This window comes from Thermoplasmata archaeon, assembly GCA_038851035.1.
Lineage (GTDB): Archaea > Thermoplasmatota > DTKX01 > VGTL01 > VGTL01 > JAWCLH01.
In genome coordinates this window covers 1-45,262 of the sequence record JAWCLH010000010.1, presented here as the reverse complement: position 1 = coordinate 45,262, position 45,262 = coordinate 1, and the positions used below count along the sequence as shown (strand labels likewise).

Genomic DNA, 45,262 nt, shown 5'->3' with positions numbered 1-45,262 from the left:
CCTGGCTCTTGCCCTCATTACATATTCCCTCTCTTCATCAGTGATTAACTTAGGGGATGCCCCGGGCTTTTTAGGATATGGATATTCGCCCCTCTCCCTGATGAGCCATCTGAGCTTTCTCCTTGTGAGCTTCCGCGTGTATTGATATGGTTTTAGGGCTCTTATATTTGGCGAGAGGAAGTTATTTCGGAATTCGACACACTCTCCAATGAATAAAAAATAAATATCACAAATCAAATTCTTGTCGTTCCCGTCCGCCCACGACGCATTGAAACCTCTTTATTGTTTGTACCTGTTTTCCATCGAATGGCCCTGAGACGGTAGACGCTAAAGTGCGCGAACCGTGACGCGTCACGGCGGTGATTCCTCCACCAGTTAAAATGGTTAGCGTCTCACGAATTTCGCTATCTGGCATTTCTCCAAAGGCTATAGCCCCGGGCGCCCCCGCGAAATTTGTGAACACCCGCACCAATAAAATGGTTTTTTTACGAGTGTCTGACCGCGATGATCATATCGGCCCTCCCCTCTTTCGCCCTCCAGTCCATCGGGCTCCCTCGCCCGTCGCTGCGCGATACTGGCCTCGACCATCCCCTCACGACACCCCGCTAGCGTGGAATTCGTCCACCCCCCAACCAGAAAATTATATATCCCGCCACACCCTCTCCGCTCCCGGTGGGTCCGATGGCGCGCAGAAAGGCAAAGAAGGGAGCCGCGAAGAAGAGGGCACACAGGCCGGGCCGCAGGATCGCCCGTGCCGTGAGGATTATCCGGAAGCAGAAGCCCGTCCGCAGGGCGGTGCGCAGGGCCGCGAGAAAGATTGCGAAGCGGCCGATTCCCAAGAGAGTGATCGAGAGGGCGAAGAAGGCCCGCGCGCGCGTGAGGGCCGCGAGGGTCGCCGTAGCGGCAAAAATGAGGGCGACCGTCGCCCCCGCCCCCCCGCCCGAGCCGGCCCCGCCCGCGGAGCCGGAGAAGCTCGGGGGAGAGGAGGAGTAGGCGACTCCGGAGCTCGTACATCCGGGCCCGTCACCAGTGCGCGTCGTGCCAGCCCCATTTTCAATAAGGACCGGAGAGCGGGCCGGGCGCAATTTGCAAAGGACCCGCCGCCGGCTCAGGCTCTCCTGAGCCTCTTTGCGAGCTCCTCGAGGAGCTCGTCCCTTGCGCTCTTTTTCTTGGGCGGAGCTTCATCCACAACGAATATTCTCGACGCCCTCGGAATTCCTAGAGCCTCCTCGGGAACCTTCTCGGCGGGCGGCACGGGTGGCGGCCCGGCGCCGGGCGGGGTCTCCCCGTATTCCCCGGCCTCTACCCCCAGCGGCTCGGGGGCGCCGGGGCCCTCCCCTTTCACGGGGCCACCCTCCCCCGTCCCTTCCGGATGCGCATCGGCGGCCCCCCCTCCCGGCTGAGAAGTGCCTCCGCCCGTCCCAGTAGGCGATTCCTCGGCACGCGGAGCGCCCGGGATCTGCGACAGCCCCTCCCTCAGCCTCTCCAGCTCCCTTATCGCCGCCAGCGCCTCCTCCTCCTTCGTCCTGTAGCGCCTCTCCATTTCCGCCAGCAGCTCCTCCCTCCTCCTCAGCCTCGCCTCCGCCTTCTCCTCCTCCCTGAGCTCCCTCCTGAGCGCCCTGACCCTCGCCCCCAGCTCCTCCTCCTCCTTCCTGAGGCTCTCGATTCTGCCCCTCAGCTCCTCCTCGAGCGCCCTGACCCTCTCCTCCCTCTTGGTGAGCTCCTCGGTTCTCCTGCGCCACTCCTCCTCCGAGACCGCCTGCTTCCCCTTGAGCGCCTCGAGCCTCCTTTCCTCTTCCACCATCCTTTTCTCGAGTCTCTGGAGCTCTTCCTCCCTCGCCCTGAGCCTCGCCTCCATGCGCGCCTTTTCCCTCGCCTCTTGCCTGAGGGCCTCGAGCGCCCTGCGCCTCTCGGCCTCCTCGGCGCGCAGGTGCTCCATCGCGGCCTTTATCTCCTCTTCCTTCCTGACCAGCTCCAGCTCGAGCTCGTGAAGCCTCCTCTCCGCGGCCTCGAGTTCCGCCCTCTTCTTCTCGAGCTCGGCCCGCGCCTCAGCCAGCCTGCTCTCCTCCTCCTCCAGCCTCTGGCGCGCCCCGGCCGCCTCCGCCTCGAGCGCCTCGAGCCTCTTCTGGAGCGCACCCCTCTCCCGCGCCTCCGCTCTGAGGAGTTCCACCGTCTCCCTGTACTTCCTCTCCATTCTCGCAAGCTCCTCCCGGAGCGCCGCCGCCTCGTCCGGGCCAACCTCGACGGGGAGTGCGTCCGGGACGGTCCCGGCCGGCGCGGCCCCGGCGTGCCTCTCCAGCTCTTGCCTCAGCACGTCGATGGAGGCCGGCGACGCCGCCCCCGGGGGCAGGATGCTCTTCATTCTGGCCCAGAAGTCGCTCCCGCCCGGCAGCTCCTGCTCCCTCCCCGCAAAAAGGAGCAGCGCGCCCTCGACCAGCCCCCTGAGCAGGGTCTTGTCCCCGCCCGCCGCGGCGCTCTCGAGAGCGCTCATGAGGAGGTCGGGGCGGGAGCTGACCAGCTCCCTGAGCGCCGAAACCTCCTCCCCGCTCCCCGGGGCCCCGGCAGCCAATGTCGCACCGGGCAAGATAATGCGGTTTCCGGTTAAATAAACCTTCAGTGGACGAAGAGCGCGATCAGGCTCGAGAGGAGGAAAAGAAGGACGATTCCGAGCGCTAGGAGCCTGACGAGCCAGTCCCTCCTAGAGAGCTTCTCCTTCTTCGAGTCCCTCCGCAGCCGCTCCCGGCGGCTCTCCGGAACCCTGCGCGCCATCCTTGAGACCTAGATATGAAGGGCCTAATAGATGTATCGGGAGCGTTCACCCCGGGTACATTATTGCGATCGCGACCACGGTCCCCATTATCGCCTCGCCCACGATCAGACCGGTCGCCATCATGAAGCCGTCGAGCATCCTGAGCGTGCTGCGCCTCTCATCCCAGCCCTCGGCCCTCGCGCGCGGCTCGAGATAGTGCCTCTGCCAGAGGTCCCTGGCCGCGCCGCCGGTCAGGAGCGCGAAGGCCTGCCAGAGAGGGAAGTACATCCCGAGGCCGAAGGCCGTGCCCATGCCGGTCATCAGCTCCATGAATATGCCAATGCAGAGCCCGAAGCCCAGGTAGGCCGCGAGCTGGCCTGCGGTCTGGCCCCCGAGGAGAACCTGGACCATGTAGGCGAACGCGTGGGCCTGAGGCGCGAGAAAGTCGAGCTTCTCTGTTGCGAGGCCGTAGGAGAAGACCGAGGCTGCGACGACCGCGACCACGGCGCCCGGCACGAGCGCCACAAGCATCGCCTTGACCATGTGGTAGGGCCTGTTGCCTACGTACAGCCCGTACTTGAAGTTCGTGATCGCATTGCCGGACATCGATATGGAGCAGGCGAACACGGTCGTCCCGAGAATCGACATCACCGCGATCACTGATGTCGGGGTCCCGGCGAGCCAGAGCAGGAATATAACGATGAGCAGGGCGATGAAGGATGTCCCGGACACGGGCTCGATTCCGACCTCGCCCATCACCTTCACCGCAATCGCGCCCAAAAAGAAGACCGCAGCCGCGAGCACGGCCGAGTAGATGAAGGACTGGAGCGGCGGGTAGCCGCTGAGCGAAAAGGCCCCTCCAACAGTGAGCACCACGACCACAACCATCACTGCGATGTGCGACATCGGCCACTCGTACCAGCCTCTGCCTTCAATGTAGTCCCCGGCCCTCGCGCCGCCCCGGACCGCGCTCCAGACGTCCCTGAATATCGCCCTGAACGAGGGGAGCATCTTGAAGAGCGCGGTGAAACCTCCTCCCAGTATGGCCCCTATCGCAATCGGATTGGAGATGCTCTTGTAGGCCGCCCACGACGCGAAGTTGAGTGTGCTCACGTCGACCATCCCGCCGCCCTGCTGCACCGGCACGTGCATTGCGACCGCGAGTGGTATTATCACGAACCACGAGACGAATGTGCCCAGAGAGACCAGCAGGGCCGTCCTGAACCTCTGGAACCAGCCGATTCCGAAGAGTATCGGAGCGATGTTGTAGCTCAACCAAGTATACTTCGAGTCCGCCTCCGAGAGTTTGATGATGCCCCCGTGGTAGTTCGGGCCGCCGAAGACCGAGTCAAGCACAGAAACACGCGCCCCCTCTTTAGCAACTACGGGCATGTCGCGCAGGAAGGTGTAGACTGCGGTCAGGCCCGCCCATGTCGCGACGAGCTTTATAGACCTCTTCGCGGACTGAATCGCCCCCGTTGTCAGGTCCTTGGCGATGTCAAGGAGCTTCACGCCCGCCTCGAAGCCCGGCAGGGGCAGGGTCTCCTCGACAACCCAGAGCCTGCGGAAGATTATGAAGTACATTATGCCCAGCCACGAGGAAACGATTGTGCACACGAGCGCGAGCGCGGCTGATGGAATCTGGGCCTCGCTTATTATGTGGGTGTAGGAGGAGTGGTAGGTGAGCAGGTATATGGCCGGATACGTGAACACAAAGCCGGACGATATGTACTGGGCGGCTGAGCCGGCGCAGGCGGCGAGGTTGTTCTCCGCGGGCGTCCACCTGAGCCACAGGGCGATGATGAATATGACATACCACGCGGCCCCGACCGCTATTCCCACCTTGAGCCCTACGTACTGGATGATGAAGGCGAAGAAGGTCCCCACGAAAATCCCGAGGGCCATCTGCCTCCAGTCGAAGCGCGAGACCCTGAAGCCCTCGCGCCTGTTCAGCTCCTCCAGGTATTCCTCCAGGACCCCGGTGTTGAAGTTGGCGAAGCTCTCGGTGTCGAGCCACCTGAGCTCGCCCTTCTCGATTCTCTCGAGGCCGAGGGGCGTGGGGGATCGGCGGTAGACCGATGTCCTGACAGGGGGCATCGCTGCTCGATAACTGATGTGAATATATAACGCTTGTTGATTGAGCTCAGGTTATCGAGACCATCACCATCGCCGCCACCATCGCCATCACAGGCTCCCCTATCATCAGGCCGGCCGCGGCCATGTATGTATCAAGAACCTTGAGCGTCCTCTTCCGCTCCGACCATTTCTCGGCCCTTGCGCGTGGCTCCAGAACGTTCCTCTCGTAGAGGTCCCTTAGCGCGCCGCCGAGCAGCATCGGGAGCTGAATCGAGAGGGGGAAGTACATCCCGAGGCCGAAGGCTGTGCCCATGCCCGTCATCAGCTCCATGAAGACCCCTATCGCCATCCCGATTCCGAGGTACTGGAGCACGAGCTCGTTGCTCTGGCCGCCCGCGAGGAGCTGTGTCAGCGTCGCGAAGACGTTGGCCTGCGGGGCCAACAGGTCGAGCTTCCCCGTGGCGAGCTGATATGAGAGGAAGCCGGCGGCGAGAGCCGAGACCACCGCGCCCGGTATCGTAGCGGTCAGGACCGACTTCATCAGGTGGTAGGGCCTGTTCCCGACGTATATCCCGAGCTTGAAGTCGAATATTATGGAAGCAGACAGGGATATCGCCGAGCAGAAGACGGTCGTCCCGAGGAGGGATATTATGACCAGCGTCTCCTTGGGCGTTCCGATAAGGCGGAAGGTGACGATGAGTATTATGAGCACGAGTATAGAGGTTGCGGAGACGGGCGTTGTCCCGGTCTCCCCGAGGGTCTTGACCGCGATGGCCGAGAATATGAAGGTGGCGAAGAGGAGGAGGACGCAGAACACAAACGACTCCACCACGCCGAAGCCCGAGATTATGAGCACCGCCAGAATCGTGACGAAGGCCAGCGCGGCGATGTACCCGATGTGGGCCACGGGCCAGTCGTACCAGCCCCTTCCGTCTATGTAGTCGGCCCCCGCGCCCTTCGCCCTTGTCCCGCGCAGCGCATTCGCGATGTCTTTAAAGAGACCTGCAAAAGTCGGGAGCATCTTGATGATGGCGAAGATTCCCCCGCCGAGGAGCGCCCCGATGCCTATGATGACCGCGATCTTCCTGTAGGCCATCCAGGAGCTGAAGGGGTAGGTGCTGACGTCCAGGAAGCCGCCGGCGTTGATGTCGTAGACCGGCACGTGGAGGGCCACCGCCATGGGGACGATGATGAACCACGTGAGGAATGTTCCCAGGCACATCAGCAGCGCCACCCTGAACCTCATGAACCAGCCCACGCCGATCTGGATGGGCAGGATTGTGAAGGACACGAACGTGTGGGTAGCGATTTCCTCGGGCATTTTTATCTCGCCTGCCTTGTAATACGCCCCTCCGAAGAAGCGGTCGAGGATGGACACACTGGTCTTCCCCGAAGCGTCCTGAAAGACCGGGAAATCCCTGAGGAACGTGAACAGGGCCGTTATGCCGGTCGAGGCGCCCACGATTTTGATGGAGCGCTTCGCGGCCTCGGCGCCCCCGCGGGTTATGTCGTTGGCGATGTCCAGAAGCTTCAGGTTTGGCTCGAAGCCCGGCACGTGCAGGGGGTCCTCGACGAGCCAGAGCCTCCTGAAAAGGACGAAGTAGACCGTTCCCAGCCAGCCCGAGAGGACGGAGGCCACGATGGCTATCCATACCGGCGGAATCTCCTGGACGATGAATATCAGGCTCCCGTCCGCAGCCTTACCTATCGCGAAGTCGGGCGAGTACTTCAGGAGGTAAATCGCGGGGTAGGAGAATATGAATCCCATGCACACCATCGCGGCCGCGTCCGCCGCGGCCGCCACAATATTGATTTCCGAGGGCCTCCAGCGCAGCGCCATCCCGGATAGGTAAATGATGTACATAACCGCGCTTATGCCCATCCCTATCTTCAGCGCCACATACTCGGTTATCGCGGCGAAGGCCGCCCCGACCGCCATCGCCACGATGACCTTTCCCCAGTTCCACCTCGAACGCTCCCAGCTCTCTCGCTGGTTCTTCTCCTCAAGGTATTGCTCCATGACGCCGGTGTTCAGGTTGCTGTACATCTCTGGGTCGAACCACTGGAGGCTCCCCCTCTCGATCGCCTCCAGCCCTCCCGGCGTCGGGGGCTCCCTGTACTGCGGTTGCCGGACCGCCAAGGCCTCGCCGGCGCGGTATCGTGCACGGGGTATATTACCTTAAGCGAGCTGGGCGCCGGAGACCGCCCGCTCCGGCGAGAGCGCGCGGACCGCCGCCTTCCTCGCCTCTTCGATTGCGAGCACGAGAATTCCCGTCCCGAGAATCAGCGCCCAATCGCTCGCGCCCAGCGGCACGGTGTGGAAGAAGGGGTTGATGGGGGGCAGGTAGACCACTGCGAGCTGGAGCAGGAGAGAGACCACGACCGCGACGAGCAGGAAGGGGTTCCTCCGGACCTCGCCGCTGATCGCGCTCCTCCTCAAGGAGTTGCAGTTGAAGACGCTGAACATCTGGTAGACCACGAAGGCCGTGAACGTCAGGGTCTGGGCGTGCCTCGCTCCGGAGCCGCGGCCGATGTCCCACCAGAATAGTAGGAAGGCCAGCAGGCCCATGACGCAGCCGTTGAACGCGACCGCCCTGAGCAGCTCCGGAGTCAGAATCTTCTCTTCAGGGTCCCTCGGCTTCCTCCTCATCAGCGCGGGGCTGCCGGGCGAGAGCCCCAGCGCCACCGCGGGGGGCCCGTCCATCAGAATATTGACCCAGAGAATCTGGACCGGGTAGAGGGGAATCGCCGGCAGGAGCGCCACCGTCGCCGCAAAAATCAGAAATATCGCGCCCACGTTCGTGCTGAGCTGGTACCTGATGAACTTCCTTATGTTGTCGTATATCCTTCTCCCCTCCTCCACCGCTGCCACTATCGAGCTGAAGTTGTCGTCCATCAGGACCATGTCGCTGGCCTCGCGAGCCACGTCCGTCCCGGAGAGGCCCATCGCCACACCGATGTCGGCCCTCGCCAGCGCGGGGGCGTCGTTGACACCGTCACCGGTCATCGCCACGACTTGCCCCCTCCTCTGCAGTGCCCGGACGATTCTGAGCTTGTGCTCTGGCGAGACTCGCGCGTAGACCCTCACATTCTCGACTATTCTTTCGAACTCTTCTTCCGAGAGCTTCTCGAGCTCCGAGCCCGTCAGGACGAGACCGCCGCCTTGGAGAATTCCCAGCTCGCGCGCAACGGACCGGCCGGTGTCGCTCTGGTCGCCGGTTATCATGACCACCCTGATGCCAGCCTCGCGGCACCTGCGCACGGCCTCAGCGACCTCCGGTCTCGGCGGGTCCCGGATGGCCACGAGTCCTAGGAACGTGAGGCCCCTCTCTACGCCCTCGGCCTCGAAGTCACAGCCCTCCGGGAGCTCGCGGGTCCCGAGCGCGAGAACGCGGAAGCCTCGCGACGCCAACGAGGCGTTGAGCTCGATGAGCTCCTGCCTGAGCTCCGGTGTTATCGGGAGGGCCTTCTCCCCCTTCTGCACTGCGCCGGCGAGCTCGACAAGGACCTCGGGCGCTCCCTTGACGAAGGCCCTGACGCTCCCGCCGATTCTGTGCACGGTCGTCATCATCCTGCGCCGGGGGTCGAAGACCTTCTCGCCGCAGCGGAGGTGGCGCTGCATGAGCTCGCGGGGGTTGAGGCCGGCCTTGCCCACGACACTGAGCAGGGCGCCCTCGGTCGGGTCACCAATGACCTCCCACCGCCCGCCCCTTTGAACGAGATGGGAGTCGTTGCACAGGGCCATCACAAGAAGAGCATCGACCAGCGGGGGCCCGGTTGCGTCCGCCTCCCTTTCGCCATCCAGAATCTTGCCCTCGGGCCCGTAGCCTGTCCCGGTCAGGGTGTACCTTCTCCCGCCGATGTGCATCTCGGCGACCGTCATCTCATTCCGGGTCAGGGTACCGGTCTTGTCGGTGCAGATGAATGTCGTGCTTCCGAGGGTCTCGACCGCCATCATCTTCCTGACGACAGCCTTCCTCGCAGCCATCACCTGCATCCCGACCGCGAGGGTGACGAGCGTGACTATCGGAAGCCCCTCTGGAATCATCGCGACCGCTAGGCTCACGGAGAGCAGGAAGCTGTCGACCAGCGGCGAGTGGGTCCGGGCGAGGCGGTCGAGGAGGAAGAGGACCACGACCGCCGCGATTGCGATCACGCCGAGCTGCCTGCTGAGCGAGGCCAGTCTCTTTTGGAGGGGCGTGGGCTCGTCCGTCTGGATGTGCCGCGCGATTCTGCCCATCACGGTCTCCATTCCCGTCGCCACCACTACGGCCTCGCCCCTCCCCCGGGTGACCACGGTACCGGCGTAGACCATGTTCACCCTCTCCTGGAGCATGGCACCCTCCTCGATGACCGCGTCGGGCTCTTTTCGCACGGGCACCGACTCCCCGGTGAGCATCGACTCATTCACCTCGAGGTTGTGGGAAGAGAGGACCCTCGCGTCGGCGGGGACCTTGTCCCCCTCCTCGAGGAGGAGGATGTCCCCGGGAACCACCTCCGCCACGTCGAGCTCGAGCGCCCTCCCCTCCCTCCTGAGCTTGGCCTTGGGGCTCGTCAGCTTGCGGAGTGCGTCCATCGCCTTCTGCGCCTTCGACTCCTGTATAAAGCTCATAAGGGCGTTGACGAAAATCACTATGAATATCACGACCGCGTCCGTCACGTGCGACTCGCCGAAGAACACGGTCAGCGCCAGCAGAATCACAATGGCGGCTATCAGCATCAATATGGGCGCGCTCGCGAATTGCATAGCGAACCGCCTCAGCGGCCCGGGCCTCGGGGCCTCGCGCAGGAGGTTCGCGCCATATCTCCCGAGCCTCTCCCTCGCCTCCTCCGCGCCCAGGCCCTGGAGCCTGCTCCCTAGCCTCTCAAGGGCCTCGAGCGGGCCGAGGGTGTGCCAAGGGAGGTCGGCCACGGAGCTGAAATCGCCGCCGCAGTATAAATAACCGATTGGGCAGGGCGCACTATTCTCGACAGATTTAATAGACGCCCGGCTCATTACCGGAGAAAGTCGTGGAACGGGGCCGGGTGCGGCGATTTGTACGACAAGGCGCTGGCGGTGGCCATACTCGCGGCCTGTCTTGTGCTCATCGCCACAGAGAGAATTCAGAGGGCTTTGGTAGCGATGATGGGGGCGATGGCAGTGCTGGCTCTGGGCATCCTGAGCCCGGAGGACGTTCTGGACCCGCGCGGCCCCGTGCATTGGGAAGCGCTGGGCCTGATATTCGGGATGTTCGTCATGATTCATGTGCTCAGGGAGGTCGGATTCTTCAAGTGGATAGGTTTGAGGACGCTAATGATGGCGCGGTTCAGGGTTCTCAGGCTCTTCGTCCTCTTCTCCGCCCTCTCGGCCTTCCTCGCCGCCTTCATGGACAGTATAACGGTTCTAATGTTTATGGTCTCCCTGACCATGGAGATAACCAGAATTCTCAGGGTCTCCCCGCTCCCCTTCATCCTCGGCGAGATCACCTCGGCCAACATCGGCGGCAGCGCCACTATGGTCGGAGACCCGCCCAACATCGTCATCGGGACGGCCCTCCACTACTCCTTCAGCGACTTCGTCTTAAACACGGGACCGCTGGCGGTGGCGGCGTTCATCGTGAACCTTTTTGTCCTCTACCTGTGCTTCAAGAGCACATTCGCGAGATGCAAGGTAGACTCCGTCGAGTTCATGAAGGCCTTCAGATACCTCAGGCCCCCCCCGAAGACCGCGATAAGGGACGCCAGAACGATGCACATCACCCTGGGCATATTCATATTCTCGATGGCCCTGCTCGTGCTCCACAACTTCCTCAAAATCTCAGTGGCCTTCATCGGAATTCTCGGAGCCGTCCTCACGATGCTCTCCAGCGGCGGAAAGTTCCCGGACATGCTGGAGAGGCTTGATTACAGGACGATAATCTTCTTCGGGGGCCTGTTCATCATCGTCGGGGGTTTGGAGAGGACGGGCGTCACCGCGGACCTCGCGGGCGCGATAGGTTTTCTCTCCGGCGGGAGCACTGCCCTCGCCGTCACCATCATCCTGTGGACCGCGGCCGTGTTCTCGGCCCTCATAGACAACGTCCCCCTCGCCGCCGCCATGGTCCCCATCATCCGCTCCCTCTCCGGGAGCACGGGCATAGGCCTCGGGGCCCTCGCGTGGGCCTCGTGCCTGGGCTGCGACATCGGGGGCAGTGCCTCGCCCATCGGGGCCTCGGCCAACATCGTCGGCCTCTCGCAGATGGAGAGGTGCGGGGTGAGGGTCACGTGGCGCGAGTACTGTGGGGCCGCGGTTCCCGCGACAGTCCTGGCCCTCATCACCTGCAATATTCTTCTCGTCATCAGGTACGCTCTTTAGGGCCCCCGGGGCTCTTTCATCTTTTTTTCTCCAGGCACGCGCCCGAGGCCGGAGCGGGCTGGGAGGGGTGGGCCCTCCTGAAGGCCCAGACAAGAAGGGGCGGCGCGAGGAGCGTGGTCGCTATGGACATGAAGACGACCACGGTGAACATGCTGTTGGGAATCGTGTGGAGGGATAGGCCCACCATCGCCACGATAATGCCGACCTCGCCCCTCGGGACCATCCCGACCCCGACGACAACGGCGGGCCCCGGGCCGAGCCTGAGCGCCGCGAGGCCGCAGCCCACGAGCTTCCCGACGATTGCGAGAATCGTGATGACGACCGCCACTCCTATCACGGGCTGGAAGTCGGAGACGTGGACCATCAGCCCTATATGTACGAAAAAGAACGGCGCCAGGAGGTCGTTGACCGGGTCCATCTTCTCGCGCAGGTGGTACCTCTCCCTGACCTCGGCGAAGGCCATTCCGGCCACGAAGGCCCCGATTATCGCCGCAAGGCCCAGATACCTCGCCACCGCCGAGAGCCCGAAGCACAGCACCAGCGCGACGACGAAGGGGGCGTTGCGCTGGCGGAGCGCGGCGAGGTGGTCCCTGCGCGAGCCCCGGGCCGGCGCCCTGCCCCGCGCGGGGGCGTCGCCGCCCGCGAGCCTGCGCACGATTCTGCCGCCGAGCAGCATCGCCCCGACCACGAACGCGATGGCTATCGCTATCACAAGCGCCGTCTCGAGCAGGACGTGCTCCCCGCTCTCTAGCCGCGTCCGGTCTCCGCCCGCCATGCCGCTGACGATGGTCAGGACAATCATTCCGAGGACGTCGTCTATCACGGCGGCCCCCAGAATGACCCTCGACTCAAGCGCCCCCGTTACCCCGAGGTCGGCGAGCACGCGCGCCGTTATGCCCACGCTCGTCGCGACCATCGCGGCCCCGATGAACATCGCCTCGCTGTAGGAGCCGTTGATAGCGAGGATGTACGCGAACCCCAGCCCGAAGGGCACGAGCACCCCGAAGACCGCGACCATCGTAGAGACGATTCCGACCTTCGAGAGCTGGTGGAGGGGCGTCTCGAGCCCCACGGAGAAAAGGAGAATCATGACCCCGAGCTCCGCAAGGAACTCGAAGTACCCCATGTTCTCTTTCAGGTGTAGCATGTCGAAGACGAAGGTGTTCGCCACGACGATGCCGACCAGCAGCTCCCCGACCACCGGGGGCTGGCGCAGCCGCTCGAAGAGCTCGCCCGCGAGCTTCGCCATGAAGAAAATGGCGAATATCTCGACGAAGACTATGCTCTCCATCGGCCTCCGGCCCACGTATCGCCGACATTCAATATAATATTTCGCCGGAGCGGTTGGCCCCCGGGGCGGGGGAACGCATCAGCGAGCCGGCGGGGGTGCCGGCTGCCAAGCGGCCAGCCTCCTCTCCGCCCACTTCACGATTTCCATAATGATGAAGACCGAGAGGCCGATCGCGAACACCCTTGCCCACGAAAGGGCGCCGACGGGCGCGGTGGCGAACGCGGCGTTCATCGCCGGAATGTATGTGATCGCGAGCTGGAGCAGGACCATGGACGCGACCCCGATGTAGGTCCAGCGGTTGGAGAGCACGCCGACGCGGGTCATGGGGTGGGTGAGCGAGCGGCAGTTGAAGAGGTAGAAGAGCTCGGTGAACACGACCACGTTAACGGCGACGGTGCGGGCCGCGGCGACGCTCGCACCCTCGGAGAGCTCGTGCCAGAAGAGCCAGTAGGCACCGGCGAGCATGAGACCGCCCACAAGGGCCGTTCTGGCCAGAAGGGCCCTAGTTATTATCGGCGCGGCGGGGTGCCTCGGGGGCCTGCGCATTATGTCCGGCTCCTTCGCCTCGAGCGCGAGCGTGGTGCCGAGGGCGATGGCCGTGGTCGTGTTTATCCAGAGTATCTGAGCGGGTGTCACGGGCAGCTGGAGCGCCGCGAGCACCGCCGCCATGATCAAGAGCCCCTCGCCCACATTAGTCGGGAGGGTCCAGACGATGAACTTCGTGAGGTTGTCGAAGACACCCCTGCCCTCCTCCACAGCCGCCTCTATGGTGGCGAAGTTGTCGTCCAGGAGCACCATGTCCGCGGTCTCTTTGGCGACGTCCGTTCCGCTCAGGCCCATCGCGATTCCGATGTCGGCCCTCTTGAGCGCGGGGGCGTCGTTCACGCCGTCGCCCGTCATGGCGACCACCTCGCCGCGGGACTGCAGCGTCTCCACGAGCCTGAGCTTCTGCTCCGGGCTGACCCTGGCGAAGACCGCGGTTTTCGCGGCCCGTTCCGCGAGCTCGCCATTGCCCATCTCCTGCAGCTCTCTGCCGCTCAGCACGCTCAGCTCACCGCCGTCCCCTCTCCCGAGGCCGATTCTGCGGGCGATTGCGGCCGCCGTGAGCGCGTGGTCGCCTGTGACCATCTTGACCTCTATCCCGGCCTCCTTGCACGCCCTCACGGCCCTGATCGCCTCGGGCCTCGGCGGGTCGATCATCGCCTGTAGCCCCAGAAAGATCCATGAGCCCCGCAGGTCCTCAGGCTGGAGCCTCGTGTGCCCGGCGGGAAAGTCCTTCGTCGCCAGTGCGAGGAGGCGGAGGCCGCTCGCAGCCATCCCTTCCGCCACGGCCCTCACGGCCCTGGGGTCGAGAGCCGCGGGCCTGCCGTCCGGACCCATCGCGCCCGAGCAGCGCTCGAGGACGACCTCCACGGCCCCTTTCATGTACCCTCTCGTCCCGTGGGGGAGCCCGTGGAGGGTCGCCATGTACATCCGCTCCGGCTCGAAGGGAATGACATCGACCCTCGGCATCTCCCTCGCGAGGCGCTCCGGCGCAAGGCCCGCCTTCCCGGCCGCTATGAGCAGGGCGCCCTCTGTTGGGTCCCCCCGGACCTCGAGCCGACCCCCCTGCTCGATCAGCCCGGAACTGTTGCAGAGCGCGCCGGCCCTCAGGCACTCGGCGAGCGCCGCGTCCTCCCTGACGGCATCCCCGCCGGGCCGGCCCCCAGCCCTCCGGAACTCCCCCTCGAAAGAATTCCCGGCACCGGTGACCTCATACTCCCCCGCCACCGTCCAGACCCTCTGGACCGTCATCCGGTTCTGAGTCATCGTCCCGGTCTTGTCTGAGCAGATCACTGTGGTGCTGCCGAGCGTCTCGACGGCCGGAAGCTTCCGGATGATCGCGTTTCGCCGGGCCATGCGCGAGACTCCTATGGCCAGCGTTATGAGAACGGCTGCGGGCAGGCCCTCGGGTATGACAGCCACAGCCAGAGCTATGGAGGTCATCAGCATGTCTATCACAGGCTCCCCCCGGAGGGTGCCGATGGCAAAGGTGACGATGGCGAGCCCCAGCACAAGCACCAATAGAAGTCGGCTCAGCTGGGCGATCTTGCGCGTGAGGGGGGTCTCGAGGCTGACGGCCCTCGTTATGAGCTCCGATATCCGGCCGACCTCGGTGTCGTCGCCCGTCGAGACGACCACGCCGGTCCCGCGGCCCGAGGTCACCAGCGTCGAGGCGTAGGCCATGTTGCAGCGGTCGGCGAGCACCGTATCGGGCCGGAGGGCGCAGTCCGCTGACTTGGGCACCGGGACGGACTCGCCCGTCAGGGCGGCCTCGGCGATCTGGAGCTCGCTCGTCTGGAGCAGGCGGAGGTCCGCGGGGACGCGGTCGCCGCTCTCCAGAACTACGATGTCGCCCGGCACCAGCTCGGTCGCTGGCACGCGCCTGAGCCGGGAGGAGCGCAGGACCGTCGCCTCCGCCGTTATCGTCTTTGCCAGCGCCTCTATCGCGCGCTCCGCCTTCGCCTCCTGAACGAACCCGACGACGGCGTTGACCAGAACGACGGCGAGAATCACAGCGGAGTCGACGTACTCGCGGAGGATCGCGGTCACCACCCCCGCGACGAGGAGAATATATATCAGGGGGCTCTTGAACTGCATCAGGAAGCGGACCACCGGGCTCTTCTTTTTTCTCGGCGTGAGCTTGTTGGGGCCGAAGCGCTCCAGCCTCCTCCGGGCCTCGGAATCCTCGAGCCCCCGGTCGGGGCTCGTGCCCAGCAGCGTGATTACCTCGTGCGCGGGCAGGTGGTGCCAGTGCTTCTCAAGGAGCGTTTCCATCGCCGTCTCTCCCGGCCCCGGTGAATTCGCCGCCGGGGTCGGGGAGCAATGGCGAACCCCCTTATTAGCGTTGCCTACCCATAGCGGCCCCGGAACTCTGGAAAAGCTATTTAACGGGCCAGATGAATTCCTCGCGGATGAGGCTCTCCCGCCCCCTCGTTCTCGCACTCGTTGCGTTTATTCTGGCAGCGCTCCTCCCCTCCGCCTCATCGGCTCTCTCGGAGCCCGTGGCCGTGCTCGAGGTCCTCCCCGCGGCCCAGAGAGTCGGAGGCGCTTTCACATTCCGGGGTGCGCTCTCCTATTCTCCGGAAGGGACCGTCGTTGCGTACGATTTCAGTTTCGGGGACGGGAACTCGACGGGGTGGGTCGGCACCCACACTGTGCAGTACACATATGAGAGGCCCGGGAGCTACACGGTCAAGCTGCGCGTGCGTGACGATCAGGGCGGGGTGAGCAAGGAGACCGAGAGCACTGTGGCGGTGCTCCCGCCCAACCGCACGCCCACCGCGGTCATCGCGATCGACTCGAGGGAGTTTCCCAGGGGGGCCGAGGTCAGGGTGGACCTCACGGGGAGCTCGGACCCGGAGGGCGACACGCTCCTGTACTACGTGGACTTCGGCGACGGAATCGACTCCGGCTGGACCTACAACCCGATTCTTTTCCATACCTACTCCATAGCGGGCGAGTACAACATCAGCGCCAGGGTCAAGGACATGGAGGGGGCCGAGAGCGCGCCGGCGCAAATGAAGGTTAGAATAGTCGAGGCCGGGCTCCTCTCCAAGGACCTGGTGCTCCTGATATTCATCTTCGTAGGCCTCGTCATAATGGTCGGATTCGTTGGGAACTTCATTTTCAAGAAGTACGGAGTACCGGACGTCCTCTCCCTCCTCGTACTGGGTCTCATAGTTGGCCCCGTCTTCCAGCTCGTCGATGTCGCGTTGCTCAGCAGGTTCGCCCTCTTCTTCGGCGGCCTTGCGCTCATGATTCTCCTCTTCGACGGCGGCCTCAACCTCCCGCTGAGGAAGGTTGTGGGCGAGGCCCCGCGGGCCGCGGCTCTGGGGTTCCTCGGCTTCCTCTTCACGATGGGTACGGTCGGAATCTTCATTGGCCATTTCCTATTCGATGGGAGGTGGTCCTACGGGCTCCTTTTGGGCGCAATCATAGGAGGAACGAGCGGAGCCATCGTCCTGCCCCTCGTGCAGAAGCTCGACGTCAGCGACGAGATCAAGACCGACCTGAGCATAGAGTCGGCCCTGACCGACGTGCTGTGCGTCGTCGCGGTCATCGCCATAATTCAGGTAATCGTCCCGAGCTCCGGGGCGGGGATGGGCCCGTCCGAGATCGCGAGGTCGGTTCTGTCCGCGTTCACGATAGGCGCCTTCATCGGCGGCATACTCGGCGTGCTCTGGGTCTGGGTGCTCAGGAAGATAGAGAAGGCCGAGTACGGCTTCATGCTCACAATAGCGGCGGTTTTCATCGTCTATTCACTCACCGAGTGGTCGCAGGGCAGCGGGCCCGTGGCGACGCTGATATTCGGCCTCGTGCTCTCCAACGGCGAGCCGATCGGCCGTCTCCTGCAGATGAGGGAGGCCGCCACGGTGACGACGGCGATGAAGCAGTTCCACTCGGAGATATCGTTCTTCATACGCTCGTTCTTTTTCGTCTATATCGGTATGATAATCTCGATCAAGGACGTCTGGACGGTTCTCTGGGGGCTCCTCATCGTCGGCGTGGCTGTGGCGGCCAGGTATGCCGCAGTTAAGCTCGCCCTCTTCCGCAGCACCTTCTCCGACAGGAGCGACCTGTTCACGGTCCTGATGCCGAGGGGTCTCGCCGCGGCCGTGCTCGCGATGATGCCCCTGCAGTACGGCGTCGAGAATGGCGTGGTTTTCAAGGAGCTGGCCTTCGTGGTGATTATCGTAACTGTGATAATAACGACCGTGGGAGTCCCGCTGACGCAGAGGAGGAGGGCCGCGGCGCCGGCCGCACCCGCGGGGTCATCCCCCGCGCCCCCGGGACCCGCCCCGCAGGCGACCCCGCCAGCGGCGGTCCCGGAGCTACAGGCCCTCCCGCCGCCCGAGGCGCCGGAGCCCTCGTATATTTCCGGGCAGGAGCCGCCCATTTACGGAGAACCGGCGCCGGCCCAGCCGGTCGACTGGGGCCAGCCGCCCCGGAGCCCGCCACCGGTGCAGCCGATTCAGACGGCTGGGGGCCCCGGCCCCCAGAGACCGCCCGCTCCACAGCAGCCTGGGACGGCCGCCCAGCCCCCTCCGGCCCGCGCGCCCGCGCCGCCGGGGCGTCCCGCACCCCATGCCCCTCAGGCCCCCATTGCGCGTCCCGGAGAGCGCGGGGGTAGCTGAGCGGGTCCTCCCGGCGCCACCGAGTGGCTCCTGGCTGGGGGGTGGCACCCGCGCGCTCCGGTCAAAAAAATACATATGGGATGACGGCAATCAGGTCCATCCGGCCATCAGGGGGTTTCTTTGAAGGAACTTCTTGCGCTCACGCACGACGAGCTCGTCGAAGAGCTCTGGGCAGCGGACCCTGAGGTTCACCGAATTCTTGTTGGCTCCGGAGACCTGCACGAGGCCAGGGACAGAATATTCGACCACCTCAACTCGCTCGAGAGGCACTACTTCAATATCTACTCTGACAGGCACTACAAAGATATGAGCATCGCGGAGAAGAACAACGCGAAGCAGTGCATCCGCGTCCTAAAGAACTTCATCAGAACGGAGAACGAGCGCCTCACGGGGGCCTCGTGCCTTCAGATTCTCCACGCCCTAGCGAGGGGGGAGAGAAAGGGGGAGGAGGCGGGCGCGGGCTTTCTCTGGGAGCTGATCTTTCTGCTGAGGGGAATTCACGGGCATTCGGGAATCGCCTCCGCGGACCTGTCACCGGGAGGTGAGAGGCGGCAGAGCGGGGCCCTTCGCTCCTCCGAGCTCGACGGTTACTCGGCGATGATGGACAGATGGATGGCTAGGTACCCGAGCGGCCTCGACGCGGGGGTGGTGAGGGCCCGGGAGGAGACAAAAAGGGCCGTGCTCGATTATTTCGGTGCTCACCCGGAGGACTGGGAGAGCTACCGATGGCACATCAGGCACATCATTGACGACCGGGAGACCCTCTCGTCCATTGTGAGGCTCGAGGAGGACGAGCTGGAGGGGCTCAGGCTGGCGGACGAACTCGGCGTGCCCTACCAGCTCACGCCCTATTATCTCTCGCTCTTCAACAGGACCGGGAGGCGCGATTTCGACCGGGGGGTCAGGGCCCAGGTGCTGCCCGGAGAGCGCTACTGCAGGAACCTGAAGAGAATGCTCGAGAGCGGTGACGACCTCGACTTCATGAAGGAGAGATGGACCACTCCGATTCCGGGCGTCACCAGGCGCTATCCGCAGATTCTGATAATCAAGCCCTTCGACGCCTGCCCCCAGATATGCGTCTACTGCCAGAGGAACTGGGAGATAAGGAAGCTGCGGGAGGCCAGGCTGGACCGGGCGAAGGTAAAGAGGGCTCTCGAATGGGTAAGGGGCAATGAGGCGATAAAGGAGGTCCTGGTCACGGGCGGCGACCCGCTCGCCCTGCCCAACAATGCACTGGAGTGGGTGCTGGGGGAGCTCGCGGAAATCGAGCACGTCGAGAGAATTCGGATAGGAACGAGAACGCCGGTCACGCTGCCCTTCAGAATAGACCGCGGCTTTCTGAAGCTCCTCAGGCGGTACCACGAGTGGGGGGAGAGGGAGGTGTGCATCGTGACCCACTTCGAGTATCCCTCGGAGCTCACGCCCGAGGCCCTCGGGGCCATTAAGAGGCTCAGAGCGCTTGGAATCTCCGTGCACAACCAGCAGGTCTTCACCTACTACAACAGCCGCAGGTTCGAGACCGCGAAGCTGAGGAGGGTGCTCAGGCTGTGTGGAGTCCTGCCCTACTACACCTTCAATACCAAGGGCAAGGACGAGACCGTGGACTTCAGGGTTCCGCTAGCGCGCATAGAGCAGGAGGTTGCCGAGGAGGCAAGGCTCCTGCCGGGCGTTATCAGGACCGACGAGCCCGTGTTCAATGTCCCGCGACTGGGCAAGTCCTACCTCCGCGCCTGGCAGGACCACGAGCCGATAATGCTCCTGCCCGACGGGAGAAGGGTATACAGATTCTATCCTTGGGAGGCCCGCCTGGCTCCTTCGGAGGACTACCTGTTCACCGATGTGTCCATTTTCGACTACCTGATGAGGCTCTACAGGGACGGCGAGGAAATCGAGGACTACAGGACGATATGGTACTACTTCTGAGACCCGGACCAATATCTATAAATAAAAGTCAGGGCTTCGTAGTATTCCCTTAGGAGAGGTTGAGAGGAGTTGAGCATAGCATCTTCCATTATCGGCATCGCGAGGGGCGTGCCACGCGTCGCGATGTCCGCGGCGCGGGACGTTTATGTTGAGCTTAGGAAGTGGCTGAAGGGTAGCAAGCGGCTCGACGTCCTACCCGGGAAACCGACTATAACCCACGTCCAAGGCGTCGCGGTCTTCGTGGTCTTTATCGTCGCCCTTGCGGGAATGTTCTCGTATCAGGCCTCAAGCATCGCTCTGGGCCAGATTCCGGTGCAGGGCGGGGGAGGAGGGGGCGGGAGGCCCGTGAGCTACGAGGGCTGGGAGCTGCAGAAGGGAACCGCCTCGTCCAGCGGCAATGTTGAAGAGAACAGCCAGACCGCCCCCGAGACCCTCCAGATAACCGAGAGGAATCTGGCCGAGGTCAGGTTCACCCTGACCTGGCGAGACGAGCCCGACCAGTACCCCCTCCACACGAACAAGCCCGACGAGCTAGGGATAAAGGTCACAACACCATGGGGCGAGAACCGCAGCGCCTCCGGGAAGAACGCCTACGACCCGGCCGGGGGCACTGGAACGGTGACACTAGAATTCACGGTGACCCAGCATAAACTGAACGGCGACAATGGGACTGGCGACTGGCAGTTCGCGATTTTTGCGAAGGACTGCGGGAACCACACCCCGCGCAGAATCGGCCTGCTCCAGTGGCTCGACAACGGCAACTCGTACGAGCTCTCAATAGAGTGGTCCTTTTATGTGAAGCCTGCGAAGTAGCCTCTGGAATAGCTTTATTTTAAAATCCACGGTTATTGGTTGCGGATGATAAGGAAGAACCCGAGGTGCGGGTGCCACAGAAGGCGGAAGCGCAGGGCGGCCGTCGTGGCCTGCGACGTCCTTCTGGCCATCTTCATTCTCGTCTCAGCAGCGCTTTTGACCGTCTACATCGTCCTCCCCCGCTTTGGAATCCGCCCTGACCTCACCGTCATCACAAGGACCTCCCTGAACGGTGTCTACCTCGCTGCGGTCATGGTCCTCCTGAATGTGTTCTGGGCCATCTATTACGGCTGCCACAAGTCCGCCGCGGGGGTGGGACTGAGCGTCGCCACGGCCTTCCTGGTCGCCCATGCCTACGGCCTTTTCTGAGTTCCAGATAGAAACGTATTTGAATGACTACTCTATTTGACCCTTACCCCGGAGGAGACGGAGTGACTGAGAAGACGAAGAGCGAGCCGGAGCCGGCGCCAAAGGAGACTGCGGCGCCGCCCAAGAAGAAGAAGGAGGAGCGGGGCAAGGAGAAGAAGGAGGAGACGAAGGAGGTCAAGCCCCGCGTCACCAGGGAGCATAAGCCAGACTTCAAATACATCGTGCGGCTCGCCGAGACCGACCTCAACGGCGAGAGACCCATCCAGCTGGCCCTCGCAGACATAAGGGGGATAGGCGTCAGGACCGCCATCCTCATCGCCGACAAGGTCGGAATTCCACGCCGCACCCCGATCGGGGACCTTAGCGACGAGCAGCTCGAAATGGTCGAGGATGCCCTGAACTCCCTGCACGAGTTTGCCCCCCCCTGGATGCTCAACAGGCAGAACGACCTCGACACGGGCGCGGACGTTCAGGTCATCGGCCCGGAGCTCCAGGTCAGCGTCATGGAGGACATCGGGCTGATGAAGAAGATCCGTTGCTACAAGGGCATCCGGCACGAGACCGGCCAGAAGGTTCGCGGACAGAGGACGAAGTCCAACGGGAGAACCGGTCTCACAATTGGCGTCATGAGGAAGGCCGCTATGGCGGCCGCAGCAGCGGCCAAGGCAGATGAAAGCAAGAAGAAGGAGGAGAAGCAGAAGAAGTAGGGAGGCGGGTGATTGGGGGACCCGAAGTTTTCAAGGAGGAAGTACGACACTCCATCCCATCCGTGGCAGGCGAGTAGAATTCAGGAGGAGAACGAGATTCTTAGGAAGTACGGGCTGAAGAATAAAAGGGAGGTCTGGAAGGCCCAGTCCTACTTGCGCGGGCTGAGGAGGCAGGCCCGTGAGCTCCAGGCCCGCCTGAGGACGAAGGACCCGCAGGCTGAGAAGGAATTCCGGAATCTAATCAAAAGAGCGGCGGACCTCGGGCTGCTCCCCCCGACCGCCTCCCTTGACGATGTGCTGGCGCTCAATGTGGACGCGATTCTCGGTCGCAGGCTCCAGACATTGGTCTATCAGAAGGGGCTGGCCGCCACCCTGAGGCAGGCCCGGCAGATGATTGTTCACGGTCACGTGGCGGTCGGGGGAAGAAAGGTCAGGGTCCCCGGCTATCTGGTCAGGAGTGCCGAGGCGGAAAGCATCTCGTATAGCGATAGCTCACCGTTCGCCGACGAGCTCCACCCGATGCGCCCCAAGCCGAAGGAACTCCTCCCTGTGGAGGTAGCCACGGCGAGGGATGCCGGCGCGGCCGGTCCAAAGGGGATGCCGACCCTCAGTCCGGAGAAGGAGAAGCTGAAGGAAAAGGTCGAGAAGCTCGCCGCCAAGGGCGAGCAGATAGAGAGAGGTGGGTAGAGTGGCGAGGTGGGGGATAGCGCACATTTTCGCTTCCTACAACAACATCATCATCACCCTGACAGACCTGACGGGTGCGGAGACCATTGCGAAGTGCTCCGGGGGCATGGTGGTACGGGCTGCCAAGGACGAGGCCTCGCCCTACGCCGCGATGAGGGCGGCGGAGAGAATCGCGGAGATAGCCCGCGAGAAGGGCATAGACAGCGTACACGTGCAGGTCAGGGCGCCCGGCGGCAACCTTTCGACCTCTCCCGGCCCCGGGGCCCAGTCGGCGATAAGGGCGCTGGCGCGCGCCGGCCTGAGAATCGGGAGAATCGAGGACGTGACGCCCATACCTCACGACGGGACAAAGAAGCCGGGGGGCAGGAGGGGGAGGCGGGTATAGATGCCGATGCAGTTCGAGTTTCTGGAGCTCACCGAGACGAAGGCGACCTTCATCGTCTCCGGCACCGCGCCCTACTTCGTCAATGCGCTCCGGCGGACGCTGATAGCAGACGTTCCTAAAATGGCGATAGAGGACGTCGAGTTCCACCTCGGGCCAATCCGCGACTCCTCTGGCAAGGAATTCGAATCGATTTTCCCAATCTTCGATGAGATCGTGGCCCACAGGCTCGGCCTCCTGCCGATTCCCACAGACCTCGACTTCTTCACCTTCAGGGACAAATGCAAGTGCGGCGGGGAGGGCTGCCCCTCTTGCAGGATAATGTACAAGCTCAATAAGATGGGCCCCTGCACGGTCTACTCCGGCGACCTTGAGCCCCTCGACGACCCGAAGCTCGCTATCAAGGACGACTTAATTCCGATCGTGAAGCTCGCCGAGGGGCAGGCGCCGCTCGTCTACGCCACGGCCTACCTAGGTACAGGCTCGATGCACGCCAAGTGGCAGGTGTGCTCGGGCGTCGGCTACAAATATTACCCTATCATCGAGGTGGACACGAAGAAGTGCGAGGGCGATGGGAAGTGCGTTGAGAAATGCCCGCGCGGTGTGCTCAAAGTGGATAAGAAGAAGGCCGTTGTGGAGAACCCCCGCGCCTGCATTCTCTGCAACGCCTGCCAGGAGGTCTGCGAGTACAAAGCCATAACCGTCCGCGGGGACGACACGAAGTTCATCTTCACCTTCGAGACGGACGGCTCCGTCCCCGCCCAGAGGGCGCTGACCTACGCCCTTAAGCTCCTCGAGGAGCGCTTCACCGAGTTCAGGGAGAAGCTCGGCGAGGAGATGGAGTAAAACCCCATCCGAAACCAATATATTCAACCACCCCGTTGCCCTCCCCGCCCTCAAAAAGCGGGGGTAGCCAAGTCTGGTCAAAGGCGCAGGAATGAGGGTCCTGTCCTTAGTGGTTCGCATGTTCAAATCGTGCCCCCCGCACCAATTAACCCATAGGACAAACTAACAGGGGGGTCGCCCTCCGTGGAACGAACGGGACAATGGAGAATGGGAGCTCCCGAAAATGGTTGCTCTCAGGAAATCCAAATACCTCCCGTACCCCTACACATTACCTTTTATCCTCAGAATAATTCTGGAGGTAAACCCTCTTCTGTGGTTTACCCTCTTACGATTTCTTTAAGGCTAACAAACCATTTCTCTCCGTCCAGCCCCTTGGCTCTTAGCTTGGATTTGATGGTCCCTATTGCCTGTTCTATCTTCCAACCAGTTCGAGGGTGCTTCTCTATAGCTTTGAAACATTCTACTCCAACTCCCTTTGTTCTCTTCAGTTCTCTGAGTTTCTGGTCAAAATACTCCTCCTCAACATAGTGTGTACTGCAAATTGCGTGCCGTTCTCTGGCATCAACTGCCACGGGAGGCCGTGAGAGGCACCAGTCTTCTTGATCATCCCAGCAGGAATTATTTAGGGAGGATGATAGGGCAAGCTATTCCTTTGATTTCCTAGATATTGCTGTGCGAAAGCTTAAACACGGCTCCAGTTAATTTATCCGAAGTTAAGCATTTATGGGATAATATATAAATTGAAAGGAAAAAATCTTATACTAAGATTGAAATATTATAATTTGGCCGGGGGTGGTGAATGTGCGCCCTTCAGAATTCTTCATCTTTGCTATGAGCGTGGTTATCCTGAGTTCTCCCTGGACCGCCGCCCTTCTTTATGAGCAGCCGGGATTTGAGCAGGGGGCGCGCGGCCGCGCATATGAGCCATGGTGGGACTATGGTTGGATGTTCCGGAGACCGATTCTCATCGATAGCACCGGCATTTCAGAAGGTCTTCTCGATTTCCAGCTCCTTTTCAACATCAGCTATGATAGCGATATGAAGCCAGACTTCGCCGACCTGCGCTTCGTCCAGCTCGAGAAGTCCTCCGGGCAGCCGAGGCTGCTCCCATACTTCATTGAGGAGCGCGCGGACGGCTCCCTGGCGAGGGTCTGGGCGAGGGTGAGCAGAATAGATCCCGGAACCACGACATGGATCTACATCTATTACGGGAACCCCCTTGCGCGCGACGAGAGCAACGCGAGCGCCACATTCGATTTTTATGACGGGTTCGATGGGAATGCTCTGGACGTGGCCAGATGGCCCCACTTTACTGGCGCAACAGTCAGCAATGGAATTCTGACCCTCTCGTCCTCCGGCTCGGTGGCCCAGGCGACCGCCAGGAGCTCGTCCACTTTTGGCGCGGGCACATTGACTGAGGCGAGAATTAAACAGCTGAAGACCTCCTCCGAGAGCCACCAATCCGGCCTGAGCTACAGGGTCAACCCGAGCGCCACGGGCAAGATAATTTATATGCTGGATTCAGGCACCAAGGGCTACAATACATATTCTCTCTATGTCGACTCAAATGGAGACGGGACCTACGAATGGCAGCTGATCAACTACGGCGGACCGATTTCGGACAAGTACCACATATGGGGCATCGCCAGGCTCCCCGACCAGACTCTTTTCATAAGGGACTACTCAGAGGTTCTCGCATCGCCGCAGTTCGGATTCGCCGACGCCGCGCACATCAAGCTCGGCTCGTACACACCTGATGGAAGCATATCTTCCGGAAGCGTCAACATGGCCTACGACTGGGTCAGGGTCCGCAAATACTCTCAGGTTGCTCCGAAATACTCTTTCGGTGACGAAGAGCGCTGCATCAGATTCAAGTCTTTTTCTGTCTCGGCCACATTACTGGATGAGGGGGATACGGTTTTCATCAGTGCTTTTTTCGAGAATCCATCTCCAGATGAAATAAGAATTCGGGTCTCATTCCACGACGGCGAGAGCTTCGAGGGCTCGCGCGAGATATACGGCACGGAGCTGGCGCTTGTACCGCAGGCCGAGACTGAAATGAATTTCACCTGGATTCCCGAGGGCGGGAGCCACACCGTCTGGCTGGCGCTCATGGGCACACCGCTCGCCTCCCGGACGATTTACGTCAATCGGTATCCGAAACTCGCGCCCGTGATGGACCAGGTCACAAGCCAGGGTAAGAACTTCAAGCTGCTCATCTTCGCAGAGGACGCCGACGGCGACAGGCTCAACTGGAGCGAGGACTGCCCGCTGTTTGACATTACGCCGCGTGGCGACCAGAGCGCCGAAATCAACTTCACACCGACAAATGACGACGTCGGGAACTACACCGTCAACATCACAGTCTCCGACCCGCGGGGTTGCAAGGACAGCACGCGCTTCAAACTGACAGTGAAGAATGTAAATGATTATCCTGTCATCGAGCCTATTAAGGACCAGAGCGTTGCGCAGGACAGCGAGTTCAGGTACAAAGCAAAAGCCTCGGACATTGACGAGAAGTGGGGCGACCACGTGACATTCTCGGACGACTCAGTCCTCTTCGACATCGACCCCGAGACGGGCGAGTTCTCCTTCACGCCGACAAACGAGCAGGTCGGGAAGTATACGATTACAATTACGGCGACCGACAAGCAGAAGGCCTCGGCATCGACGATGTTCAACCTGACGGTGACCAATGTCAACGACCCTCCGGTAATCAATCCCATCGAGCCCCAGACGCTACTCGAGGACGAGCTCTGGCAGGCCGTAGCGACGGCCACTGACCCGGACCTTAAAATCAAGGTCGGCGAGGAGCTCAGGTTCTCCGACGACACATTCCTGTTCGATATCGACCCGATGACGGGGCTGATGAGCTTCACGCCGACGAACGACAATATCGGAGTCCTGACGGCCAACATCACTGTAACGGACCTCGGGGGTCTCTCGTCAACGACGACGCTCGTCATGACGGTGCTGAACACGAACGACCCGCCATCTATGAACAAGATAAAGGACGCCACGGCCACGGAGGACGAGCTGTTTGAGATGAGCGTGAGCGCGAGCGACCCAGACCTGAGGTGGGGGCTCGACAACCTCACATTCTCGGACGACAGCCCGCTGTTTGATATTGACCCGCGCACTGGGAAAATCTCCTTCACGCCCACGAACGAGCATGTAGGGAAGCATTTGATAACCGTTACGGTCACGGACGAGAGCGGTGCGTCGGACAAGGCGACCTTTTCAATCACGGTCCTGAATGTCAACGACCCGCCCTTCAATGTCCGAATTCTCTCGCCTGCCGACGGCGAGAGGGTGAAGGAAGGGACGGAGCTCTGGCTGAACGCTAGCGCGGAGGACATCGACGCCTTCGATGTCCTCAAGTATAGCTGGTTCGACAACGGCGAGCCGCTTGGAGAGGGGAAGAGCATAAAGGTCAAGCTGAAGCCGGGCAGGCACACAATATCGCTCGAGGTCTCTGATGGTACGGAGAAGGCACTGGCCGAGGTGAGCATCGTTGTCCTGAAGGCCGAGAAGGTGACGGTTCAGGACACTGGGTGGGTGGCGGGGGCTGGATTAGCGCTCGGCATCGTTATCCTGCTGGTCGTTCTTGCCGCTGTCTTCGTTGCGGTCTCGAGGAGGCGCAGGAGGGCTGGCGAGGAGGCGGGCGCGGCCGCTGCAGGGATTGCAGCGGGTGCGGGCTCCGCAGGTGGGGCCGGTGCAGCTGTGGCAGCCGCGAGGCCTTCTGAAGGGGACGAGCTTCTCGAGGACGCAAAGAAGCTCGTCGCCGAGGTCGAGGACGCTCTTGCGGAGCATCTCGAGAAGCACCCGGAGGGAGCGGCGCAAGTCTCGGCCGCAATGGAGAAACTGGAGCTGGCACGCGACTTCATAAAGGAAGGCGACGGGGAGGCAGCGATGCAATTCGCGATGGAGGCTAAGAGAGCTCTGAAAGAAGCGAGAGTAGCGAGCTCGTCACCGGAGATTGCAGGCATGGGTGCCGCAGCCCCCACGACTGCGAAAAAGCGGTCGAAGGAGAAGGTGGGCGGTCTCAGGTGCCCCTCCTGCGGCGAGGGTCTGCAGCCGGAGTGGACGGTGTGCCCGGCATGCGGCCACGGTACTCGCTAAATAGCTGGCTCACAATCAGGACGAGCGGGAGGGGGTCTCCCCCGCTAGCATCCGGCGGCTCCCACGCCTCTGAATTACATCAAAACTTTTGCGCTATGTTCTTTAGTTATTAGCGCCATATATCCCCCGGTGTCCATATGGCCATATTCCTAGACAGTGCGAACCCGGAGGAGGCGAAGCTCGCTTTCAGGACAGGGCTCGTGAACGGTGTCACGACCAACCCGAGGCTTTTGGGCCAGGTAAAGGGGGCCCCCGAGGAACTCATCCGGGAGCTTTGCAGAATCTCGACGGGCCCGGTCTGCTACCAGCTCACTGCCGCCTCTTTCAAGGAGAAGCAGGACGAAGGGAAGAGGTTCTACAACATCCATCCTAAGAAGGTTGTCCTTAAGATTCCCTGCACCACCGAGAATCTGGCCCTGATGGCACACCTGACCCACACCCACGGAATTCCCTGCGCCGCAACGGCGGTCTTCTCACCCGCGCAGGGCCTGCTTGCCTGCGAGGCAGGGGCCCGCTACCTCATCCCCTATGTTAATAAGGTCACGGCGCAGGGAGGGGACGGCCTCGCGCTGGTCTCGAAGCTCGCTGGAATCTGCAGGGCGACGGGGAAGGGCGCGGAGGTCCTGGCCGCGAGCCTGAAGAGCCCGGAGGAGGTCGCGGACGCTGTTCTGGCTGGCGCGGCACACGTGACCGTCCCGTACGCCATTCTGAACCAACTCGGGAATCACCCCCGTTCCGACGAGGCGATAAGGGAGTTCGCTGCGACCCCGAAGGTCAAGCAGATAACGCCGACGGAGGTTTTCGGGAAGTGAGAACGCAAGCCCCCTTAGCCTACACCTCGCCGATTTTCAGGTCTCCCCCGAAATATTAATTAACGGGTTTTAGATTCGAATCATGGACAAGGGCACAAGGTAATGTTGAACGGTGGATTGCTCCGGAAATGGCTTGATATTCCTGATAACAATAGATATTTGATGGGGTTTAAGGGAAAATGAAGGATATTAAGAAATCCAAAAAAATACTCCAGACCGGGGCCCTCGTGGCAGTCTGGTGGAGGGACACGACCCTACGCGACCACGTAAGGTCAAAACGCTTCGGCTCGGAGAAGTTCATGAGGGAAATGACGGTGCTAGCACCCACGGTGACTTATGGAAGAGTTGTGGGAGTAAGAAACGACACACTCGTCATCTGCATGGAGCACTGTCTTGACGAAGAATCTCCGTCGAGCATGGTCGAGTCAATCCCTCTGGGAGCGGTGACGAAGATTCAGCTCCTCAAACCCCGTGCGAGAATAAGGAAAGTGATGCGCCGCTGGGCCCTTGCTCCCGGAGCAACGCGAGCCAAGGCTTGAAAACCCGGGGCGACCGGCGGCGTTTTTGCCTCAGCGATAGCCGGATGGGGTGGAGATTCTCATCAACCCTTGCTAATCCACTCTCCGCTCCTCTCAAACACCCTTTTATTTCCCTCTCCCGGTTTTCCTCTTCTTTTTCCAGACAAAGTAGAGCACGAGCCCCAGAATTCCGAGGAATATGCCGGCGTCAACGAAATGGCCGTAGTCGTCGAATATGACTCTCCAGCTGTCGCCGAGGGCATAGCCGAGGTATGTGAGGAGGGCGCACCACGGTACCGAGCCGATGAATGAGTAGAGGGTAAAGCGCTTTAGCTCCATCTTCCCGATGCCCGCCGGGAGCGATATGAAAGTCCGAACCACCGGAACGACCCGCGCTATCAGAGTCGCCCTTCCGCCGTACCTCGCGAACCAAGCCTCGGCCCTCTCGAGCTCGGCGCGGGTGATGAGGAGGTACTTCCCGTATCTCTCGAGGAACGGCCTGCCGAGCCTCAGGCCGACGAGGTAGGCCGCGAGACTCCCCAGCATCGAGCCGAGGGAGCCCGCCAGTATCGCTAGGACGGCATCCATAGAGCCACGCCAGGCAAGGTGGCCGGCGAGGGGCATTATCACCTCAGACGGAATCGGTATGCAGGCACTCTCGAGCGCCATGAAGAAAACGATTCCGCCGTAGCCCAGATAGTCTATGCCCTGTATAATGAGGTCTATACCCCACTCGACGATTCCCGAGAGGAGCGTCAACCGTAAACCTCCCGCAGGATCGGCGAGGGTTTTCTCACACTGGAATTAGGGGGACGGGACAGGCGGTACGCCCCGCCGCCGGAGAAGGTGGCCGCGAGTCCCTCGCCCTCTCGCCCCATCCTCTCCGGGTCCTGGACTTCACCGCGCAGCGCAAACCACCTTCCTAAAGCCGGACGTCATCTGGTCATCCTCCCTCACAAAGCCCCAGCGGCTCTGCAGCACCCAGCCCACTTCGGCCCGAGCTCCGCACCCCTCCGGCCCCCCGCCAAGCCTCCGGCCCCGCCCTTCAATACTCCCGCGACTCCCCGTCCCCTCCTGAACCCTCGAGCCACTCCCAACGCGCCCTGGCGCTCCCTCCGCTCCCGCCCCGCCTCCACCTCGACCGGACTCACTCCTGCACCTTTCCGATGACCTTAGTTATCGAGAATCTGCCGTTCTCGAAGAGCAGAGTGTAGAAGTCCAGGCTATGCTTGGTGTTCCTCATCTTGACAGCACGTATGCGCCTCTGGACGTGCACATCGTCCACGAACTGCATCTTCAGGTGGATGATTCCGTCCGCTAGAAAGTCCTCGTCGTTCTTGCTGTACTTCAGAACTCCCTCGACCATCTCCGATATCAGGAGGGATGTCACCCCCAGCTCCCTGAGCCACTCGAAGAAATAGAATAGCTCCTCTCGCGGGTCCTTGTACTTGGCGATGATGTCGAGCGCGGGCAGACTGTCAAGAGCGACGAGGTCTAGGCCGTTGCGCGCCTTGTGGTCCGCGATGTCCTTCTTGAGAAGGTTGAGCCAGGTCTCGCCCGATATCAGCTTGGAGCGCAGGAGACCCAGATCCCATATCTCGACCTTTCCCGCCACCTTCTGCAAATTCAAGCCGAGGCCGTACATGTGGTCCTCGAGCGACTGCCGGTTCTGCTCGAGGGAGAGGTAGAGACCCTTGCTGCCCTCCTCGAGTGCGTTCCTGTATAGGATGCTGTAAGCGAGCGAGGACTTCATCGTCCCAGCGGAGCCTGCAATCAGAACCACGTGGCCCTTAGGAATTCCGCCTTCGAGAACCTCGTCGAAGCCGTTCACGAAGGTTTTTACCCTCTTCCGCGAACCCCTGACCTCGCTCTCAATCGCGCTGAGCAGATCCTGCGCGAAGCCCTCTTCCCCGCCGCCCTTCTCAGGCATGGGCGCTCAACTCCGGCCTGAAAATGGATTGGGCTATATTAATATGTGGCGGGGCGGGCGAGGGCCCGAGCGGCGGGTCGATCACGTGGCCGGGACCCCAACACGGAAGCCCGCAATGGACCGGGCGAGTGAGGCCACCACATCCCATTCAGGAGCCCTTTGGCCTCTCTCTCCCCGATTTGCCCCACCGTGCAAACATGGGAAAGGGGTTTGCGATTTCGAGAGTTTGCATAGCAAACCCTAGATGATTCGACCGAAGGACGAGCGAAACACATGCGACCTAAGGTCGCCAACGCAATGAGGCCTAGGTTTCCCCGGGCAGGAATTTCGCCACTTCCTATTACTCACGGTGCCAAGGCCCCGGGCGTCCCAGCGAAACTCGTGAGCCGATGGCCTCGCTGGGCCGGAGCCCACACCCAAGCTCGCCTCGTCGGCCAGCGGGCACGGGGTCCCCTATCGATGGTGATTGCCGAAGGGCCCTCCAATTCAGGCAACGGCGAAGAGCTCTGGTAGAGGTGACGGACACACCCATTCCGTCGTTTGATGAATTTCACTTTCACGTCGAGGAGCGCTGGGACGGTTGTCGAGAAGAGAAGCCTCCCAACTATCCATAGCGGTGGCAATAAGAAGATGAACAAATGAAGAACCAGAAAAAGGTAGTTTCATTGCCCCCTATCAAGCAAAAGAAACGGCCACCACATGACACTGCGACATCCTCACTCAAAACAATGGACCTCGGGATATTCGAATTGAATAACCGTGAATTCGATTGCGCGAAGACAGTCCATAAAGATGAGTTGAGCCATACTTATTTCTGGGAGCAATTTCTTAATGAACAGCTGGAGACAAAACGGAGCAAGTTTAGGGTTGAGAAGAAAAGATAGCAGCTGATGCTGGACGAGGCAAGGGCCGGGAAGCCGATAAGCCGATAGGCAGGTATCCCTGCGAGAAGGAAGTAATCGCGGCACGAGAAAATCACAGAAGAATATAAATAATGGGCTCGACCCGCCCATCAGAGGGCTGGAGGGATATTTTATTTGTGATATTGAAACTCTCCAAGCAACAAGAGAGTCGAAAATGGGTTATGTCATGCTGATTCTCCTCACGACCATTTTCGGGAGGTTTATCAACCGTTATCAGGATAAATCTCTTGATTTGGGTGTGAAGACCTCAACCGACAAAACATGATGGGGGCCGGAAAAAATCAGCGATGACTATCTTAAAGGGCGGATTCAAGTTTGACGGCATCGAACTTCTCCGGGCTCTAAAGCCCCTCAAGCCCCGGCGAAATTTTGTGGCATCTTCCTGATGAGCGCTTGGAACGCTGCCACGCATCCATCGAGGCCGGGGCGTCGGTCGCACCACTCTGTTATAGGAGCTCAACGCCATCTCAGGCCCTCCGAGTTGAACGGCTGGTGGCATTTTAGCTCCCGCTGCACGCCAGCGAATTCTTTTTGGGACCTCGCTGATTTTTCTGGGTTATTGGGTCTCCACACGAGTCGGCGCACGCGGGGACAGGAGCCCTGGCAGGTCTCCCTTAACTGTATTGCCGCCCGGAATTGTCTCCCGAGAGTTGCTCCTCATTATAGCCGGCCCCGGTCAACGATTGGATGAATCCACTTTCCGCCGAAGCCTCCGGAGCACGGCGAAAATAACAACGGCTCCGGAGATGGGAGCGAGCATCTCTCCAAACTCGGGGGCGTGCAATGGTTCCGGGTCTAGTGGCTGGGGTGCGTCGGGCTCGTCGGTTGTCGTTGCGGAATCACAAGCCCTGCCGGGCCCCGCGCTCCTGCCCGCACCGAGGTCGTGCTCCACCCTGTCGCCTGTATCCTTATCCTTCCTCCAGTCAGTGCTGTAATAGAAGAGGCTGATGTTGCCAGAGGGCGAGCCGATCGCGGTCAGGGGGACGCCGGCCTCGAGCCTCGAAAGATCCCTCGCGGCCTCGATTTCCGTCCCGGGGCTCCACCGCCACTCGTGCCTCGCGCTCCCACCCTCGAATCTGTGCACGGTCCGCGACACAATGACTCCAGACCGGCCCGCCACACTGACCATGTATTCAGCTCCCAAGGGCAGGCCGCCGCTATATCCTGTGTTGCTGTTGAAGTCGGTGTCTATGAAAACATAGAAAACGTCCTGACCGACGAGCACGGGCAGCTGCACAGGCCCCCCGCCCCCTCCGCCGCCCGGCCCCGAGGGTCTGGCCTTGAGCTCCGGTATCAGGACTCCGCCCATCATCTCGCCGCGCACGGCGATGCAGAAGAAGAGCGAGGAGCCGTCGCTGGCGGTGCGGAAGTCTGAGATGTCTATGTTCGGGTTTTCCGCGTCTTGGGTGGGGTCGGGGTGGGAGGGTTTTCCGTCCCAATCGGCGAAAGCGCCGTCGACCACTATCCCGGCCGCGGGTGTTCCGATGTAGCTCAATCTGGAGGGGAAGGCCTGGAGCGTCACGGCCTTGGTGTTCGCCTGAATGTCGGCCGGCGAGGCGATGCCGAGCCCCACCGCCCCTCCCCTCTGCGCGCCGGCCGAGAGCGACACAGCTACCTTCAGGACGACGGCCCCCGCGGTTGGAACCTCGAGCGGCGGCTGGATGCGCAGGACGGCCCTCCCCCCTGAGGGCACGGTCGATGAGCCGGGGAGCTCGAAGCCCGCGGCCGAGACGAGGGAAACCCTGTCGGCCCACGCGCCGCCCCCGGCACCCGCGAGGGTTATGTTGAGGCCCGAGACAGTTGCGCTGCCACCCTCGGCGCTGAGCTCGATTCTTAGCATCTCCACGCCCGCAGCTCCGGGCTCCACCCTCTCGGGGCCTGTCGTCGTCCAGACCGCTTTGAGGGCGGCTCTATCGGTGCCCATGACCAGCGAGAGGTCCTCAGCGCCCGAGCCGTCCCGTGTGCAGACCAGCACGTTGAGTCTCTGCTTACCCTCGACGCCGAGCTCCTTCAGCGGTGCCTGCGTCTCTAGCTGGGACCCGCTCACGGCTGCGCGACCCGGGCCCGAGGGGGACTTCGAGTTCCAGTCGGCCGTGGGCCTCGATGCGTCTTTTCCGAACCTATAGAGACCGCAGCTCTGAACCCTTCCATCCCACCCATCGACGACGAGCACGCTCTCCGCCCCGGCGCCCCCGACAGGATACCCGGTGAGCGGGTTGCGGTCGGCGTCAACGAATATGCACACGCTGTCGACTCCTCCCCCCCTCCCGCCGAGCATCTTCCCCTCAACCCTCACATAGAAGAATGCGTCCTGCTGGCCGATTTGGAGTGCGGTCTCGAGGATGTTGACCTGTGGGTTGGGCTGGTCCTGGACCTCATCGTGGTATTTGCGCACGCCCTCCCAGTCGGAGAAGACGCCGTCCACGCTCATCCCCTTCCCGGCCATTAGGGGAATGAGGTAGAGCGCGAGGAGAATCAGAACGACCGCCACAACCGCCACCGCCACCACAAGCTTTGCGCCCGTGCGGCTCTCGCGTGGGGGGAGCTCCTGAATTCCCATTTTTCTTCCGTTGGTCAGGCCCTCGCCATTGATGACGCCACGCCCGTTGATAATGCCGCGGCCGTTCCGCGCGCCCTCGCCGTTGACGAGTGCCCCATTGACCAGACCCCTGCGGGCGCGGGGGACGCCGTTGACGAGGCCATTCACAGCGCCCCTCCGGCCGTTCACGAGACCATTGACCATGCCGCGCCCTCGGCGGTTCACCATGCCGCCAGCCTCGGCTCTGCGCGGTGCTTCCGGTGTTGCAGGGCCCCTTCCATTGATTAGTCCGGAGCTCTCCGGTGCTCCGCCGCCGGGTGGACCCCCGCGGTTACTCAATGTGAGCTTTCTCACAGCCCTCGGCGTTAGCTCGCTCGTCGCAGCCTGTTCCTTCTCACCCTCCGTCCCCTCCGCCGCTCTGGCCATCTCCCCGCCGGTCGGGACTTCCCCCACTCCCTCCCCCATTCCTACGACCCTTCTCTCTGCCGGTTCTTTCGCGCCCTCCCCCTCCGCCGGTTTTTCCACGACCTCCTCCGCCTCCGCGGCTCCCCTCTCCGCGGCTTTTCCACCAGCCTCCTCCTCCGCCCTCGCGGCTCCCTCGTCCCCCAATTTTCCCTCAAGTCTCCCTTCCCCTCCCCCCTCCTCGACCTCCTCCGCGTCCGCCGCCTCGAGCTGCCCTTCTCTGGACCTCATGTACTCCTCTACCATATCCCTGATCTCAAAATCCCTCAGCGGCTCCGGCTCGGGAACGGGCGGAAGCGGTGGCTGCGGCGGTCCTCTCTCGCTGTCCCCGTTCGCCTTCCTCTCACCGCTTTTTTCATCGCCCATGTTCAAGCCCGCTCCTAGTCACGGAGCCCCGACAATATCAAAGGTGATACCCGCTTCAGGGATTTTAATTCTTTCGGACCCCGCCCCGTCCCCAACCGGCGTGTTCCAGCCCTTCCGAATTCGGAGGAGCTTATGGTCCCCGTGGCCCCGGCTCGTGCCTCCGGCTCCCTCCCAACCCCACCCGCGACGGAGAAACTCAGCCCTCCCGCTCATGAAGCTCAGGCGGCCCCTCACCCTCTCTTCAGGTCCCCTACACAAGCCGGAGACCTTCCCATTCATCGCACCGATTCTCCTCCCGACTCACTCCGTGCGGTCGTAGCTCCCCGCAGCGTCGCTGAGCTCGATGACGATAAGATTGGGTGAGAGGCTCTCCTCGCCGAGGTCGCTGAACCTGACCCTGACCTCTAGCTCCCTGCCCGACGCCCTCATTGTCGTCAGGCCGCTCACGGACAGGGGCAGCCACGGACTCGTCAGGTTGTCGGTGAAGGAGTAGTACCTCATCTCCTGCGCCTTGTTCTCCCAGCCGATGATCGCGACCATGTACTCTGCTCCCACGCCCCCGACCTGGAAGCCCGTGGCGGCGCTCAGGTCGGCGTCCAGATAGATTCGCAAGATGTCGTAGTCGTACATCTTCGTCGTCGAATTCTTTGCACCGCTGAGAATGTTGCCCTGGGTTCTGATATAGACATAAAGTGAGCCCTCCTTCGAGAGCGCCGCCCACTCGACGATGTTGATTCCCGGGTTGAGCGGCTGGTCGCCCGGGGGGTCCAGATGCTTCGGGACGCTAGACCAATCCGCGAATTTCCCATCTATCACGGGCGCTCCCGGCGCTGCAGAAACGGGGTGATAGAAAAGCGCGAGGTATATCCCGGAGACCGCGATCGCCGCCACGAGCGCGGCGAGCAGGGCGCTCCTGCGCCTCCGGCGCGCCGCGGACCTCCTCTCCACCCCCGCCTCCTCCACCTTCGCCACTCCCCTCCCCGCCCCTTCCGCCTCCGGTGCCTCTCTAGCCGCGCCCGCGCTCGCTTCCTCCTTTTCCTCCACGGTCCCCATCGCTAAGCCCGCGATTCTCTTTATCTCGCGCGCCTCCTCCTCCACCTCCCTCTCCGCCTCCCCGACCTCCCTCCGCTCCTCCTCCTCCAGCCCAGCCTCCTCCCTCGCCTCCTCCTCGCCCTCCTCCGCCCTGGCGGCTTTCACCTCCTCGCCCTCGCCGACACAGGCTGTCGCCGCCGGCGTGCCCGCGGCCCTTGCTCTCTTTCTTTTCCGCACCACCTTCGCCGGCCGGGGCGGTGGGGCCCGCGCCGGCTCCCCAGCCGCCGCCTCCCTGAACAGCTTTGCCCTGAGTTCCCTCTGCATCTCCTCGAGCCTGCGCAGCTCCGCTAGTCCCCTCTCGAACTCAGCAACGGAGGCCTCGAGCTCGGCCAGACCCTTTTTCTCCGCCTCGCGCAGCCTCTCGACGTGTAGGCCCTCCCTCGCCCACGCGTCGACCCTCGCTCTAAGTTCCGCCAGCCTCGCCTCCTCCTCCCTCCTCTTTTTCTCAACCCTCTCCCTCAGTTCCTCCAATTCCCTCGCGAGCTCGTCAGCGAGTTCGGGCCGGTTGAGCCTCGCCCCGAGCGCCTCCGCCTCGGCCTCAAATCCGCACACGTCCATTTTTGCGAGGGCGGCCCTGAGCTCCTCAAGCCTCTTCAGGCCGTTCTCGAACCTCTCGAACTCCGCTCTCACGAGAGCGATGTCGCCATCGATGATTTTCTCAAGTCTGTCGACTGCGAGGCCTCTCGAGGCCCATTCAATGAGCTTCTTCGCGTAGGCCTCCCTCTCGAGCCTACGCTCCTCCCTCTCCCTCCTCTCCCTCTCCTCCCTCTCAGCAATTTTCGCCTTCAGCTCCTCGAGCGCACACGCCGCCCCTTCCACATTCTCTATATCGCCCAGCCTCTCCTTGACGGCCTCGGCCTCGGTCTCGAGCCCCCTCGTGTCGAGAGTCTTGAACTCCTCCGTCAGCCCCCTGAGCCTCTCCAGCCTAAGGCTGAAGTCCGAGAGGGCCTTTTTGAAGGGCTCGACGCCCTCCTGCAAGGCCCGCTCCAGCATATCGACGCGTATCCCCCGCGACTTCCAGGCCTGTATCTTCTCCTGAGCCTTCCTCTTCCACCTTTCCTCCTCCGCCGCCTGCCTCCTCGCCTCGTCGCGTCGGGTCTCGATGAGCCTCTCGAGAGCCGCGACCGCACCCTCGGCCGCCTGGACCTTGGCGGGGTCGTTGAGGAGGCTCTCGACCTCTGAGAGCTCCTTCTCGAAGCCCTTGGTGTCGAGTGCCCTCAGCCTCGCGCGCAACTCCCTTAGCCTGACAACGGCAGTCTCGAAGGCGTCGAACTCGGCTCTCAGTTTCTCCAAGTCCCTCTCCCTCTCCATCAGCTCCTCGAGCTTGCTGACGGAGAAGCCCTGCGAGGCCCAGACCGACATCTTCTCGACGAGCTCCGACTTGAGCCTCGCCACCTCCTCCTTTTTAATCCGGGCCTCCTCGAGCCGGGCCCTCGCCCTCAGCCTCAGCTCGGTGAGCTTCGCCTCCAGCTCAGGAATTTTGTTCACGTCCCTGAACAGCGGCTCGAGCGCTGCCACCTCGGCCTCTAAGCCTGTGGTGTCTATGAGACCAAGCTCGCCCTTCAGCTCGTTGAGCCTGTGGACCCGAATCTTGAACACAACGAACTCCTTCTGCAGCGCCGCCAGGTCCCCCTTCTCGAGCTCTTTCAGCCTCTCGACATTGTAGCCGAGTGCGCGCCACTCCTCTATCTTCCTCAGGTACTCCTCCCGCTGTAGCTCCTCCCCGCTCTTCTCGACCATGCTCCTGAGACGGGCCAGCTCCGCGCGCGCCTCCTTGAGTTTGGAGACGTGCCTGAGGAGGGGCATCAGCCTCGCCCGCTCGGCATCCGCATCCTTCAGGGGGAGGAGGGCCAACTCTCCCTCGAGCCTCTTCAGCTCAGCCACGTCCCTCTCGAAGGCCGCGACTGCCTCCCTGGCCCTCTCCAGTGGCCAACCTTCCCACCCCTGCAGCCCCGAGACGTCGAACCCCTCCGCCTTCCAGGCCTCTATCTTCGACGCAAGCTCGGCCCGGGCGCGCTCCTCCTCCTCCTTCCTCCTCCTCTCCTCCTTCCTGTGCCTCTCGATGAGTATTTTCAGCCTGAAGATGTCATCCTCGAGCTCGCTCACACGCGCGGGCGACATCAAGCGCGATTTTATCGCCTCGACCTCTCCCTCGAAGCCCGTGGTGTCCATAAGCAAGAGCTCCTCCCTGAGCTCCCGGAGCCTCTGAATCGCTGCCTCGAAGCGCTCGAACTCGGCCCTGAGCTCCTCGTAGGGCGCTCCGGATAGCGCCTTGAGGGGCGATACGTCATAACCCTGCTCCCCCCACTCCTTTATCCGAGCCTCGATCGCCTCCCTCAGGCGCTGTTCCTCCGCCCTCCGCCTCTGCTCCTCTTTCCTCCTCCTCTCGAGCGATATCTGCAGAACCAGGAACTCGTCCTCGGCCTCCTTGACCGTCGCCGGGTTGCGGAGCTTCGCCCGGACCCTATCGGCCTCGGCCTCGAGACCAGTCAAGTCCATCGCCCTGAGCTCCCTCTCTATAGCCTCGGCCCGCGCCACGGAGGCCTCGAACTGCTCGAAGGCCTTCAGGGCCTCCTCCCTCCCGGCCTCGAGCGCCCTCTCCAGCGCCTCGGTAGAGAAGCCCTTCTGCCTCCAGCCGACGAGCTTCTCTTCGAGGGGCCTCCTCCAAAGCTCCGCTCGCTCCTCCGTGGCGGCCTCCGGGGCCCCCGCCGCCAACTCGAGCTTGTTCGGGTCCTCTATGGGAATCAGATCCCTCTCCAGTATGTGCAGGCTGCCCGTGTCGAGCGTGGCGGGGTCGAGGGTTATGATGAACCTGCACCCCGTCACCATCACTAGGTCATTGATTCTCTGCACAAAGCGCAGAATAGAGTCGAAGCCATTGTATGTGATCAAGTACTCTATGCCCTCGAGCAGAATCACCAGGTTCTCCGGGTTCTTCAGCGCCTCGCTTATCGCTATGTTGAGCTTTGCGAGGTCCGACGGGTGCACGCACCTCTCGTCGGGGATCTCGCTCGTGGTTATCCAGAGCATCTGGGTGTCTCCAAGCTCGTACTTCTTGCGTATTCTTTTGGGGTGAACGCGAGTTATACAGAACCCACGCGCGCCCCCCTTCACCAGCGATGAGAAGAGGGAGAAGGAGCTGTCTGGCTTGGGCTCCTTGACCAGGTATGTTACGCCCTGCTCCAGCACGAACTTCATCCCGGCCTCCGCCTCAATACCTGATATACTCCCTCGTGTTGATCTCGATTCCCCTTTCGGTTATCGTGAAGGGATGGATACCACTGTCGTGGGTACCGAAGCGCATCTTCTGCACCTGAATCGTCCTCCTCGACTCGCCCCTGAGGGTCCTGATGCCCAGGACGATGTGGGTGTCGGCGATGAAGTGCTCGATGCCGTACCTGGTCTGGCCGTGGGCCGGGCTAGGGGATTCGGTGACAACCATCGAGGAGACCCCCCTGTCCCTCAGGAACCTGCCGAACCTGAAGAGCTCCCTCCTGAGCTCCTCGGGCCTGAGGTAGTAGAGGCCTACCGCGGCTATCGAGTCGATGACCAGCCTCTTCATCCCATTCTCCGAGGAGAAGTGGTCAATGGCGGCCTCCAGCGTCCTGAAGCCGACCATGCCCGCCTCGAGCTCGCTCTCGACCTGCGCCTCCTCCCTCATCCAGTCGGTGCTGACCAAGTAGGACCTCCCCTCTTTCCAGATGCTCTCGAGCCTGGCCAGCCCCAATCCCGGCCCGCCCTCGATGAGCCTCTTCCGCAGCCAGCCCATGTCCATTATGGTGAGCCTGCCGTTTTCAAACGGGGAGCGCTCGCAGATTTTGTAGCACGAGAGGGCCCGGGAGATGCTCTCCGAGCTCTCTTCCAGTGAGATGTAGAGAGCTGGTTCGCCCTCTCGCACCGCGCCCTGGCAGGCGAAATGGAGGCACAGGAGGCTCTTCCCGCTGCCCGCGGGGCCACTCACGAGAGTCACAGCGCCTGCGGGGAGGCCCCCGCCGGTAAGCTCGTCCAAGCCATCGACGCCGGTCTTGACCCGCTCGATCATGCGCAAACCCCCCGCTCCACCGGACCCGCGCCGCGAATCATCCCGTTTCCCGCCGGCATCTGTGTATGCGACTATATCTATAAAAATATTTTATGGATTTTTCATGCGTCTTTTACGGATCGAGTGGATATCGAGCGAAGCGAGATTTCCCCGCTCCCGAGCCGGCTCCCCGGGCTCGAAGGTACTCCGACCCATTCCGGCACAGCACCGGCGGGTCCTCCAACTCCGGGCGGCGCGAGCTTCCCGCCCCGGGAGCACTACTCGACCTCCCGGCCGTAGATTCTCACGATATCGCGGGCTTTAGCAGAGCCCTTCCTGAGCTTCCTCCCGCCCACGCTCATCGAGTGGACCAGCACCCTCGCGCCCCCGGCCTCAACGACATCGCCAATCGCAACCTCCTTTTCGGGAGGTGCCCAGAACTCGCGCGGTAGAGTCCTCCGGCCCGCGTTCACCGAGACCCTCACCCTGACCCTGTCGAACCTCTTCAGCCAGAGGGTGCAGATCTCCGGGACCTTGGCCGAGCTCCTCCTCGCTCCCCCGGCCTCGATCGAGGTTACTAGGCACCTCAGACCGTCGACGACAAGCTCGTCGCCCACCGAGACGGAGGCAGAGGGGTCGAGCGGGACCTTCCTGCGCTCCGAGGCGCCGGCGTCGCTGAGCACCGCCGGAACCATCCTCTCGGCCTCCTCCCTGACCTCCGCCCTCCTGACGCAGCCGCAGCGCCCGCACTTCACGAGCGCATCCAGCCTGATCCCGCCGCCGCGGCGGCGAGCCCTCCCCTTCAGCACCTCATGCAGGACATCCCTACCGCACTCCGGGCACTTGAGGTATATTCCCCCCGGCGTCTCCAGCACTCCGCTCCCCCGCGCCCGGGGCCCTTTCTCCGCGCCCATACTTTACTTCCTCACTTTATCATCTATGTATATATTGATATAGAATATTTGCTGTAGAATATTTGCTGTCAAAACATTTAAATCTGTCCATGGGGCATTCCGATGGTGTGTACGTTATCATAGGCGGTGCGGGACAGGTCGGCCAGTACATCGCGAGGTCGCTAGAGCAGCAGGGCCACGAGCTGGCGATAATCGAGAGGGACGAGACCGCCGCCGACAGAATAGCGTCGATAGACGCGCTCATCGTCAGGGGCAACGCCGCCAGCCCCGCCAAGCTCGAGGAGGCGGGCATCAGAAAGGCTGACGTGTACATCGCTGTCACAAACAGTGACGAGGTAAACCTCGTTTCATCTGCTCTTGCCCACGCCCACGGCGCGCGCACTATAGCGCGCGTCAATAGTCCCGACTATATAGACGAGCCGATTTCCTCCGCACTGGAGCGCTCGCTGGGCGTCAACGTCGCCGTCAGCCCCGACCTCGCCACATCGTCGCGAGTCTCTAGAATCTTCCTGACCCCAACCCTGCTAGACACAGACTCTCTGGCACAGGGGCAGGTCCAGATGCTCGAGTCGCGCATAAGGGCCGACGCTCCCGCGGTCGGTGTGGCGATTCGGGACCTCTCCCTTCCCCCCCAGACCAATATCGTTGCGATATTCCGGGGTCGCGAGACCATCATCCCGGACGGCTCCGAGGTCATCCACCCGAGGGACGAGGTGATAACGATAGTTGGTCGAAGGGACGACGTGCCCGTGGTGGCGGAGCTTTTCGGCTACCCCCAAGCAGTGACGAGAAAGGAGAGGGCTGAGAAGGTGGTTGTCGCGGGTGCGACCCGCATCGGGCGCCACATCGCGCAGGGCCTCGAGAAGCTGATGGACGTTGTGCTGGTGGACCCGAGCGAGCAGGCCTGCAGGCTCGCTTCCGAGGGGCTCTCCAGCACCCTCTGCATCCAGGGCGACCCGACTGACAGTGATGTGATTAAAGAGGAGGAGCTGGGGGAGGCCGACGCCTTCATCGGAGCCACCGCGCGCGAGGACCTGAACACCCTGAGCTGCGTTATCGCCAAGCAGCACGGCGTCAAGGTTACTGTGGCGGTGGTTTACAACCCGGAGCTCAAGACCACCCTCCACGAGGCCGGCGTGGACATCGCCGTCTCCCCCACGATCGCGACGATGAACGCCATCCTGCAGCACGTCCACTTCAAGAAAGGGCTTGCGTCGCTATACGTCCTCCACCACGGCAACGCGCGCGTGCTCGAGCTCGAGGTCGGTGAGACCTCCAAGGCTGCCGGCAAAACCATTCGAAGGGCGGGCCTACCAAAAAACGCCATCGTGGCCGCGATAGTCCGGAACAGCCAGACGATCATACCGCGGGGCGACGAGCGCATCCTCCCCGGTGACCGACTGATTGTGTTTGTCAGGACCAGCGTGGTTCCGAAGCTGGCCCAGGCGGTTCTCTGAGGGCGGAGCATGCGTATTCTGGCGGTGGCGAAAGCGCTGGGGCTGCTACTAGTGCTATTCAGCCTCTCCCTGATTCCCCCAGCCCTCCTAGGCTTCCGCTCCGGCGAGCCGGTTGGGGAGCTGGCGCTCGAGTTCGGCGCCCCGGCTGCGTTCTCGGCCGCCCTCGGCGCGGCGCTTGCGCTCGTGGGCAGGAGGGGGGACGAGCTCAGGGACAGGGAGGCCTTCGTGACAGTCGCACTCGCATGGCTCGTTGTGTCCGGGATCGGCAGCCTGCCCTACTTGGCGAGCGGCGCACTCCCAGACCCAGTGGACGCCTTCTTCGAATCTGCATCGGGCTTTACGACGACGGGCGCGACGGTGGTGCCCCGGCCCGAGGCGCTTCCACGTAGCGTCCTACTCTGGAGGGCCGAGACCCAGCTGATCGGCGGGATGGGAATCATCGTGCTCTCCATGGTTGTCCTCTCTCGCCTCGTCGGCGGCTCGACCCAGCTATTCAGGGCCGAGGCCTTCGCCCTCACGAGCTTCAGAATTCGGCCCACCATGCGCCAGATCGCGGGCACGCTCTGGACCATCTATCTCGGCTTCGTCGCCCTCGAGACGCTCCTCCTCTGGCTCGCCGGAATGGACCCGTTCGAGGCCGTGTGCCACAGCTTCTCCACACTCTCCACGGGCGGCTTCTCCACGAGGTCAGCCGGTCTCGCCGCGTTCAACTCAAGCCCACTGATAGGAGCGGTCGTCACGCTATTTATGGTGATAGGCGGGACCAACTTCGTCCTGCACTATCAATTCCTGAGCGGGAAGGCACGAAGCGCTCTCCGGAACCCCGAGCTTCTGGGCTACCTGATTCTCATCGCCTCGGCCAGCGCCGTCACCGCTGTGATGCTCGCCATTCAGAGCGGGGACTACTCCACATACAGGGAGCTCGGGGGCCACGCCACGTTCCAGGTGGTCTCTATACTCACAACCACAGGCTTCACCACGGCGGACTACGCCGCTTGGCCCGCAACCGTCCAGCTCCTCCTCCTCTTCCTGATGCTCGTCGGCGCCTGCTCCGGCTCGACGACCGGGGCGCTGAAGGTGATTCGATTCATCGTCCTGCTGAAGATGGTCAAGAGGGAGCTGTACAAGGCGATTCACCCGCGCGCTGTGATTCCCTTGAGCATCGGCGGGAGACCGATTCCGACCGAGGTGATGAGGAACGTGGTCGCCTACTTTTTCGTCTACGTGACCGCTTTCTTCGCCATAGCCCTCGGGCTGGGACTGGCCGGAATGGGACTGGTCGAGGCCCTCTCGACCTCGGCCTCATCGCTGGGAAACGTCGGCCCAGCACTCGGCGCCTATGGCCCGACGGCGAGCTACGCACCCCTCCACGCCGCAGGGAAGCTACTGATGTGCTTCGCAATGTGGATGGGGAGGCTGGAGATCTACCCGGCGCTCCTGCTACTCTCCCCCAGCGCTTACAAGCACTAGTTGGGCGCGTCTCCGAAAGCCATTTAAATACTCCAGACCTTACTCCAGACGGCGCTTGTAATGGGTGCTGAGGAGGAGCTGAGGAAGCAGCTGGCCTCAATGCCGGACGGGGCCGCGGTCTCGCTCGTGACGGACCTAGACAACTATCTTCCGGTAATAAAGGCCGTGGTTTCGTTTGCGTCCGAGAGCTCTTTGAAGTGCATCTATGTGACATCGACCGTCCCGGCCCGCGTGGTTGTGGAGCAGCTCGCGGGCGAGGGTGTCAAGACGGACGAGCTCTATTTTGTGGACGCCATTTCGATGATGGTAGGCTCGGCGACGGAGAATCCAAAGACGATATTCCTCGAGAGCCCCACGATGCTGGAGTCGATAATGCTCAAGGTCGAGGTCTGGCTCAGGAGGCTGGGGGGGGCAAAAGGGCTCGTATTCCTAGACTCCCTGAGCAGTCTCGCGATGCACAATGACCCCTCCCTCTTGTCTGAGTTCGTCCACATCTTCGTCAACCACATGAGGGGGAAGGGCGTCAGGAGCCTCGTCCTGACGGTCTCGGGCCAGACCCCCGAGGAGCTGGAGAACATGGCCCGGCTGATCTGCGACGAGACCGTCGTCGTCAAGGCCGACACCGAGGGGAAGAAGCCCGCGGGTTAGCCGAAAAGCATATAAAGAATCGTTGATAAATGATGCCCTGCTACGGCAGTTGTCGAAGTGCTATTAATAATGTTTATATATAAACCATTTTCATAATCGCGATTAAGCGCGGAGGTTCCGCGCAAGGAGGACAAAACATGAAGAGGTTTGGAAGGAAGGACGAAGCGGTATCGCCGGTCATTGCGACCATCCTGATGGTCGCGATAACGGTGGTGCTCGCGGGAGTGCTGGTGGTCTACCTCCAGACCCTCCCCTCCGGGGGGGGCGAGGTGGAGACGAGCATCGGCTTGAGGGTGACGAAGAGCGGGAACGACTGGCTGGTGGACATCACCTCGGGCAAGAAAACCGCCTCGACGGTGACGCTGCAGTGCATCGACCCAACTACCGGTGCCGCCCGATGGAGTGAGAAAGTGAATGCTCTCACTCCGGCCAATGCGAAATGGAACGACAACAACGGCGACACCAAGCTCGACGCCGGAGACACGATTCTGCTGAAGGCCCAGTCAGGTGCAAATGGTTGTGTGGCCGGGGACAAGATACAGTTCCTGATAGGAGATACCATAATCGGCACCATCAAGGAGCTGCCGAGCTGAGCGGTTTCCGCCGCCCTTTTTTCTTTTTTCTTTTCTTCCTT

33 protein-coding genes and 1 tRNA gene are annotated in these 45,262 nt (G+C 62.1%); 18 read left to right on the top strand and 16 right to left on the bottom strand.

The window, feature by feature from the left end; all coding sequences use genetic code 11:
* The coding region (locus tag QW379_04750; protein ID MEM2869714.1) for a hypothetical protein at window positions 1-237 on the bottom strand (237 nt) is incomplete at its 3' end.
* A 435-nt stretch (window positions 238-672) separates the two neighbouring features.
* Here QW379_04750 and QW379_04745 point away from each other — a divergent pair.
* On the top strand, window positions 673-993 hold the full coding sequence (locus tag QW379_04745) for a hypothetical protein (protein MEM2869713.1): 321 nt from the start codon (window positions 673-675) through the stop codon (window positions 991-993).
* 115 nt (window positions 994-1,108) lie between these two features.
* Here QW379_04745 and QW379_04740 read toward each other — a convergent pair whose 3' ends face one another.
* Genes QW379_04740 through QW379_04720 form a run of 5 tightly spaced genes read right to left on the bottom strand, consistent with a single transcriptional unit; the run spans window position 1,109 to window position 9,737 of the window.
* Entirely contained in the window at window positions 1,109-2,584 is a 1,476-nt protein-coding gene (locus QW379_04740; GenBank protein MEM2869712.1) for a hypothetical protein, read from the bottom strand.
* Between the two features lie 29 nt (window positions 2,585-2,613).
* The gene (locus tag QW379_04735; protein MEM2869711.1) at window positions 2,614-2,769 is read right to left on the bottom strand and encodes a hypothetical protein; all 156 of its coding nucleotides are present in this window, start codon (window positions 2,767-2,769) and stop codon (window positions 2,614-2,616) included.
* A 46-nt stretch (window positions 2,770-2,815) separates the two neighbouring features.
* On the bottom strand, window positions 2,816-4,846 hold the full coding sequence (locus QW379_04730; GenBank protein ID MEM2869710.1) for an OPT/YSL family transporter: 2,031 nt from the start codon (window positions 4,844-4,846) through the stop codon (window positions 2,816-2,818).
* Between the two features lie 46 nt (window positions 4,847-4,892).
* The gene (locus QW379_04725) at window positions 4,893-6,965 is read right to left on the bottom strand and encodes an OPT/YSL family transporter (GenBank protein ID MEM2869709.1); all 2,073 of its coding nucleotides are present in this window, start codon (window positions 6,963-6,965) and stop codon (window positions 4,893-4,895) included.
* Between the two features lie 39 nt (window positions 6,966-7,004).
* Window positions 7,005-9,737, bottom strand: a complete 2,733-nt coding sequence (locus tag QW379_04720) for an HAD-IC family P-type ATPase (protein ID MEM2869708.1) — start codon at window positions 9,735-9,737, stop codon at window positions 7,005-7,007.
* A 123-nt stretch (window positions 9,738-9,860) separates the two neighbouring features.
* Between QW379_04720 and QW379_04715 the strand changes: the two genes are divergently transcribed.
* Window positions 9,861-11,159 (top strand): SLC13 family permease, encoded by a 1,299-nt coding sequence (locus tag QW379_04715; GenBank protein ID MEM2869707.1) that lies wholly within the window; start codon window positions 9,861-9,863, stop codon window positions 11,157-11,159.
* A 16-nt stretch (window positions 11,160-11,175) separates the two neighbouring features.
* Here the strand turns inward: QW379_04715 and QW379_04710 are convergent, their stop codons facing one another.
* Together QW379_04710 and QW379_04705 are read right to left on the bottom strand one after the other, a co-directional pair.
* Window positions 11,176-12,465: a cation:proton antiporter gene (locus QW379_04710; GenBank protein MEM2869706.1), complete on the bottom strand. Its 1,290-nt coding sequence runs from the start codon at window positions 12,463-12,465 to the stop codon at window positions 11,176-11,178.
* A gap of 63 nt (window positions 12,466-12,528) precedes the next feature.
* Window positions 12,529-15,267: an HAD-IC family P-type ATPase gene (locus tag QW379_04705; GenBank protein MEM2869705.1), complete on the bottom strand. Its 2,739-nt coding sequence runs from the start codon at window positions 15,265-15,267 to the stop codon at window positions 12,529-12,531.
* 137 nt (window positions 15,268-15,404) lie between these two features.
* Here QW379_04705 and QW379_04700 point away from each other — a divergent pair, with 137 nt between their 5' ends.
* The 9 genes from QW379_04700 to QW379_04660 all read left to right on the top strand — a co-directional run bounded on the left by QW379_04700 (window position 15,405) and on the right by QW379_04660 (window position 23,498).
* Entirely contained in the window at window positions 15,405-17,627 is a 2,223-nt protein-coding gene (locus QW379_04700) for a cation:proton antiporter (GenBank protein ID MEM2869704.1), read from the top strand.
* Between the two features lie 120 nt (window positions 17,628-17,747).
* Complete coding sequence (locus QW379_04695) at window positions 17,748-19,550, top strand: KamA family radical SAM protein (GenBank protein ID MEM2869703.1); 1,803 nt, start codon at window positions 17,748-17,750, stop codon at window positions 19,548-19,550.
* A gap of 69 nt (window positions 19,551-19,619) precedes the next feature.
* Window positions 19,620-20,363: a hypothetical protein gene (locus tag QW379_04690; protein ID MEM2869702.1), complete on the top strand. Its 744-nt coding sequence runs from the start codon at window positions 19,620-19,622 to the stop codon at window positions 20,361-20,363.
* A 45-nt stretch (window positions 20,364-20,408) separates the two neighbouring features.
* Complete coding sequence (locus tag QW379_04685; GenBank protein MEM2869701.1) at window positions 20,409-20,732, top strand: hypothetical protein; 324 nt, start codon at window positions 20,409-20,411, stop codon at window positions 20,730-20,732.
* Between the two features lie 62 nt (window positions 20,733-20,794).
* Complete coding sequence (locus tag QW379_04680; GenBank protein ID MEM2869700.1) at window positions 20,795-21,439, top strand: 30S ribosomal protein S13; 645 nt, start codon at window positions 20,795-20,797, stop codon at window positions 21,437-21,439.
* Between the two features lie 12 nt (window positions 21,440-21,451).
* On the top strand, window positions 21,452-22,126 hold the full coding sequence (locus QW379_04675) for a 30S ribosomal protein S4 (protein MEM2869699.1): 675 nt from the start codon (window positions 21,452-21,454) through the stop codon (window positions 22,124-22,126).
* A complete protein-coding gene (locus QW379_04670) occupies window positions 22,119-22,511 on the top strand; it encodes a 30S ribosomal protein S11 (protein MEM2869698.1) in 393 nt (130 codons plus the stop codon). The genes QW379_04675 and QW379_04670 overlap by 8 nt, the downstream gene beginning before the upstream one ends.
* A complete protein-coding gene (locus QW379_04665; protein ID MEM2869697.1) occupies window positions 22,512-23,354 on the top strand; it encodes a DNA-directed RNA polymerase subunit D in 843 nt (280 codons plus the stop codon). It abuts the gene before it with no gap.
* 57 nt (window positions 23,355-23,411) lie between these two features.
* Window positions 23,412-23,498: transfer RNA gene (locus tag QW379_04660), tRNA-Leu, on the top strand.
* A gap of 173 nt (window positions 23,499-23,671) precedes the next feature.
* On the opposite strand, the gene QW379_04655 is transcribed toward QW379_04660, so the two are convergent.
* The gene (locus QW379_04655) at window positions 23,672-23,926 is read right to left on the bottom strand and encodes a hypothetical protein (GenBank protein MEM2869696.1); all 255 of its coding nucleotides are present in this window, start codon (window positions 23,924-23,926) and stop codon (window positions 23,672-23,674) included.
* A gap of 220 nt (window positions 23,927-24,146) precedes the next feature.
* On the opposite strand from QW379_04655, the gene QW379_04650 reads away from it, so the two are divergent.
* From QW379_04650 to QW379_04640, 3 genes are all read left to right on the top strand, one after another.
* On the top strand, window positions 24,147-27,476 hold the full coding sequence (locus QW379_04650) for a DUF2341 domain-containing protein (protein ID MEM2869695.1): 3,330 nt from the start codon (window positions 24,147-24,149) through the stop codon (window positions 27,474-27,476).
* 137 nt (window positions 27,477-27,613) lie between these two features.
* Entirely contained in the window at window positions 27,614-28,288 is a 675-nt protein-coding gene (locus tag QW379_04645) for a transaldolase family protein (protein MEM2869694.1), read from the top strand.
* 179 nt (window positions 28,289-28,467) lie between these two features.
* Entirely contained in the window at window positions 28,468-28,827 is a 360-nt protein-coding gene (locus QW379_04640) for a hypothetical protein (protein ID MEM2869693.1), read from the top strand.
* A gap of 105 nt (window positions 28,828-28,932) precedes the next feature.
* Here the strand turns inward: QW379_04640 and QW379_04635 are convergent, their stop codons facing one another.
* From QW379_04635 to QW379_04605, 7 genes are all read right to left on the bottom strand, one after another.
* Window positions 28,933-29,565 (bottom strand): DedA family protein, encoded by a 633-nt coding sequence (locus QW379_04635; GenBank protein MEM2869692.1) that lies wholly within the window; start codon window positions 29,563-29,565, stop codon window positions 28,933-28,935.
* Window positions 29,566-29,953: 388 nt separating this feature from the next.
* On the bottom strand, window positions 29,954-30,736 hold the full coding sequence (locus QW379_04630; protein ID MEM2869691.1) for an ATPase domain-containing protein: 783 nt from the start codon (window positions 30,734-30,736) through the stop codon (window positions 29,954-29,956).
* Between the two features lie 1,599 nt (window positions 30,737-32,335).
* A complete protein-coding gene (locus QW379_04625) occupies window positions 32,336-35,026 on the bottom strand; it encodes a hypothetical protein (GenBank protein ID MEM2869690.1) in 2,691 nt (896 codons plus the stop codon).
* A gap of 18 nt (window positions 35,027-35,044) precedes the next feature.
* Complete coding sequence (locus tag QW379_04620) at window positions 35,045-35,305, bottom strand: hypothetical protein (protein MEM2869689.1); 261 nt, start codon at window positions 35,303-35,305, stop codon at window positions 35,045-35,047.
* Between the two features lie 21 nt (window positions 35,306-35,326).
* Complete coding sequence (locus tag QW379_04615; protein MEM2869688.1) at window positions 35,327-39,316, bottom strand: DUF835 domain-containing protein; 3,990 nt, start codon at window positions 39,314-39,316, stop codon at window positions 35,327-35,329.
* A 13-nt stretch (window positions 39,317-39,329) separates the two neighbouring features.
* Complete coding sequence (locus QW379_04610) at window positions 39,330-40,160, bottom strand: ATPase domain-containing protein (protein ID MEM2869687.1); 831 nt, start codon at window positions 40,158-40,160, stop codon at window positions 39,330-39,332.
* A gap of 257 nt (window positions 40,161-40,417) precedes the next feature.
* A complete protein-coding gene (locus tag QW379_04605; GenBank protein MEM2869686.1) occupies window positions 40,418-41,053 on the bottom strand; it encodes an HVO_0476 family zinc finger protein in 636 nt (211 codons plus the stop codon).
* Window positions 41,054-41,160: 107 nt separating this feature from the next.
* On the opposite strand from QW379_04605, the gene trkA reads away from it, so the two are divergent.
* The 4 genes from trkA (at window position 41,161) to QW379_04585 (ending at window position 45,221) form a co-directional block, all read left to right on the top strand.
* Window positions 41,161-42,510 carry a Trk system potassium transporter TrkA gene (gene trkA, locus QW379_04600; GenBank protein MEM2869685.1) on the top strand — a complete coding sequence of 450 codons (1,350 nt, stop codon included), beginning with the start codon at window positions 41,161-41,163 and terminating at the stop codon, window positions 42,508-42,510.
* A 9-nt stretch (window positions 42,511-42,519) separates the two neighbouring features.
* Window positions 42,520-43,980, top strand: a complete 1,461-nt coding sequence (locus QW379_04595; GenBank protein ID MEM2869684.1) for a TrkH family potassium uptake protein — start codon at window positions 42,520-42,522, stop codon at window positions 43,978-43,980.
* A 60-nt stretch (window positions 43,981-44,040) separates the two neighbouring features.
* Entirely contained in the window at window positions 44,041-44,628 is a 588-nt protein-coding gene (locus QW379_04590; protein MEM2869683.1) for a hypothetical protein, read from the top strand.
* Between the two features lie 137 nt (window positions 44,629-44,765).
* Window positions 44,766-45,221, top strand: a complete 456-nt coding sequence (locus QW379_04585) for an archaellin/type IV pilin N-terminal domain-containing protein (GenBank protein MEM2869682.1) — start codon at window positions 44,766-44,768, stop codon at window positions 45,219-45,221.
* The last annotated feature ends 41 nt before the right edge of the window (window positions 45,222-45,262 follow it).

What these genes read in the sequence shown, in the direction of transcription:
- QW379_04735 (MEM2869711.1), bottom strand. Translation starts at nt 2,769, where the DNA reads ATGGCGCGCAGGGTTCCGGAGAGCCGCCGGGAGCGGCTGCGGAGGGAC.
- QW379_04730 (MEM2869710.1), bottom strand. Translation starts at nt 4,846, where the DNA reads ATGCCCCCTGTCAGGACATCGGTCTACCGCCGATCCCCCACGCCCCTC.
- QW379_04705 (MEM2869705.1), bottom strand. Translation starts at nt 15,267, where the DNA reads ATGGAAACGCTCCTTGAGAAGCACTGGCACCACCTGCCCGCGCACGAG.
- QW379_04700 (MEM2869704.1), top strand. Translation starts at nt 15,405, where the DNA reads ATGAGGCTCTCCCGCCCCCTCGTTCTCGCACTCGTTGCGTTTATTCTG.
- QW379_04685 (MEM2869701.1), top strand. Translation starts at nt 20,409, where the DNA reads ATGATAAGGAAGAACCCGAGGTGCGGGTGCCACAGAAGGCGGAAGCGC.
- QW379_04665 (MEM2869697.1), top strand. Translation starts at nt 22,512, where the DNA reads ATGCCGATGCAGTTCGAGTTTCTGGAGCTCACCGAGACGAAGGCGACC.
- QW379_04645 (MEM2869694.1), top strand. Translation starts at nt 27,614, where the DNA reads ATGGCCATATTCCTAGACAGTGCGAACCCGGAGGAGGCGAAGCTCGCT.
- QW379_04640 (MEM2869693.1), top strand. Translation starts at nt 28,468, where the DNA reads ATGAAGGATATTAAGAAATCCAAAAAAATACTCCAGACCGGGGCCCTC.
- QW379_04630 (MEM2869691.1), bottom strand. Translation starts at nt 30,736, where the DNA reads ATGCCTGAGAAGGGCGGCGGGGAAGAGGGCTTCGCGCAGGATCTGCTC.
- QW379_04625 (MEM2869690.1), bottom strand. Translation starts at nt 35,026, where the DNA reads ATGGGCGATGAAAAAAGCGGTGAGAGGAAGGCGAACGGGGACAGCGAG.
- QW379_04620 (MEM2869689.1), bottom strand. Translation starts at nt 35,305, where the DNA reads ATGAATGGGAAGGTCTCCGGCTTGTGTAGGGGACCTGAAGAGAGGGTG.
- QW379_04615 (MEM2869688.1), bottom strand. Translation starts at nt 39,316, where the DNA reads ATGAAGTTCGTGCTGGAGCAGGGCGTAACATACCTGGTCAAGGAGCCC.
- QW379_04610 (MEM2869687.1), bottom strand. Translation starts at nt 40,160, where the DNA reads ATGATCGAGCGGGTCAAGACCGGCGTCGATGGCTTGGACGAGCTTACC.
- QW379_04605 (MEM2869686.1), bottom strand. Translation starts at nt 41,053, where the DNA reads ATGGGCGCGGAGAAAGGGCCCCGGGCGCGGGGGAGCGGAGTGCTGGAG.
- QW379_04595 (MEM2869684.1), top strand. Translation starts at nt 42,520, where the DNA reads ATGCGTATTCTGGCGGTGGCGAAAGCGCTGGGGCTGCTACTAGTGCTA.
- QW379_04590 (MEM2869683.1), top strand. Translation starts at nt 44,041, where the DNA reads ATGGGTGCTGAGGAGGAGCTGAGGAAGCAGCTGGCCTCAATGCCGGAC.
- QW379_04585 (MEM2869682.1), top strand. Translation starts at nt 44,766, where the DNA reads ATGAAGAGGTTTGGAAGGAAGGACGAAGCGGTATCGCCGGTCATTGCG.